The sequence below is a fragment of the Granulicella pectinivorans genome (assembly GCF_900114625.1).
GTDB lineage: Bacteria > Acidobacteriota > Terriglobia > Terriglobales > Acidobacteriaceae > Edaphobacter > Edaphobacter pectinivorans.
Genome location: NZ_FOZL01000001.1, coordinates 2,877,293 through 2,934,963, shown reverse-complemented (window position 1 = coordinate 2,934,963; position 57,671 = coordinate 2,877,293). Strand labels below are relative to the sequence as shown.

Genomic DNA, 57,671 nt, shown 5'->3' with positions numbered 1-57,671 from the left:
CCCTGCTTGAAGATGGGCAGATAGACACCCCGCTGGCCGTTCACACGGACGACGTTGTATTGCAGACCGAACGAGTCCTGCGCGGTGGCAACATCGCCGACACGCACCGGCGACTGTCCTACGGTCTTCAGCGGCACGGTTGCGATGTCGTCCGCGCCCTTCAGCATCGAGTTCGTGTAGATGTTGTAGTCGTATCGTCCAATCTGCACATCGCCTGCAGGCAAAATGACATTCGAATCATTCACTGCCCTGACCACATCCATCGGGCTGAGTTGGTTGGCCTCCAGCTTGGTGGGATCGGCATACAGCATGATCTGCCGCCAGCGTCCACCGAAGGGCTGCGTGACGCTGGCACCTGGAACACTCGCAAGCTGATTGCGCACAAAGTTCTGCGCAAGGTCTTTCAGTTTGCTCTCATTCAGGCCTGAGCCGCTGAGCGGCACCAGCGCCACCGGCATGCTCGAAGCATCCTGCTTCAACACGATCGGCGGATACGTCCCCGGTGGCATGTCGCGCAGATCGCTCATGGCGAGTGAGGAGATGGTTGCGGCATCGGAATCCGGATCGGTTCCGGCGCGAAAATAAACCTTGATGAGCGAGACACCAGGCAACGAGCGCGACTCCATGTGGTCGATGCCGCCTGCCAGCGTGAACTGCCGCTCGAGGTGATACGTGATGTTCGCTTCAATCTGCTGCGGCGGCATGCCCGAGTAGAACGTCGCGACAGCCACCACGGGCAGATTGATGGGTGGGAACATATCCACCGGCATATCCGACACGCTGACGGTCCCAAGGATCATGACCACAAGGCACAGCACAACGATCAGATATGGGTTACGAATGGAAAATCCGGACATGGTGCCTCTTTCGCTCGATCTGCGCTAGTGCGCGTTGCCTTCGTAGCCTGCGGCTTGCGCGTCGACCCGCTCGCCATCAGCCAGCCCGGTGTGACGGCCGACGATGACCCTGTCGCCTTCCGCAAGTCCAGAGAGGATCTCCAAACGATTGGGCGTTTGCAGCCCGGTCTTCACGGTTACGAGATGAACGATTCCATCGCGTACGACATACGCCTGCTGCACGCTGGTTCCGAGACCATCGACAGCATCGATCGGGACACTCAACACGTTTGGACGAGCGGCAAGATGGAGATGAACCTCCGCATACATGCCAGGTACCAGCGAACCGTCACGATTCGGCACATCCACTTCGGTGTCCATCGTCCGTGTTGCCGTCTGCACCGAATCTGTCGAGCGCGTCACCGTGCCCTGCAATCTTCGACCGAGACTGGATACATTCACATCGACGGTCTGCCCGTTCTTGACATCCGCTACATCGTTCACGGGGACGGGCAGGATAAGCCGCAGAAGGCTGTTTTGCGCAAGCTTCACGACAGGCATCGCCTGCGTCTGTGAAGCAATGCCCGCCTGAATCATCGAGCCCGTGCCGGCATAGCGTTTCGTGATGACTCCCGCGAAGGGAGCGCGAATCGTCGCATATCCCATCATGGTCTGGGCCCGCACATACTCCTGGTCTGCGGCGGCTTTGGCCTCCCTCGCCGCCTGCACAGAGGATTCGGCACTTGCCAACTGTGCGGCGGCTTCCATCTGACGCGACTGCGCGACATCGATCTCCTGACGCGGCACGAGTCCTTTGTCCTTACTCGCTACATCCTGGATGCGCTGGTAGGATAGCTTGGCCATGCCTGCTGCTGCCTGGGCCCGCTGAACGGCAGCCTGCGCGGTCACGATGTTCGCCGCCGCTGCAGCGACGCCGGCCTTGGCGTGTGCCACGTCGCTCTGAATTTCGGGGGCCTCAAGAACCGCAAGGACCTGGCCCTGCTGCACACGGTCGCCGATATCCACTGAGATGGTTTTTACGTAGCCCGCCACTTTTGCCATGACATCGACATCCTGATAAGGCAGGAACTCCGCCGTAAGCGTCAGATCGTTTGCCAGGGTTGCGGTGCCGACCGTAGCGACCGGAACGGTCGGAACCGTTGCCGGGGGCGGTGGGCTCGATTTGCAGGCTGTGAGCAAAGCTGCTCCCCCAAGGCTCAACAAACTCAAGGACATCGTTCGCTTCAAAAGCATTTCAAGCCTCTCAGTTCAAAAGTCCGGCAGCATAGTCGAGTTCGGCACGGCGGATCAGGTAGCTATACGTTGCATCCGCAGCCGTAATCTCGGCGGAGGTCTCATTGAGTTGTGCCTCGTTCAACTCAACAATGCTTCCAAGACCTGCGTCATAGCGATCCTGTGCCAACCGAAGCGCCTCTTTGCTCTGGCCCACAAGCCTCGTGGTCACGTCCAGGCTGCGATAGGCTTCATTCGCGCGATACCAGCTATCGCGCACCTGCTCGCCAACCTCTAGACGAAGCTCCTCGGTATCGCGAGTCCGTGCGCTCGCCTCAAGTTCCGCCTCTGCCTGACGAGCCCGATAGGCGCCACCGTTGAAGACGGGGATATTGAGGTTGAACCCCACTGCAGCGTAGCTATCGTGCAGTGTGTGGTCACGAAAGGGAATCTGCCCGGCTGTCCCCAGAACATTCAGTGTTGGATAGTTCAATCGCTTTTCGGAGAGCGCAAACTGGGCGGCCGCCTTCTGCGTGGATTGTGACGCGTTCAGATCGGCGCGTTGAACGATGCTTTGCGCGAGCAAGCTGTCCGGTGCAAGCGGTAACGCATCCTGCGTGGCGGGCACGTCGGCCAGCGGCGAAACCACAGGCGCTCGTTGCCCCATTGCCGTCGCGAGATGGGAGCGCTGCTGTGCGACGGTGCTCTCAGCACGAACAACCGCCAACTCCGCTTCGCTCTGCAAGACCTTGGCGAAGTTAACGTCGAGCGTGGATTTGAGTTCACTCGCCGCCAGGGCTGCAAGTTGCCGGGCTACGAGAGCCCGATTGTCTAGCGCCGCTCGCGCCGCTCGCAGGACTGCCTCCGCCCCAAGCACCTGGTAATAGGCTTCCCGCACGTTGAGCCGGACCTGTGCGCGCGTGAGTGTCGCCGCGTCAGCCTGTGCCTCGGCCGTGGCGCGAGCGCTCCCAACGAGGGCGCTTGTCCGACCGAAGTCCGTGACCATCTGCGACAGGTTGGCACCATAGGCGAACCGATCTGAGACCGCGGAGGTCGTGATGTTTCCCGCGGCGATCGAAGCCCCTGTATCCGCCACGCGAACTCCCGTGGCGTTGAAGGCAACCATCGGCTGATAGCCCCCGCGCGCTTCGCGGATTCTTTCGATGGAGGATCGTGCCCGAAGCTGGGCAGCAAGCATCCTGGGCTGATTGCTCAGAGCCGTCGCCTCCGCTTGCTCCAATGTGAGCGAAGCGGAGGCATCTATACTGCTCTGCGCGACGAGCCTGGCAGGGCTCAATGACGTCACGCTAAGCGTCATGACGGCCAGGACCGAACTGCTGCGTATGATGTGCCGAATGAGTTTCAGCGTGCCGCTCCCGTGCTCGGCAACACCTCAAGCAGCGCCGTGCTGTACCGCCAGATTTTCGGAGATGTATGCGTGGAGATAAGCGACAGCCGTGAAGGAGAGGAGGCAGAGCCTGTCTCTCGAGCTGTCACCTCGGTGAAGCCATAGAGCCCGCACGCGGAGGCCGAGTATATATCCACCGAAACCTCGTTGCTGCTGGCATCGCAGCTACCGTTGGCGATCAAGTGGGCATACACTCCACTGCGGCGGTTGTAGGCCACAACATCGCCGTTCCGATCGACCACTTCCGACTGCGAGGGGACGAGCTCGTCACCACCGATCTGGCTGACCGCGGAGTAGGAATCGAGATCCGATGGCTTTGGCATACGCGCTCCACGACTCGTGAGCGGATCGGCCATGGCACGCACCGTGACGCTGAGGGGCATATCGTGACCGGCAAGATGAAGCGCATCGAACTGAATGTCCAGAACCGCTTCCCTCTGCTTTGCGTAGGGTGTGTTGTCATAGAGGAAAGCATTGGCTGCCGCGACGTGGCCAACAACCTCGGTCCCCGCAGGAACCACTTCTCCAGTCGCCAGTCTGACGACCTGGGTTGTCTTGGCGAGAACCGTATCACCCGCGTGTGAGTGGTCGGCACTGACGGTCTTCGTAAAGGTGATGGGGAGAACAGTACGCGAGGAGGGCGGAGCGACGGGAACCCCGGTCGCCGGCTGAGAAAGAGCGAAGGCGGAAGATAAAAGAGAAACCAACACGACATACGACTTTGGCATGATTCACCTCGAGAACTGACTCCCAAAGTGAACCACTGCTTGTCCTTACAAAATCCTGACTAGTTTCTGACATTTCCGCAATGCCCCTTGCGGGAGATGTCGGGCTTTGGAATCATCAGGAAGAGGCGATTGCGAGTATGCCGTCCCATTCATCGAAGGTTCTGATCATCGAGGACGATCGCAAGATGTCCGATGCCCTGGAGTCCGGCATCCGGTCGGCTGGCTATGAGGTCCTCGCCGCCAGCACCGCGGAGGAGGGATTTTTCCTGATCCACAGCGGACAGCCTGATCTCCTGCTCCTCGATCTCACGCTTCCACACCGCAACGGGCTCGATATCCTTCGGCAGGTGCGTAAGGAAGGAATCGACCTGCGCGTGTTGATTTTGACGTCCCACAACACCGTGGACGATCGCGTGGAAGGCCTGCGTTCCGGCGCGGACGACTACCTCGGCAAGCCCTTTTCCTTTCCCGAACTGCTTGCCCGGATGGATGCCCTGCTTCGCCGCTTTCTGCCCCCGACCGCTCCATCCTCGCTCAAGGTCGGGGATCTGTCGCTCGATCCGAAGAAGCGCATGGCCTACCGTGCTGGCGACCCGTTGGACCTCACCCCGCGCGAGTTCGATCTGCTGCTGTACCTTGCCGAAAACGGCGGACGCACCGTATCCCGCGAGATGCTGGCCAGGGATGTGTGGCGGGAGACATCGCGCTTTACTCCGATCGACAATGTCATCGACGTCCAGGTCGCACGGCTCCGGCGCAAGATTGACGATCCCTTTGCGGTCAAGCTCCTGCAAACAGTGCGCGGTCTTGGCTTCAGTCTGCGGGAGCCGTAGCCCGGTGACCTTTCGGCCAACCAACCTCCGCACTCGCCTCACGCTCTGGTATGTGGGCGTGCTCGCGCTGCTCCTGGTCGTGTACGCGACCGTGGTGCTTGCCTTTCAGTATGGCGTACTCACCCGACAGATCTATCACGATGAGGTGCAGGATGTCGTAACTGTCGAGGGCCTACTCTTCTTCGACCAGGCCGGGGATCTCCAGTTGACGCAAAACTACTACTCGCGTCCTCAATCCCATCTGTTGGTAGACCGTCTTATGGAAATCCGTGACCTCTCCGGAAAGGTGCTTTACCGCACGTCTACCCTTCGCGGGATGGCACTCGGGGGACCACTGCGGAAAGGCGAAGGAGATACAGGGTTCGATCAGAGGCTGGTCAGGCTCGAGGATGGATCACACGCGTTTATCGTCAGCCATATCCATACGATGCAGGGTCGCACAGTCGTCATTCGCCTCGGCTATGATCTCGGACCGCTACGCGCCCGCATGTACCAGTTCTTCCTCTTGTTGTTTATCTCCATCCCCCTCGCGCTCGTGCTTGCGGCCCTTGCCGGTCAAACAATCGCCAGACGTGCCCTTCAACCGCTGGAGCAGATGACATCGCGAGCCCAGCGCATCACCGCGAGCAATCTTGGGGAGCGTCTCGACATTGCGAACGAGCGCGACGAGCTCGGCAATATGGCGCGCGTCTTCAACCATCTGCTGGAACGGCTAGAGCAGGCGTTCCGGCAGCTTCAGAGCTTCACTGCGGACGCCTCCCATGAACTGCGCACACCGCTGGCCGCGATTCGCACCATCAGCGAGGTGGCGCTTGAGAAGCCAACCGATGCCGAAGCCTATCGCGAGGCTTTGGGAAGCGTGCTGGAAGAATCGGCTCGGCTCAATCAGACGGTGGATTCCCTGTTGTTATTGGCGAGGGCGGAGAGCACGCCACCGGGCCAATCCCAACCCGTCTTCTTCGTCGGCGATTTAGTGCGTGAGGTCATTGCTCTTCTCGAAGTTCTTGGCGAGGAACGCGGCGTCCGCATCATCCAGAAGCAGGTTGAGTTGGCAAACGTCGAGGTCCACGCCGATCGTGGTCTGATGCGGATTGCGTTGATGAATATCGTGCACAACGCGTTGAAGTTCTCCCCTAAGGATTCCGCGATCATCGTCGATTTCGCGCAACCGTCGGCATCTTGGCTGCAGATCGGCATTCAGGATGAGGGACCGGGAATACCACCTGGGGAATATGCCAAGGTCTTTGAACGCTTCTTCACCAGCAGCGATCACGCTACGGCCGACATCAGCGGTGTGGGACTAGGGTTGGCGATCTCCAAGCTGGTCGTCGAGCGCGCTGGCGGGAGAATCGGATTTGATGAAGACTTTCAGCAGGGCGCACGCTGCCTGATCGACCTCCCCTGTACCTCGGCTGACCAGGGCTAATGCCGGAAACTTTCCGCAGAAGCCATCATGGAAACACGGAGGTATGAGAGACGGGATGTTTTTTGGGAGAACCCGACCTCTGCTTGTCCGACACAGGGTAGGGTTTTGACCTGGACTCACAGGCTCGGGGTCTGACTAGGCAACTTCTGGAGCGGGAGACGGGGATCGAACCCGCAACCAACGGCTTGGGAAGCCGCTACTCTACCATTGAGCTACTCCCGCTTCGTCGCTAATTATACCTCGCTGGGCCAAGACGAATCGACCCATGCTTTCGCAAAAAACTCGACGAAGGCAGGAAATCTTGTTTCGACCTCCGTGCGCATTCGTAGTCTATGGCCATTGGGCGAAGGCGTGTGGCAGCCGCGAAACGACGCTCGCCATCCAATCGGTAGGGCAGGGACAGAGAGATCCCTGCCCTACCGAGAGTCGCTCTCAATGCGTCGCGAGAGAGTGCGCGCGAAGGTAAGTGGCCAGCTCCGCTGGAAGATTCGTCTGGATGCCATTGGCACCCTGCTCGATAGCCTTCTGCCAGCTCTCCGGTTTATCGGCTTCGCCGAGGCGATCAACGAAGATCTGCGCGTGGGCCTGTTTTGCGACATCGATCACCGCATCCTTGAAGTCGTTGGCGTCGAAGGCGATCACCTGAAGGTGCAGGCCACGGTCGAGGAACTTGCAGATATCGGGGCTGTAGGCCTCGGGCATCACACGCAGGCTGGGACGGATCTTGAGCACCTCGTAGAGAAAGAACGGGTTGCCATAGATGACGACGTGATCCTGCATATCGTGGCGAACGATGGTGTCCACCAACTGCTGGGGCTCGGCCTCCTTGGTGTCGACATAGACGTTGATCTTGCCGTGGGCGAGATCGAGCGCTTCATCGAGTGTCGGTACCCTGATCCCCTGAAAGGCGGGTGCGAACTTCGCGCCTGCATCGAGCGCGCGGATCTCGTCGAAGGTATGCTTCGAGACTTCGCCAGTGCCGTTGGTGGTGCGATCAAGCTTGCTATCGTGCATGATGACAAACTTGCCGTCGGACGTCGTACGGACATCGAGTTCGAAGTAGTCAGCACCGGCATCGATGGCTCCCTGGAAGGCGGGTAGCGTGTTTTCAGGGTGATGGAGGTGCTCGCCACGATGCGCGATGACTACGATCTTACCCGGCGCTGCGGCGAGCGCAGGCGCGGGAACATAGGAGTTTGCAGTTGTCTGAGCCAACAGGGTTCCGCCGATAACGGCGGAACCCATGAGAAGGAGTGCAGTGGTTTTGAACAAGAGATTCTTCCTTTGTGTGGTTTGTGTGTGTTTGTGGGTTAGAAGCTAAAGCGGCCAATGAGCAGCACCTGCCGTGGGTCCTGCGCTCCGTTCACCGTGCCGAACGCTGCGTTGGTGATGCTGGTGTTGAGCCCGGAGAATTGCGGATGGTTGAAGGCGTTGTGCGCATCGACACGGAGGGTGAACTTCATGCGCTCGTGGATGGGAACATCGCGCATCAGGCTCAGATCCCAAACGTTCTGCCCAGGACCATAGAGGGCCGCGCGTGGAGCATTGCCAAGCGTATTCACTGGAGTGATGGCGAAGGCCGATGTGTTGAACCACTTCTGCACGGTGCGCGAACCACGCGGCAGATTCGGGTCGCCCACCTTCGTCACATACTGGCCGCCGGAGAAGATGCCGAGCTGGTCGTTCTGCGAGACGAAGTAAGGATAGCCCTGCTGGAACTGCGCCACGGTGCTGACCTTCCAGTGCCCGATCGCCTGCGAGAGAACCGGCGTGTGGTTGAGCACACGGCCCCCCGAGCCTACCGGCAACGCATAGACCGCCGAGAGCGAGAAGCGCTGCGGAACGTTGATCATCGCGATTCCCCACTGCGCATGCAGGTTGTATACGTTCTGGATGGCGGCGGCATCGGCGCGCGAGGGACCATCGACATCGTCGAGGTTGCGAGCCCAGGTATAGGCCGCGCGTACGGAGATACCGTTGCTCCACCGATGGCTCAGCGTTGCATAGAGAGCTGCGTAAGACGAGGCCGCCGCGTTGCTCAGATAGTTGATCGAGAGATACTGCGGATAGGGGCGGAGGCTCTGGCTGTTCGCGAGAGCGTTGCAGCAACCAGCCTTGGGAGCGATCTGGTTGATAGGCAGGTTCGCCGGCATATGCACCCCGTGATTGCCGGCATAGTCGATATCGAGGATCCAGTTGTGGCCGAGATCCTGCTGTACACCAAGCTGCCACTCCTGCAGATAGGGAAGCACTGAGGTGAGTTGCTGCTGCACTAGATTCGCGGTTGGCTTGGTGAGGCTGGAGGGGATGAGCGGGTTGCCGTTCGCATCCACGTTGGGGCTATATGCGGGAACTCCCTGAGACAGGAGAAAGGCCGGTGTCACCGACGGATTGGAGCTCTGGAAGCTAACGTTGACCGTGGAGGTCGAGGTAAGCCCGTTGCCACCGTAGCCGATGCTGGGCAGCTCGTAGATTCCGTAACCACCACGCACGGTTGTGTTGCGCAGCGCATGATAATTGAACCCGACGCGCGGCAGAATGCCCGTATACACATTCGCGATCAAGCTGTGTGGAGCGCCATTGCGGCCTGCGAACTGAACGCCGCCCATCTTCTGCGTGGTTGGATCGATGATGTTCGGGTTGAAGCTGTACATGTTGTTGTGAACTTCGGAGTAAGGTCCGTCGAACTCGTACCGCAGGCCGAGGTTGATGGTGAGGTTGGAGAAGAGCCTGTAATCGTCCTGCACATAACCGGCGAAGTAGTTCAGATTCTGGTGGAAGATCGTATTGGTCGTGCTGATCCCGGAGCTTCCGGGATAACCGAGCATAAGGTCGGGCAGACCCAGGCCGGATTGACCGCTGGCCGTCGTAAAGGTTCCGGTGAAGCTATAGCTTCCAGCCAGCACGCCGGGGGTGTAGTTGCTGTAGGCATAGCGCATGAACTCGCCACCGAGCGAGAGGCTATGCCTGCCCATCTGCATCACCATGGCATCGTTGAGGATGTAGTGTCCATCGCGCGTCAACGAATAGGAACCGGCTCCGAAGCTGGTGTACTGCGAGGTCGAGATGCTGGGGAACTGCGTCAGCGGCACGCCCTTGAGACCGATGGAGTCCGCATCCGCAGCGGCGGGATAGCTGAAGTTCACCTCAGACACATACCCGACGCGAGCCTCGTTAGAGATGCGTGGCGAAAAGACGTGGCTCCAGGAGATGGCGTAGTGATCGTCCGTCCAACCGCCATACGCGGAGGTGTTGGCTGCGTTCGGAATCACGATCGTAGGCTGATTGCGTGGACCGTCGCGGGAGAACTTCGCCCACAGATGATCGTAGTCCGAGGGGTTGTAGTCGATGCGATCGGCGTTGTACAGATAGGTGGTGTGCGCGGTCGGGGTCAGGCAGTAGTTGTAGGTCTGGTAGGAGCAGTTCGGCTGCGGAAAGAACGCGACGATGTTCAACCCGACGGCGTCGAGCCGCGACTTGGGAATGATGTTACCGGAGAAGGGTGTGCGGCTGATCTTCCCGTTGGTAACGACCGTGGTCGTGGGATCGTAGATCGTCGCGGTCGGCGTTCCCTGCGGGGAGATGCCGGAGAAGTCGCCGCTGCGCTCAGCCAGCGTCGGCACATTCGTATTGACCGTCTTCACGGCATTGTTGATCGTGTCTTCCCAGTCGGTGAAGAAATAAAGATGATGCCTGCGTCCGTCGAAGAGCCTCGGGATGCGGACCGGGCCACCCACGGAGCCGCCGAAGTAGTTGAAGGACTGTGTTGGCTTGATCGTGCCGGGCGCGGTGAAGTAACCGAGAGCCACGAGATCCTGTGAGTTGTAGGTCTCGAAGGCGCTGCCGTGGAAGTGGTCCGTACCCGACTTCGTGGTGGTCAGGATGGCACCGCCGCCACTCTGTCCGTACTGTGCGGAGAAGGGCGCGGTCAGCACCTGAAGTTCTTCAGTCGAGTCCGGCGTGGGGATCAGGCCGTAGGTTCCGTCGGTGCCCATGTTGCTGGGCAGGCCGTCGATGATAATCGGATTCGAGACCGGCCTGCCTCCACCCAGCGAGAGGTTGTTGACGTTGGAGTAGTTCTGGCTCGTGCTTGACGCCCCGGCGAAGGTCTTGGTGATCAAAAACTCATTCGCCCCCTTGCTGCTTGTGTTCTCGGGCAGATCGATCAGTTCGCTTGTGCTCAGCTCGCCGCCGATCTGTGAGTTGGTGTAGTTCAGCGAGCTTCCGGCATTGCTGACCGTAACGACCTCCGAGGCCTCGCCCAACCGCAAGGTACCGTCGACGACGAGCTCCTGATTGAGGACAAGGTGGAGTTCGCTGGTCGCAAATTGGGCAAACCCAGCCTTCTCAAAGCGAACGATGTACCCACCCGGCTTGAGAAACGAGACGCGGTAGCTCCCACTCTTGTTGGTGACCGTCTTGTACTCGGTGGTCGATGCGGTCTCGCGGACGGCGATCGCGGCCCCCTGAACCACGGCTCCACTGGGGTCTTTGACGACGCCGCTGATCGCCCCATAGACGGATTGGGCAGGCAGCAAGGGCGCAGACGCGAGCACGATCAGGAGCAGCGACAGACTGAGAACCGGATGGAGCGCTCGACCGCCGCCGCAGCGGGATCGAAGATGGCCAACGGCAAGAGAGGCAAAGGAGAGCAGATTCATAGAGACCTCGACAGGAAAAGATCGTTCATTCGTTGTGGCGCGTGAGGATCACTTCAAAGCTGGAAGCGATCCGTGCCTTTAGATCAGGGAGGCATGGAAGCCCGGTTAGAAGCAGCGGTGATGGAACGAACATAGCAAAGCAAGTGTTAATAAAAGACAAATTGGAGCGGCCAAGATGAGAAATTTTCACATTATGACCCATTCGTCCCGTAGAGACTTTTCGGACTTCCGACCCCGTCATGGGTTACGATATCGGTATTATCAATCCAGTCTGTTCTTGGAAGTGGTTTAGGAATGAGTGAGATTACCGAACTTTCGCGCCTTGACCTGATCGTCGGAATGTTAAAAACAAACACGTCCGCGTCCATCGCTGAGATCGCACAGGCGTGTCGTGTTTCGCAGATGACGATCCGCCGCGATCTGCAGAAGCTCGTCGAATCCGGGCAGGTGATCCGCATCCCTGGAGGTGCGAGGATCGAGTACTGGCGCGGCGCAGAGCGCAGCTTCCAGGAGCGGCTCGAGAAGATGTCAAATGCCAAGCGACAGATCGGCGCGGCGGCGGCAGCGCTGGTGGCCGACGGTGAGTCGGTTGTGCTCGACTCTGGCACGACGACGCTATATATCGCTAGAGAGCTGCGTGCGCGGCGCGATGTCGTAGTCTTCACCTTCTCGCTTGCGGTGCTTGAGGAGCTGGCGTCCGCAGAGGGGATCCGCGTCGAGCTGACCGGCGGAGTCTACCGGCCCAGCAGCCATGACCTGATCGGCCATGCGGTGGCGAAGAGTCTGGCTTCCGTCTACGCCAGCACCGTGATCTTCGGAGCCGCATCCATCTCCTTCACGCACGGCGTCATGGTGCATGACCCCGACACCCAGCACGAGCTGCTGCGGGCAGGAAAGCGCAAGGTGCTCGTCGTCGACAGCAGCAAAATCGGGGTCGAAGCGACCTATCGCCTCTGCGGCATCGAAAACTGCGACCTGATCGTGACGGATCGGGGCATCTCACCCGAGCATCTCGTCCGTCTGCGCCAGATCACCGCAGTCCAGGTTGCGGAATGAGCCCCGTGTTAATGTTCCTTGAATAACCCTTCGATATGCTAACGGCACTATGCAAGCTATCGCCCCCAACCCGCCGGAGACCGGATGCTTTGAGGAGGCAGTGGCCGCTACGATCGAGGCACACGACTTCTTCACCTCCGAAAAGCCTCTCTGGGTAGCCAGGGCGCCCGGACGACTGGATGTCATGGGCGGAAATGTCGATTACACCGGAGGCATGGTGTTGCAAAGCCTGCTGCGGGAAGCGGTATGGGTCGCGACACAGCGGAGAAACGACGACATCCTCCGCGTCTTGAACCCAGGGGCGGCACAGTTCGGCTGGGAACCGTGCCTCCATGTCACGATGGCAGACCTCCATGATCTCGATTGCCTGAAGATGCTGTGCGAACTCCAGGCAGGCTGGCGTTGGGGATGCTACGTTCTCGGCGCGGTCTACTACCTGGCGAACTTCCACGGATGTCAGACGAAGGGTGGACTGGATCTCTTCGTCCATTCGGATCTCCCTCCGAACAAAGGAGTCAGTTCCTCAGCCGCGCTGGAGGTGGCAACCCTCAAGTCCGTAGCGGGCGCATGGGGCGTCGTTCTCCAGGGCGTCGCGCTGGCTACCGCCGCGCAATGGGTCGAGAACGTTGTGGCCGGTGCCGCATGCGGCATTATGGACCAGGCCGCGATCGTCTGCGGCGAAGAGAATCGCCTTCTCCCGATTGTTTGCCAGCCCTGTGAGATTCAACGCTCCATCGCTTTGCCACCCGGCGTGTGCATCTGGGGCATCGACTCCATGGAATCCCGTTCGACTACAAGCGTGGCGTACGAGCGTGCGCGAGCTGCGGCGTTCATGGGCTACAAGCTGATCTGTCGTCGCATCGGCGTTGAAGTCCTTCCGGAGACAGAATCGAAGATCCCCCGATGGACCGATTCGCGCTGGCACGGGTATCTGTCGAACCTCACCCCTTCGGAGTTCCGCGACCGGTTCGAGCATTGGCTTCCCGAGTCCCTCAGCGGACAGGACTTCCTCGACTCCGCCGGACAACATGTCGATCCGTTTACAAGGATCGCTCCACATTGCGAATACCCCGTTCGCGCCGCGGTCCGGTACGCGACCGAAGAGAATCTCCGCGTGCGGACCATGTTCTCCCTGCTGGAAACAGTCTGGACCGACCCGGCCAGTTCCCTGCGTGTCGCCGGCGGACTCCTCCTCCAGTCGCACGTCGCCTATTCAGAGTGCGGCCTAGGCTCCGCGTCATGCGATGAGTTGGTCGCCAGGGCGCTCGATGCTGGCTTCCCCGGCGCGAAGATGACGGGCGGAGGAGCGGGCGGAGTCGTTGCCATTCTGGGCACGGCGAACGACCAGAGAGCGATTGAGATCATGGTGGGGGAGTTCGCCTCCCAACATGCCAAAGCGCCCCATCTCTTCGAAGGAAGTTCTGCAGGAGCAGACGCCTTTGGCGTTCATCTCATGCAGCTTGATCCTGCCAGGAAAACTGGCCCCCGCGAACAAACCAAACTACAGAGGTGTCCCCGCTAGCTTAAGTCGCTCATGATGGCGGGGTGATGAACAGCCGCAGGATCCCACGGGGCAGCCCGGAAGGCCACCCCGTGAGCGCACTCTCTGAACGCTAGCCCTTGTAGCCCATACCGGCAAGCACGCCGCGCATGTAGGCAAAGCTTTCCACCACACCTGGCATCGGATCGTCAGCCTTGATCTCATACTCCAGATCCACCGTTCCCGGGTACTTGATCGCGATCAGCGACTTGAAGATCCCGGGGAAGTTCAGGATACCCTCGCCCACGGCTACCTGACTGTCGCGGCTCGATGCATCTGCCAGATCCTTGACATGCATGTCGAAAAGACGCGGCCCCACCTTCAGAATTGCCTCTTCCGGCAGGACACCCGCACGCAAACAGTGCCCCGCATCGATACAGCACCCGATGCGCGGATCCAGCTTGTCGACCGCCTTCAACACATCGAGCGGCGAGGGGAAGTTCTTATCCTCTGTACCATGGTTATGGATCGCAAGCTTGATGTCGTACTCCTTCACAAACTTGTTCAGCCGCGGCAATACCTCGTGCGTGGGAGCCGACACAATCACCGGAATACCGGCCGCCTTCGCGTACTCAAACTTCGAACGAATATCATCGTCCTCGTCCTTATTGAACGTGACGGTGCCCATCGCAACCAGCGTGAAACCAGCGGCACGGTAAGCATCCGCCTCTGCCTTAACCTTGTCCGCAGGAACCATCGGCAGGTGCATATCCTTGAGGTTCAAATACGGAGTCTTCAACTGCTTCGCAAACTCCATCAGCTTGGCCGAGTCGAACTTGCGGAAGGTATAACTTGCGATCCCAAGGCGGATCGGCGAAGGCTTCAGACCCGACACTGGCGGTTCGGCCACCGCAGACAGCGGGCTCAGCATAGCGGAGGCGGACAAGGCGGCGCTGGTGCGCAGGAGACTACGGCGGCTCAGTGTATTTTTCATCGAGCCGAATGATACCGGAGAAACACCACCGCGCGACAGAGGCGAACGGTCTGAACAACAGAAAAATCCGGCGCAGCTAACCCTGGATCTCCTTGATCAGGTAGGCGTCTCAACGTCATTTCAGACGACGAAGACGCCTACCCGCTGAATTTCAACGACTTGCCCCATTCAGATCGTATCGCCGCTTCAATCTCAACGAACGGCCCGAACGGTGTACGCCTCGCCCGGGATGGGAACAAAACTGAATCCGAACCCTTGGGGAATGGCAGAGACCGTTGTTCCATGGCTATCGGTCACGATGACACCCTTCCACCTCGTGCCAAACGGAAGACCGGTGATTTTCACCCCAATCGCCTTCTCGGACTCGGGCAAAGTCAGGGTCGCCATGGCTTCGGCAGCCACCGGATAGACCACTACGCGGACGGCCTTATCCATCTCTTCGAGTGTGACCCCGGAGCCTCCGATGAACAGCGGCGTCTTCCCTGCGGGAAGCCCAAACTGCTTCAGCGTCTGACCTCCCTCGTACATCGTGCCATTGTCGAAGTCCATCCAACGCCCCTTCGGGAGATAGATGTCTCGCGTCTGTGCCGTGGCATAGTCGCTGCCATAGAGAGGCGTCGCGAGCATCGCATCGCCAATCATCCACTCGTAACCGTGCTCCGTCGCGTTCTCGTGGCCATAGGCGTGATCATCCTGCGGGAAGGCGATGGGAAGCGGCGTCATCGTCCAGGGATAGCCATCCTGAGCAAACTTCCTCGCATTGCTGAAAAGGTAGGGCGCGAAACGAGCATGCAGTTTAGCGGAATCCAGCATCACCTTCGAAACCTTCGCCGAAAAGGTCCACGGTGGCTCTCCCATTCCCATGGAACTATGCAGAGCAGCCCATTGCGCGTTGCGCATCATATAGGCCTCCATCGCGGGTGTTCGCGTGGTGGAGAAGCGATCTTCGCCAAAGGTTCCACCCACAATATCGGGATACACCAGCGGAAATCCCGCATACGCGAGAGCAAGCGAGTTCACCGGGCCACGATCCTGATCCTGGTTATAGTTGAAGTCGTTGATACGATGCAGATCCCCGTTCGAAGACAGATAGCCGTTGCGCTCAATGATGATCTTCTTGTCTGCCATCAGGCGATCGTTCGTCGGGTCGACTTTATCGTCACGCAGTCCATACGCGCCGTAGCCGTAGAAGTCTTCTTTATAGCCATCGACGCCGTAATCGTTCCATTTCTTGACCAGCGCCATGTACCAGTTGAGAGCCTCGGGGTTATGCGCCTCCAGCAGATAATAAGGCATCTTCGGCCATCCCCCCGTAAAGACCTGCGCCTTGCCATCCTTCATCATGAAGTAGCCTTTACGGACACCCTCCGCAGAATACGGTCCAGTCGTAATGAAGGTAATGCGCAGACCAAGCATCGTCTTCAGCCCTTCACGATGGAAGTGAGCCATCAAGCCAGCGGGATCGGGATACTTCTCTTTGTCCCACAGGCCGAAGCTCGTGGTCTCATGCATCTCAGGCCGAGTAGGCCAGAATCCCGAGCCGATCACGATCCACTTGAGCGGATAGCCCTCCCCAAGATAGCGATCGATGCTGTCGCGAACTGTCTTGGTGTTGGTATCCCACCCAAGCGCTCCGAACGCCTCCCAGCCCACACCGAAGGCCTCATACTTCGGCATCATTACCCTGAAGCCAGCGGTGTTGCGAGTCGCGAGATACTCGCGGTAAATCTCATGCGGCGTACCGAAGAAATAGTGCATCGGCACCCTTGCCTGCGCGTGCTGCACCCCCTGCACAATCTGCGTGCAGCTCGTATGGACGATCTTTGTAAAGGGATCGACGAGTAGTTCCGCAAAGCCCTGCTTAGGATAGATGACGAAGTTGCTGACAAGACGCGTCAAGCCCTGGCCCGAGAGAAAGGTGTCGTCCGCAAAACCGGTGACATCCGTGTTGAACTGCTTGTTCGAGAGCGTCGAAAATTCCTTCTGCTCGACCGCATGATCGGCGAGCCCGAACGCCGGCTCCGCGCCGCCAGAGACAAACCTCACCTCGTCGCCAATTCGCGCGGGCTCCGCCAGCAACTCCGCATGGTGCGGCTGCAGGTTGACGGTGATACGAACCTTGCCTCCGGCTTCGCTTGTGCCTGCGAGAACACATGAAGAGACACTGCAACTCCCCTCTGTCTTGACGCTCACCGGACTTCCGGCAAGCAGGAGTCCGGCCTTCGCATCCGCCGAAACAATGCTCTTGCCAGCCTTCACGAAGGCGTAGCGAAAACCGTGCGCATCGGCTATGAAGGTGACTTCGCCGCTCTTGAGCACGATGGCGTCCTGCGCGACGGAGGCAGCGCCTGGTATGAAGACTGCCAGAAGGAGTAGCTTTCCAAGTGTCATACAATCTCCTGAGATCGAGGTGGGTGCCCGCACTGTGACAGCGATGATAACCTAGACAGGTTTAGCGGTTAACATTTACTATTTTTCGATAATCGTTGGCAATACGAAAAGTCCAAACCACGACATGCGCGCGTTGCGCACCACCCGCGTCCCAGGAAAATCTCCATGGCTTTGCACGCATCTCCTCCACCGATCATGACGCGCTCTCTGCCCATCACAGATATCACCTGCGATCTCCTCGTTGTTGGCGGAGGTCTTTCGGGTGTCTGCTGCGCCATCACAGCAGCACGACAAGGCGTGCGTGTGCTGCTCGTGCAGGATCGTCCCGTGCTCGGAGGCAACGCCTCCAGCGAAATACGTCTCTGGGTCCTGGGCGCTACATCTCACATGGGAAACAACAACCGCTGGGCACGCGAGGGTGGCGTCATCGATGAGCTCCTGGTCGAGAACATGTATCGCAACCCAGAGGGCAATGCCATCATCTTCGACTCGCTTCTCCTGGAGTGGGTAACCCGCGAATCCAACCTGCGTCTGCTGCTCAACACAGCCGTTGACGGAATAGAGCACGATGAGACGGGAGCGATCACCGCAGCCGGTGCCTATTGCAGCCAAAACCAGACGCGTTATCGTCTTCAGGCCAAGCTTTTCTGCGATGCATCGGGTGACGGCATCCTCGGTTTTCTCTCGGGTGCCGCCTTCCGCATTGGAGCCGAAGCTCGCTCAGAATTCAACGAGGCGCTTGCACCGGAACGCGCCGCACACGATCTGCTTGGCCACTCACTCTACTTCTACTCTCGCGACACGGGACGTCCGGTGACGTATACGCCACCGGCCTTTGCACTCGATGACATCACGAAGATCCCTCGGTTCCGTGAACTGCGCGTAACAGACTCAGGCTGCCGTCTCTGGTGGCTCGAATATGGTGGAGCACTCGACACGATTTACCAGACCGAAGAGATCAAGTGGGAGCTCTGGCGAGTCGCCTATGGCGTGTGGAACTACATCAAGAACTCCGGTGAATTTCCCGGCTCCGAGAACCTGACGCTCGAGTGGATGGGTATGATCCCCGGCAAGCGCGAGAGTCGGCGTTTTGAGGGCGACCTCATGCTGACCCAGCAAGACCTTGTGGAACAGCGAACGTTTGCCGATGCCGTCGGCTTTGGAGGTTGGGCCATCGACCTGCATCCCTCCGACGGTGTCTACTCCGAGAAGCCCGGTTGCACACAGTGGCACAGCAAGGGAGTCTTCCAGATTCCCTATCGCACTATGTACTCGCGCAACGTACCGAATCTTTTCCTCACAGGACGTATTATCTCGGCCTCTCACATCGCCTTCGGATCCACGCGTGTGATGGCGACATGCGCCCACAACGGCCAGGCAGTCGGTATGGCCGCGAAGCTCTGCCTTGAGAAGAATGCGAACCCAAGAGATCTCGTTGAGCCGTCCTGCATGCTTGATTTGCAACAGCGTCTGTTACGAATCGGACAGCACATTCCCGGCGTACCCTTTGCCGACCCGGCAAACAAGGCTCTATCCGCATCCGTAACCGCCTCCAGTAGCCTGATGCTCCATGCGCTTTCTCCCAACGGCGAAACCACGCGGCTCAATCAAGGCATAGCGCTCTTCGTGCCCCTCCTAGAAGGTCAAACGCCAGCGTTCACGCTAGATGTCGCAGCAACGGAGGCAACCACCGTGTGCGCTGAGCTTTGGATCGCCAGCCGTGAAGGGAATGCAACGCCGGACATGTTCCTCGACGGCATCGATCTCGCTCTTCCAGAGGGCAAGTCGTCGGCCATGCTCGTCTTCCCGGCCTTACTCCCTCGCGCCACCTACGCCTTCGTCACCCTGCAGCCTAACCCGCTTGTGTCGGTCTCGCTGTCCGAAGAATATCTGCCGGGCATCCTCACGCTCTCGCAAAAAATGAACAAGGCAGTTGCGAAGAGCCTTATCCAGACACCGCCCGACAACTCCGGCATCGATACCTTTGCATTCTGGCTGCCGGATCGCCGACCCGTCGCGAGGAACCTCGCCATGACGATCACGCCCCCGCTGCGTCCGTATGAACCGCATAACATCATCAACGGATGCAGCCGTCCATGGGAGGGCACGAACGCATGGGTGCCGGCGCGCGAAGACAAAGAGCCCGTACTCACCCTGCAGTGGCCCAATCCGCAGAAGATTCACACGATCGAGATCACCTTCGACACAGACTACGATCACCCCATGGAGTCGGTATTGATGGGACATCCCGAGCATGTGATGCCCGGCTGCGTAAGGGCCTTCGAAGTCCGTGATGCTAACGGCAATGTTCTCGCGCATGTGAACGAGAACCATCAGACAAGGTACACGCTCAATCTGCCATCCCCGATACAAACGCAGGCAATCTCGGTGGTTATCCTTTCCCATGGTCCTGCCCTTCCAGCAATCTTTCAGATCAATTGCTACTGAGACAAGGCGCAACGATGCCAAAAGAAGTGGAACCCGTCCCTGCATCGCGCGGCCGTCAGGCGCAGCTTGTTGCTCTTCTCTTTGTCGTCGCGCTCATCAACTACTTCGACCGCCAGAGCCTCTCCGTTGTGGCACCACGCTTTCAGGCGGAGCTGCATCTCAGCGATCGCGGCTACGGTCATATCGTCTCGCTGTTCCTCTTTGCGTCCGCCATCGCCTATGCAATCGCGGGTTTCGTGTCCGATGCGCTTGGCACGCGAAAGTCCATGGCCCTGTTCGTTGGCTGGTGGTCGGTTGCCGAGGCCGCGACTGCCTTTGCAAGATCTGCCCTGCACCTCGGCATCGGACGCTTCTGCCTCGGCCTGGGTGAACCGGGACTTTGGGTTGCCGCGCCCAAGGCGGTGGGAGAGTACTTCGAGAAGTCACGACGTGGCCTCGCCATCGGGATCTACACGATGGGCGCAACCGTGGGAGCGGTTATCGCTATACCAACAATTGCAGCGGTGACCACTCATCTCCCATGGCGATCCATCTTCCTGATCGACGGCACGGCCGGCCTTCTTTGGCTTCCGTTTTGGTTTGCTTGTTACCGGAAAGATGCGACGCGTTCTGTGGAGCGTCCACCGAAGTCCAATACCGGATCGGGGCTCCGCACGGTCTTCGCTCGTTCGTCAACCTGGAAGCTGATGGTCGCACGCGGGCTTACCGATCCAGTCTGGTACTTCTACCTCTTCTGGTTTCCGAAATATCTGCTCAGCGCACGCGGACTCACGCTGACGCAAATCGCTCATCTGGGATGGGGTGTTTACTTTGCCGCAGGAATCGGCACACTCGCCGGAGGACTCTTTTCCGGCACCTTGATTCGACGCGGCATGGGAGTTGGTCGCGCGTATCGCTACACCATGCTTGTGGCAGCATGCCTCATGCCGCTGAGCCCGCTGTGCGCTTTGGTCTCGTCGAGCGCACTCGCCATTGGCATCGCATCGATCATAGCGTTCGCTCATATGAGCTGGCTGGTTACTCTGACCGCCACGGTCGTTGAGCTCTACCCGCCATCACTCGTAGGCAAGGCTGCCGGACTCATCGCGGCCGGCAGCGGATTCGGCGGCATGCTCTCCAGTGAGATCATTGCATGGTTTGTAACGCACGGGGGATATGCCCCCGTCTTCTTCCTGATGGCCGTCCTTCATCCCATTGCGATCGTGCTGCTGTGGAGGAGCTTTACCCGCAAACACGATGAGCCAGCACTCGCTGCCGTATAGCTTCTATGGCAGCTCCGTTGAGAAGAGCTTCTGCACGGCATCCCAGCTATCGCGGTGCTCTCGATTGATGTTCACAACACCCCAATACCGAATGCCGCTGGCTGGTGTACCGCGATGGAGGGAACGGTAGTCGTTCCATGTCCAGAGCGAACCACCGATCATCCAAGGTCTTGCCTTCATCGCCGTGACCGCTTCGGTGATGTCCTTGATCCGCTCTGGATCGTGCGTACCGGGTTCGCCCATCTTGCCAAATTCTGTTACAAATACAGGCTTATCCGGATACAGCTCATGCACACGGTCGAAGCGCTTTGCGTAGCCTCCATAGATGTTGACGGATACAAAGTCCGAGTACTGGCTCGCCTCATCCTTGCCGGTCTTCACAACGGGTTCTTGCGTGAACCGCGAGGCGAAGGTAATGAGGCGAGTCGGATCGAGTCCCAGGGTGTAGGCGCGCATATCGCGCGTCCAGTCGATGCCGTCTTTTGTATATGACTCGTACTCGTTGCCAACGCTCCAGGCAATGACGGAAGGATGGTTCCAGTCTTGCTCCATCATCTCTTTCATCTGCTTCTTCCAGGTGGCACGAATGCCGGGATCCGCCATCTGCCATGCACTCATATTCCAATTGCCTGCTTCGGGAATGAGGAGCATGCCGTGAGCGTCGGCGAAATCGAGCAATGCAGGCGTCTGCGGATAGTGTGCAATGCGCATCATGCGCATGTTGTCCGCGAGCATGTCGGACATATCGCGCTGCACGATCTCTTCAGATTCACGGAGACCTTCCTTGGGATCTTCACTGACACGGTTAGCGCCGAAGAGATGCACAGGTCGTCCGTTCAGTAGGAGTTCTGTTCCCTGCACGCGAATCTCACGCACACCAATCCTGGCAGTCTGTTCATCACCATCAATCGCTACCTGTGCGTCATACAGGAACGGGTCTCGAACGCTCCAAAGATGTGCATCCTGCAACGTGCCGCGCCACACAACGTCGGCATCGGCATGCGCTGCAATACGCGTCGGCTTGAACTGCGTGGCGAGGCCTGCAACCGTGCCTTTGGGCAATACGGTCTTCCCGTTAGCGCCCCCGTTGTGCATCCAGACATGCACCTCGATCGCAGCGGTATGGTGCACAAGGTCCGGTTTCGCATTCACCTTCATCTTTTCGAAATACACTGCGTCCGTGATCAGCAGGCTGACGGGCCTTACGATTCCCCCGTATGGCATCCACCCCACGATACCCTCACCCGTTGCCGCTCCGTAGAGCGGATAGTCCTTCGACCCGTGAGAGCTAGCGATAGCCGGAATCGTGGAAAGAGTCGGCGTATTACTCACCTCCAGCAGAAGATGATTTGCCCCGGGCTTCAACAGTGTAGTGACGTCGAATTCAAACGGGGTGTAGCCGCCCTCATGCACTCCCAGCATCCGCCCGTTCAGCCACACATGAGCTTCGTCATACACTGCGTCGAAGTGCAGACGTACGACCTGCCCAGGCCTCACGGTGGGTCCAGTGAAATCGCGCTGATAGGTAGCGTTTCCGATGAACCGCTCATAGCCCTTCATGGTCATCCATGTGTGCGGCACACTAACCGGAAGTGCTTTTTCATCGAGAGTCGTCTGAAAGCTCCACCCGCTCCCTCCAAGGTCGATCTTCTGCGCCACCGATGACGTAGCCATGGAAGCAATGCACGCCGTCAAAACTCCAAACCATCGCATCTTCATCTCAGTTCTCCAAAGAAATCGAACCCCATGAAAAGAAGGCAGTGAGGGGTTGTGGCCCTCACTGCCCCAGGAGACAACGGGCCGCGCGTTAGAAGATCAGCTTCGCGGCAAGTTGTAGCGAGCGTCCGTCGGCTGCACTGGTAATCGTGCCGAAGCTGCTGCTGGTGTTGCAGTTGCCTGTCCCGGCGTTCGGCGTGCCACTCGCGTCGGCACCGGTTACAGTGCAGCCTGCGGAGACACCATTCCCATTGACCAGGGTATTGGTGTTCGCCGCGAACGTCGTATTTGGAAGCCCGAAGTTCGCATGGTTCAGGACATTGAATGCCTCCGCCCTAAGCTGCAGCTTGAAGCGCTCCGTGATCTCCGTCGTCTTGAAGATCGAGAGATCGAAGTTCTCCGTTCCTGGACCTCGCACATGGGGCAGCGTACGCGGCACATTGCCGAAGGTATAATCCGTCGGGTTCTGGAACGCGTAGGTATTGAACCACTTGGTCGGCGATTGGTTCGCGATAGCGACCTTCTGCCCCGGCGTGTAGTTGGGCCGCGTAGCGGTGTAAGCATTGGCACCGGTAATGGTCAGCGGCGTTCCCGTCTGGAAGACCCCGATCACATTGAACTGGAAGCCGCCGATCACGCGATCCGTGAACCCATTGTGCGTGGAGAACTTCTGCCCGCGGCCGAAAGGCAGGTCGTAGAGAGCACTGACGGTCGCGCGCTGCGAAACATCCGAGGGATCGAGCGAGTACTCCGCACGGCGGTTGTAAACGTTCTGATAACCATTGTTCGCAGCGAGACCGTTGAGATAAGCCAGCGGAGAATTGGCACTGTCGTCGAGCAGCTTGCCCATCGTATAACCGAAGAGGACGGTGAGGCCGCTGCGCGCCTGGCGCTGGGCTGAAAGTTCAAGGTAGTCCGCGTGCAGGTTGCCGTTGTGTGGGTTGTAGGTGGTCACCGCTCCGTAATAGGGAAATGGAAGCAGCGACTGGGCCCGCGTAATGGTAGGAGCGCCGAACGAACCGCTGATCTGGCCTGCGTAAGGGTTTGTGACCTGCGATTGGAGTGCGGTCCTGCCGAGGCCAAAGTTGGTGGGATTCAGAGAATTCAGGTTATAGCCGCCTGCAGGCAAATGCACACCGTGGTTGCCAACATAGGTTGCCTGCAGCACGACATCGTAGGGAATCTGGCGCTCCGCGCTAAGTGTGAACTGTTGCGACATAGGAGACTTCCACTGAGTCGGATCCTGATAACCTACGCCCTGTCCGAGGAAACCGAGAGGTCCGAACGCAGCTCCAATGGGCTGCAACGGATTGGTGGGGAAACCATTCTTGAACTGAAAGGCCGGGTTGTTCGTGACATTCGGATTATAGGTGGTGGTCGTAGCAGAGAATCCGTTCACCTGACCGGTATAGATGGAGTTGAAGAAGAGTGGGTAGTAGATGCCGATACCGCCGCGCACTACAGTCTTCCCATCGGCGGTTGCTTTGTAAGCAAATCCGACGCGCGGACCAAAATCTTTATAGCTCTCAGGGACGAAGTTACGACCGACTCCACCGGTATTCGCGTACTGCATGATCCCAGTGAAGCCACCGGAGGTAAGCGTGGGATTGAAGTTGCTATAGCCGTTGTTCTGCTCGAAAGGCTGTTGCTGATAGTCCCAGCGCAGTCCGAGGTTCATAGTGAGACGATCGGTCGCCTGCCAGTCATCCTGGACAAAGGCAGAAAAGCTGAACGCACGGTCAAGCTCGCCCGTGTTGGTCGTGATGCTGGCGGCGCTGACTGCACCCGCAAGAAACGTCGCATACGTGTTGCCACTGTTCACGGTTCCTGCTGCCGGTGCCGCGCCCGAGGGGTCGTTCGTCAAGCCAGCCGCAAAGCTGAACGTTCCCGAAGGAGCGTTGCGCTGAAGGTTTGCACCTGCGTTGTAACGCCAGTCGAATCCAAACGCGAGGGAATGACGGCGGATGATCTTCGTGACCGTATCCGTGACTTCTGGCAACGTATAGGCGCGATAGCCGATGGTCTGATTCGATGCGGGCAGCCCATTCCCCACAGTGGGAATCGCAAAGTTGGGCACGTTGGACGGCAGGCCGAGTTTCTGCGGATAATTCTGACCGGCGCTCGCAGCCTGGAAGGGGAACTCCTGTCGTTCGATCGATAGACGCAGATCGTTGATCAGCGAAGAAGAGAAGACATGTGTGTCCCCGACCAGCAACTCCTTCGCCGTGTAGGTATCGTAGCGATTGGCAATGACCGGATTCGGATAGTAGGTGCCTCCGCCCGTACCTCCGTTCGTATAGTTGCTGTAGTAAGCGAACCGCGCAAAGACCGTATCGTTCGAACCAAGATGATAGTCGACACGACCTAGGGCGTTATACATGTTGCTGATGCCCCGGTTGTTGAACTGGTAGTTATTCGTATTTGTGCGCTGCTGGCCGATGGTCGCCGGGGTGATGTTGGGCAAGGGATAGAAGGCATTCTGATAGGCGACTGAAACCGGGTCGAGATTGGTAACTTGGTTGTTGTTGTACCGTTGACGCGTGTAGACCGTCGAGCCTCCAACCGTCGTCGCCACCGTGGTGTAGGGGTTATAAAGTGGAATGAAGTTTCCGTTCGAATCCTGCAGTTGCGAGAAATCGCCGGCACGGAAGGCTGCGGTCGGAACGCTCAGAAACTGCGGAAATGCCTGGATAAAACGGTAGGTCTCAAAGTTGCCGAAGAAGAATGCCTTGTCGTGAAGGATGGGCCCGCCGATGGCCCCACCGAACTGGTTATAGCGAAGCACCGGCTTCGAGACGCTCCCGACCGTCGCAAAATAGTTGCGCGCATTGAAGATGTCGTTGCGAAGAAACTCATACAGCGAGCCGTGAAACTGGTTAGTGCCCGTGCGCGATGCAAGGTTCACAACACCGCCAAGAGTAAAGCCATACTGAGCCGAGAAGACACCGCTCTGTACTTTGAACTCCTGGATCGAATCGACGTTCGGGTTCACCGCGATCTCACCGGTAGTCGTCGAGAGATTGCTTTGACCATCGAGGATGTAAGAGTTCGAGCCCGTCGGAGAACCATTGATAGAGATGGCCGAAAGGTTCGTGCCACGGTTCGCAAAGCCGGACTGGGCGACCGTCGTGTTCACGCGGACACCAGGCGTCAGCGTCGTCAATGCAATCGCATTGCGGCCGTTGAGGGGAAGCTCCTGGATCGACTTCTCACCAATCACTGCACCGAGTGTCGCGCTCGTCGTATCGAGTGTAGACGCCTGTGCCGCTTCAACCGTGACCGCCGAGTCCACGCCGCCAACCTTCAGGTCGGCATCTGCCTCCACGCGCGCTCCAACCGTCACCGCAACGCCCGTCAAAACGGACGTCTGAAATCCCGCGTGCTTCACGGTCACCTTGTAGTTGCTGCCCAGCACCAGGGGTGGAGAATTATAGAAACCCGAATCGTTCGTCGTCAGGTGAATAATGTCCTGGCGATCTACATTCTCGATATCGACGGTTGCCCCGACCACGGCCGCCCCCGTAGAGTCCTTAACCACGCCAATGATGTTGCCCGTTCCCTGTTGTGCATTGGCTGATCGAACGCCAAAGCCGAGAAGAGCGATGAGAGCGAACATCACAAGCGCTCTCAAACGAAGTGTAGTCACGCTGGGATGCCTCATAAAGTTGAACATGGTTGCTGCTCCTGAACTTCTATTTGAAATATCTGAATCAAAAAACCTAACGTGCCGTCCAGAATTCGAAAGACTCTGGCGGAACGGTGATATCGATCGCGTGGCCGGATTTATTCCCTAACCCAACATCAAGTGCCGCGATGGTGTATCTGTGCCCAATGAGCGCCTTCTCCTTGATGCCCGTGAGATGAAACGTGAAAGGCTCCGTACCGCGGTTCGAAAGTGCAATGCCGAGCTTGCCTTCCTTGCTTCGCCAGACAAGGATGCGCTGGTCGTATTCGACCTTGCTCTCCTCAACAGCAAGCCGCGTCGAATCCCAGGGCAGGTAACGCAGGAAGCCTGCCAGGGCGTTCCAGTTCTGCGGATTGAACTCCCAGTGCCCAGCCGCCAGACCAGGTCTGAGATTGGCCTTGAGGTCTCCTGCAGGCCGCCAGTAACCGAGAGCGTATCCGGCTGCTTCGAGATTGGTAACTGGTTTAAGAGCATGAAGCCAGAACCACGTCGGAGAGTTCTCGAAGACCATCCAGTTCATCAAGGCCTGCCCTGTATTCATGAAGGGAGAGGCAATTTTCTTCGCGTCCCATGGCTGGTATTCGAACTCATTCTGATAGACGGGCTTTCCATCCGCCCCCTGCATATATTTCGACCGCAGATCGATTTGATCGTTGGCGTTATGGCCAATCTGGTGCCATGTCCAACCATCGATGTTCTTCAATAGCTGCGGATCCTTGCGAATCTCCGCGGCAAACTGCCCCGCCGGGCCATCCCAGCTCGGGGCGTGAATATGAACATCGGGCAGGACTGCCCGAACTTTCGGAACCGCGACCTTGAGGACCGCCGCATAGGCTTCCGGTGTGTAAAAGCAAGTCGCATACGACTGGTTCGCGTCGAGGCTATTGCGAGTGTCCTCTTGGCGCTTCGGGTGGCCGACAACAGGCTCGTTCTGCAGACCCCACTGTGCGATATGCAGGCCATGCTGCTGCAGATAGCGCAGATCATCCACCATCGCATCGCTGAATGAATTCAGAAAGGCGGGGTCCGTCGCGCGGATCGTTCCGCCATAGTAGGTCATGTCTTGTTTCCAGTAAGGAGCAGGCGACCAGTACTCGACATCGAAGCCCTCCATGCCGGAGATATTCTGCATGGCGCGAAGATCATCCATCTGTCCCGCATAGCGCTCGACGATATGTTTCTGCTCCGCGTCGTTGCCGCGCAGGTAAAGCCCCATCGCAAGGCGAGCGTAGCGAAAGCCATGCAGCATCTCCTTGTAAAACCGATCCTTCTCCGCAGGTGTCAGGTCATGCGGCACCGCGACCACTTCCTCCGGCATCCCGGCGTTGCCGGAACCGATGCTGTCGCTCTGAATCTCGAAGCCCAGTCCTTTGATCACCTGCTGCGGCTGGTCGTTGTGAATGCGATACGTTCCGCTCTTCTCCGCCGCATATCCCGGAGAGCTCACAAGAGCGACCAGAGCGAGCGTCATCACGCTGCATGCGCTGCATAAGGAGTATCGCTTTGCGTCTGCCATCAGTTCGCACTCCAAGAGTTAATCGCTTAACGTGTGCGGCGAGATTAGTGATCGCCGTGAAGAATTGTCAAGAGTTTTTTAGTAAACCCGAATCTCGTAAATAGCAGCCGAGGGGTCGCCGTTCGTAGCCGTCACAACAACGCGCAACTTGCTCGTCACCACAGGCGCGAAGAGGGAGTGCCGGCGCAGCCGCTGATAGTTATCGCGAACAGAAAGAACGGTTTGCCATGTACCTCGGACGTCAACCTGTACGTCATAGTCTTTGACACACTGCGGATCGCGATAGAACGGCGCGTAAGCGTGGTACTCCCGAAGCAGGTGCCCGGCGAAGGTCAGATCGATGACGGAGACAGCGTGCTCCTCGTCCCACGTCAACGTCAACGTCTGCGGCAGAGACAAATCTGGGTCCGAGCGCCAGAGATTTGTCCAGGCATGTGGGCGTGTCTGGCCGCTCGTTACATTGGAAGCGGCAAAGCAGCGCTGCGGGGGGTCAACGCGAAGAGCCAGGGTCACGCCGCTGGAGTAGCGACGCATCTTACCCGGCGCCATCTCGAAGGCGGATACATGTCCAGGCTCAATCGCTCCCGCAACATGCCAGGAGACATCCGCATTCTCCAGCAGGTCGAAGCGCACATACCCTTGCTGCGGAAGCTCAATCCCTTCAGGAAGCGTCCAATTGATCCATTGCTGGTCACCCGGGTCCACGGTCAACGTAGCCCCTGCGAGCACCATCGAGTCGTCCACCACGTAGTCCCAGATATGCTTCACTCGCATCGCCCGTACTTCGACGTGCTGTACGTGGGTCGTACGGTTCGAAAGGCAGAAGCGGACCGACCGCAGCGTATCTCCGCCAACCGCGACCCACTGTCCACGTCTCTGAAGAAGCTCCTCGCGCAACGGCACAGCCTGGTCACGCCAAAAGCTCAAACCTTCGTGCGCCCCGACACTCTCCGGCCCCACACCGCGAAAGAGAGATTCACTGGTCGCCGAGACCTTGGCAGCACGAGCCAGATCAAGAGGATCTTCATTGCGAACATTGGGAAGGAAGCAGCCCTCGCGCAGCAGTCTTTGCTGCACGGTGTTGAAGTGACTCGTGCACACCTCATCGAGCCGAATGTGGCTCTCCACCGCAAGCGCTGCTGCCACCCCCGCCGCCTGTCCCATCAGAGCAGTCGTTGCCATCACCCGCACGGTCGCCAGTGCACAGTGAGTCGCGCTCACATTGCGGCCAGCCATCATCAGGTTGTCGATGTCCTTCGCCACTAGCATGCGCAGAGGCACCCCGTATGGTCCTGCATAAGACCTGCTCGCATACTCACTCGTCTCCGAATAGCCCTCCGCGCTGGCAGGCTCACTGGTTGCGGCCAGCAGTCCACCCGGAGTATGGATATCGATGAACCATCCGCCAAACGCAATTTCATCGGGATGCTCCGTGCAGTGAATCGCATCCCACTCATTCATCAGGTAGCGGCCCATCACGCGCCTGCTCTCGCGTTTTCCTGGCACCTGTCCGATCCAGTCGAGTGCATAGTTCTCCGCAAGCTTCATCGTCTTCGGATCCTTGTTCTTGATCCAGTCCCACACGCCGAGCGTGTGTCGCGTCAACTCATGGCGAATCGTCTCCGCCTCGTGAATCGTGTCATAGGGCACGCCAATCTCGATCCACCAATACCCGCCACGCACCTCTTTCGGGAGACGCCCCTGATCGTAGAAGTAGCGGCCATCGGTGTGCTCGATCGCCCAGCTCGGAAGCTTGAAGGGCACAGGCCTCCCCATGTCCTTCGTCTTGAAGTGAATGGAGTTCCCCATGATGTCGCCGTTCGCCTCAGCGGGTGCATGCGGCTCATTGAACTCAGCCTTCCCCTCGCTGCCCATGCGCCATTCGCATCCTGCTTCCGCGGCGACGATACTGTCGCCCGTGCAGTCGATGAAGATCGAAGCCTTGAGTGAGAGGTCGACCTCGGCATTGCCCACTCTGCACTCCACGGACCGCAGCGTGCTTCCCTCCACCACGACCCCAAGCACAGCGGTGTTGAGATGCAGCGTCAGGTTCTCCGTATTCTGCACAAGGTCATAGATCACCATGTCCCATACCGAGTTCGTCCATCCGTTCTCGAAGATCGCCTCATGATTCACGGCACGCTCCTCAATCAACAACTCCGAGAGGATACCCGTCTCCCGCGCATAGGCATGGAAGGCCGCCGCACCATGCGGCGTCACGCGCACCTCCGACGAGCTGTTCCCTCCAAGCACTGGGCGATCCTGCACCAGCGCGGTCTTTGCGCCGCCGCGCGCCGCTGCAATCGCAGCACACACCCCGGCGAGACCGCCGCCACACACCACAACATCGTACTGTTCTGAAACCTTCTTCATAGCCCTTGACTCTCTCCTAAAACCAGGCCTGCGCGCCCTACCGCCGGACGCAGGCGAATGTACAGAATGATGGCGGCAATAGGATGCATCAACGCCATCACAAGAAATGCAGGGCGATAGCCATATGCGTGAATCGTCCGCGCAATCAGCCCTGCTGAGATCAATCCACCCGCAGCGCTGGCAGCGCCAATCATCCCCTGCACGGTAGTTGCCATCGCCTTCGGAAACAGGTCGAGGGCCAAAGTAGTCACGTTGGTCATCCATGCCATATGGCAGAGAGCAAGCAGCGTCAGCAGAGCAATCGCCATCCCCGCGCCGCTCAGCGAAGGCACCACCGAGAGGCTCAACATGCATGCAGCCGCGGGCATCATCACAGCGAAACGTGCACCCACGGTTCCCCTCTGAGGCACCATAAAGCTCGAAAGCCACCCACCGGCAAACGATCCGATATCGGCACCAACATACAGAACCCAAAGCGTGGTGCCGATCTCTTTCAAGCTCAGCCCATGGCTCTCCTGCATGTACTTCGAGGCCCAGAAGAGGAAGAAAAACCACACCGAATCCGTCATCATGCGCGTGCCCAGCATCTCGAAGATGTAAGGTTGCCGCAACACAACGCTCCATGGTGCTGCAGGAACTCTCTCCGCAGGGACGGCATCCTTCGGATCGCGATAGACCACCAACCAGATAAGAGCGATCACCGCGCCCATGGCGCCCGTAACGACAAAAGCGCTCCGCCAGCCATAGCGCATCGTCAGCGTAGCCGTCACAGGAACCGCTATGGCCGCGCCCAGCGTCCCCCCCATGCTGTAGAGTCCCACCGCCACAGCACGCTGCTTGGCAGAAAACCAATCGCCGACCGCTCGCAGCGATGCCGTATAGTTTCCTGGCTCTGCCGCACCAAGCGCCGCACGGCACGCGGCCAGCGAGGCGAAGCCCGTTGCCATCCCAGTCAACGCATTCGCAATCGACCAGCAAAACAGGAAGATCCCTTGGGGCCACTTCGCACCGAATCGGTCGACCAGTCGCCCTGATACGACGTACATCACCATATACGTCAACAGAAAGCACTGCACCACAGTCCCGTACCGGACATCGCTCAGCCCCATATCCTTCTGGATGGTTACAGCGAGGACGGAAAGCGTCTGCCGGTCGACGTAATTAATGACTGAAGCCAGCAGCAGAAGCGACGCATACACCCACCGGATAGGCCGCCGTGTATGCTCGCTCTCCACCGCGACAACTGCAGGCAGAGGCGTGGCTGGGAGCACCGGGATCGGACGTGGCACAGAGATGAGCATTGAGTTAAGCGTTTAACAAGGCGAACATTACCAGCCTGCCGCTTCAATTGTCAATGAAGATTTCTGCGAAAGAATTACGCCGTCTGTCCCGGCTCGAACTTGAACGGCAGCAAGATTCGCTGTCTTGTCTCGGTCGGCTTTTCAATGGAATCGATCAGCATCTCCGCCGCCAGTGCCCCCATCTCGAAGGTCGGAATATAGAACGCCGTCGGTCGCGGGCGCAAAAGTGACATCAGGCCGGCATTCCCTCGCCCAAGCACCGCAACATCGTCGGGAATCCGCATGCCGCGAGCCTCGATGTAATCATAGAAAAACATCAGCAACTGGTCGTCAGCGCAGAAGATCGCCGTCGGACGCTGCCTCTTATTCTCAAACCAGCGGTCCAGGATCGCGAACGCCTGCGACTCCACATAGTCCGTGCAGCCGATGCGATCGGCAGGCAGTTCCAACCCGTGGGCTGCCATGCCATGCCGCAAGCCTTGCAGAAGATGGACATGGGTTGGCAGCTTCTCGGAACTGCTCAGAAACGCGATCCGGCGGTGCTTCTGTTCAGCCAGATAACGCACCGCGGCTTCCCCAATGGCCGCATCGTCCACACCGACATAGTTCGCCGGAGTGCGCCCATAGTAGGAATTGATCATGCTGAACTTGATCTGCGCGGCATCCAGTTCCTGGATGGTCTGCGCGATATCGCGCGGAAGGCACGAGCGCGTATTGATAAAAATAAGTCCGTCTGTAAACTTGCTCTCGAGAATCTGATCGCGCGTCGTCCGCCCGGGCCTTCCGGAAGGAGAGTAGACAAGCAGGTTGTACCCCCGGCGCATCAAGGTGGACTGAATGCCGCTCAGCGCCTGCGCCACGAAGTGATTGAAGAAGATGGGGTCGCGCAAAGGCACCATCAGCCCCAGAAGACGGGTCCGCCTCTCCGCGAGCGCCTTCGCTAGCTCGTTGGGGGCGTAACTCATCTCCGCCGCGATCCTCTGGATCTCTTCTCGCTTCGCCGCGCTCACACGTTTCGTGTCCCGATTGTTCAACGCAATCGAAACGGCTGCAATCGAAACCCCGGCGCGCTTGGCAATGTCCGCCAGCTTCGGTGCCGACATATGCTTTCATCTACCTCTTGCAATATCTTCTCACTAAGACACCCCGGCTTGTCGACACCCACCCCTCGAACCACCCCCTGCGGGTCCTGAAACCCTGAAAACCACATGATGAATCGCTTTACATACCCTTAGCGCGCCACCCAGAACTCATACGACTGCGGCTCGACCGTGATCGACAGCGCATCGCCCGTCTTCTTTCCCAAGGCAGCATCCAGCGTGGTCACGGTATAGCGATGCCCCACAACGGCCACCCGTCCATCCGTCCTCAGATGAAACGTATAGGGCTTTGTGCCGCGGTTCGAAAGGGCGATGCCCAGTTTGCCCTTCTTGCTCTTCCACACCAACACCCGCTGGTCATGCTGCACAGTACTTTCGTCGACCGTAAGCCGCGTGGAGTCCCAGGGCAGGTACTTCAGAAATCCTGCCAACGCATTCCAGTTCTGCGGGTTGAACTCCCAATGCCCCGCCTGGAGGTTAGGCCGCAGATTCGACGTCAACACACCCGCAGGACGCCAGAAGCCGAGTGCATACCCCGAAGCCTCCATGTTTGTCACCGGCTTCAAAGCATGCAGCCAAAACCACGTCGGCGAGTTTTCAAAGACCATCCAGTTCATCAGCGACTGCCCTGTATTCATAAAAGGCGAATCGATCTTCTTGAGATCGGCGGGCTGGTACTCAAACTCATTCGAGTACACCGGCTTCCCTCCGGCGCCCTTCAGATACTTTTCGCGATCGTCGATCTGCGCATTGGAGTTCGACCCAACCTGGTGCCACGACCATGCATCGATATTCTTCAACAGCTCCGGATCCTTGCGAATCTCCTCCGCATACTTCCCAGCCGGACCATCCCAGCTATTCGCATGAATGTGCAACATGGGCTTGAACGCACGCAGCTTCGGCACGGTGTACTTCAGCGTCGTGGCGTAGTCCTCAGGGCTATAGAACATGATGCCGTACGGCATCTTCGGTCTCTCCCCGTTCTTCACCTTCTCGCCGTTCAAGGGCGTCACGCCAAACACCGGTTCGTTCTGCAACCCCCACTGCACGACGTGCAGACCATTCGCCTCGAGATACCGGACATCCTGGACCAGTGCATCCGAGAATGCGTCGAAGAAAGCGGCGTCGTGCCCTGCCACCGTGCCGCCATAATAACTTTTGCTGTCCTTCCAGAAAGGCGGCGGAGACCAGTACTCTGCATCGAAACCCTCGATCCCCGCGACCTTCTGCATCGTCCGCAGATCCCTCAATTGTCCCGGATACCGCTCGACGATATGCTTCTGATCCGCATCCAGACCACGCAGATACAGTCCCAGCGCCAACCGCGTGTAGCGGAACCCATGCAACATCTGTTTATAGAGCCGCGTCTTCTCCGAAGGTGTCAGATCGTGGGGAACGGCGATCACATCCTCCGGCATCCCTAGGTTCAGCGATCCGATACTGTCGCTCTGAATCTCAAAACCAAGCCCCTTGATTACCTGCTGCGGCTGATCCGTGTGGATCCTGTAGTCGCCGCCATCTTGCGCATACCCATGCGATAAACCAGCACAAACGGCAAAGCCGCAAAAAAACAAGCGAACACTCTTCGCGCACATCGGCGTCATTCGGTCACTCCAATCGGTTCAGACACGGTCGGCTCCGCAAGCGACCGCATCAACAGCAAGTAGAGCGCGGCGGAGACAAAACATCCCACAAACCACGCATAGTCATAGAGCGGTCGCAACTCCGGAACCACAAGACCGATGAAAACCGCGAAGACTCCAGCAAGCAACGCTGCAATCGCCCTCATATTGAATCCCGAGCTGTAGCGGTAGATTCCATCGGTCTGGTATAAGCCCTCAAGATTGAGCTTCGTCTTGCGCAGGAAAAAGTAGTCCGTCACCATAATGCCGGCGACAGGACCAAGCAATCCGGAATAGCTCACCAACCAGCCAATATAGTTGGTGTGACTTGCCATCAGCTTCCAAGGCTGCACCAGAAGACCCAACACTCCCGTGATGAGCCCCCCCGTGCGAAAGCTGATGAAGCGCGGAGACAAATTTGAGAAGTCATTCGATGGCCCAACGACATTCGCTCCAATGTTCACATTCAACGTCGCAATCAGGATGCTGATCAAAGCGAGAAACGCAAACAACGGCTGATGGAACCGTCCAAGCAGCGTCACCGGATTCCAGATAGCCTCGCCAAACACCACGACCGAAGCAGACGTACACGCGATCCCGATAAAGCTATAAAGCGTCATCGCAACCGGAAGTCCAAAACCCTGCCCGACAATCTGGGACTCCTGCGACTTCGCAAACCGCGTAAAGTCTGGAATGTTCAGCGAAAGCGTAGCCCAGTTCCCCACCATCCCCGTCAGCGCCAGGAAGAAGAAGTGAATGCCCGCACCTTTCGATGTGAAGTGACTCGGCATATCCAGCAGGGGCCCAAGTCCACCTGCCTTATGCGTCATAAAGCCAAGCAGTAAAAGCGACATCACCAGCAGGAAGGGGGCGGAGATGCTTTGCAGAAACCGGATCGACTGCAACCCGCACCAGATCACCACCATGTTCAACGCCCAGAATCCAAGAAACGAGATCCAAACCACGGCAGGGTTATCCATGGTGGATGGCCATATCACCCGTATGATCGCAGCGATTGATTCGCCCCCGATCCAGGACTGAATCCCGAACCAGCCACACGCCACAATCGCTCGCAGAATCGCCGGAATATTCGCGCCGCGCGTCCCGAAGCTGGCGCGCACAAACACCGGAAACGGAATCCCATACTTCGCACCCGCGTGCGCGTTCAGCACCATCGGGATCAGCACGATGAGGTTGCCAAGTAGGATCGTGCCCACCGCCTGCTTCCAGTTCATCCCGCCCGCGATCAGCGACGAAGCCAGCATGAAGGTCGTCACCTCCATTGACATCGAAAACCACAACGCAATGTAGTTGTAGGTGCTCCAGGTGCGCGCCGCGGGCGTGGTAGGCGCCAGGTCCTCGTTGTAGAGGCTGGTATCGGGCTGGCCGTCAATCAGCAAACGCAAAACCTCTTCAGGCGCTCCGTCAATCGCCACACCACACGGAACAAACGATTTTCATGCACGCGAGAAGATAGATATAGCACATTGTTAAGCGTTTAATCTATGATGACTCGCAAATTGGTTTCTCCAGATACGATACCCGGAGATGCCGTCGCAAGCACGACGCGGCACAACACAACGTAGCTCTCGGAGGCAGTGTGCAAGCTCGCAGGACTTGGGTCTCTCTCGCAGCTCTTTGGTGCGTCATCCTCTCGCAGCAAGCATGGGCGCAGGTCGCAGCTCAACCGTCTCTCGCCATCATGCCGCTGCCCGCCCATGCCACGTCGAGTACCGGAGAATTCATCCTCGACGGCGGCTTCGAGATGGTCTTCACCGGATACACCGAACCGCGCCTCGAACGAGCCAGACTGCGTTTCTTCGATACCCTGAAGAGCTCCACTGGACTTCGCCGCTGGCCCGATGCAACTACCCCACGCCCCCAGTTCGTCATCGACACCAGGGCCGCAAGCGCACCGGTGCAGCAACTCGGCGAAGACGAGTCCTACCGCCTCGAAGTCGCCCCCACCGGGGTCAAGCTCACCGCGCCCAATCCGCTCGGCGTCCTCCGTGGCCTGCAGACCTTCCTGCAACTCGTTCACCCCACGCCCGGTGGCTTCGCTGTCTCGTCCGTCGTCATAGAAGACAAGCCGCGTTTCCCCTGGCGCGGTCTCATGATCGACACCGGCCGCCACTTCATGCCGCTCGAGATCATCCGCCAGAACCTCGACGCCATGGAGGCCGTCAAGCTCAACATCCTTCACTGGCACGTCTCCGAAGATCAGGGCACACGCATCGAAAGCAAGCTTTACCCAAGGCTCACCGGCATGGGGTCCGACGGACAGTTTTACACCCAGGACGAAGTCCGCGGCGTCATCGCCTACGCCCGCGATCGCGGCATCCGCGTCATGCCTGAGTTCGAGATGCCCAGCCACGCAAATGCCCTCTACGTCGGCTATCCCGAGCTCGCAGACGGCCCGGGCCCGTATCACCTCAAGCGCAAGTTTGGAGAGAAGTGGGGACGCGAGCGCAAGCCGTCCGAAGACTCCTCCATGGACCCGACCCGAGAGAGCACCTACATCTTCCTCGATCGCTTCCTCGGCGAGATGGCCGCACTCTTTCCTGACCAATACCTTCACGTCGGCGGCGACGCCGAAGATGCCGTCACCGAGTGGGCGACCAACGCAAAGATCCAGCAGTACATGAAGGACCATGGTTACAAGGACGCCACTGCGCTCCAGCTCTACTTCACCGCGCGCCTCCAGAAGATCGTGGCCAGTCATCACAAGACGATGGTCGGCTGGGACGAAGTCCTCCAGCCTGAAACCCCGAAGGACGTAGTCATCCAATCCTGGCGCGGAACCGATTCCCTCGCCGTCGCTGTAGGCCGCGGCAACCGCGGCATCCTCTCCTGGGGTTACTACCTCGACCTCAACGAACCCGCCTCGCGCCACTTCTCCGTCGATCCCCTCCAGGGAGCCATCGGCAAGCTCCCCCCCGAGCAGCAGAAGGCCGTCCTAGGCGGCGAAACCGCAATGTGGACCGAGTACGTCACTCCTGAAACGATCGACGGACGCATCTGGCCTCGCGCCGCCGCCGTCGCCGAACGCCTCTGGTCGCCCCAGGAAGACACCAACCTTGACTCTATGTACGCCCGCCTCGACATCCTCTCGCAATACCTCACCTATCGCGGCATCCCCTACAAGGCCACACGCGAGTTGATGTTCCAACGCATGGTCGGCACCGCCGATCCCGCATCCCTCAAGGTCCTCGCCGGCGTCGTGGAACCGCCCACCGGCTTCCCCCGTGAAGGTGAGCGCGCTTACACCGTGTACACGCCGCTCAATCACCTCTCCGACATCATCCCCGCCGAGGCCGATCGCGCCCGGCAGTTTCGCGACATCGCCACACGCATAGCCGCCGGCACAGCCACGCCCTCCGATCACCAACTCGCTCGCCAATGGCTCACGCTATGGCGCGACAACGACAACACCCTCCAGCCTCTCCTTCCACAGTCCCCACTCACCGCGGAACTCACTCCCATCTCCCACAACCTGAGTGAAACCGCAAAGATTGGCCTGAAGGCATTGGATGCCCTCGAGCAGCATCACTCGATGAAGGCAACCGACCAGACCGACGACCTCGCATCGCTCAAGTCCATGGGAGAGCCCATTGCGGAACTTCGCGTCAGGATCATCCCCGGCGTCGAGTCACTCGTCCAGGCCGCGCACCGCTAACCCACCATCGAGACAACGCATGCATATCTCCCGCCGCTCCGCCATCGCCGCTCTCGGCGCCTCCGCCGGCTACGCCGCCGCACAACGTCTCACACCCGGCATCCCCAACATCGGCCTCAAGGCCGACAACAATGCCCAGCGCACCGAGTGCGGCGTCGGCGCTCTCATGCCCTGGGCCGACGGCCTCTACGCCAGCACCTACAACTCCTCCGGCAAACGTACCGGCACAGGCCTTGGCCTCTATCGCATCGACGACTCCCTCCAGTCCGAACTCGTCGACACCCACAACGGCGTCTTCGCCAATCGCTTCATCCACCACGCCTCCAACCAGTGCATCATCGGGCCCTATGTCATCGACTCCAATGGCAAGTGGCGTCGCGTCGAAGGCCTGTTGGAGCATCGCCTCACCGCCACCATGCCGCACCTCACCGATCCCGCCAATCGCGTTTACTTCCAGACCATGGAAGGCCTCTTCTTCGAGATGGACATCGCGGACCTCAAGCCACGTCTCCTCGCCAACCTCACCCAAGAGATGAAGATCAGCAAGCAGCCTCACTTCAAGGGCGGCTACACCGCGCAGGGCCGGGTCGTCGTCACCAACAATGGCTTCTTCCAATACGGCGAAACACAAGCAGGCCTCTTCGAGTGGGACGGCACAGGCCCTTGGCGTCGCATCTCCGACAAACCCCACATGGACGTCGCCGCCCGCCAGGATATGGGCAACGTCCTCTTCACCACTGGCTGGGACGAGCGCTCCGTCCTCCTCTCAGCGCTCGTCAAAGGCAAGTGGCAGCGCTATCGCCTGCCCAAGGCATCCCACGCCTTCGAGCAGAGTTGGCAGACTGAATGGATGCGCATCCGCGAGGTCGAAACCGAGCACTTCCTGTTCGACATCCAAGGCATGTTCTACGAGCTCCAGCCCGTCGCCTTCGAAGACCACATCTGGGGCGTCAAACCCATCTGCCAGCACCTCCGCACCATCCCCGACTACTGCAGCTTCCGCGGTCTCCTAGCCGTCGGCGGCAACGAAACATCGCCCAACGGCGACAACAACGCCGTCTCTGGTCAACCCCAAAGCAGCATCTGGTTCGGCAAGACCGACGACCTCTGGAACTGGGGCCAGCCGCAAGGCTGGGGAGGCCCGTGGCGCAACGACGACGTCAAAGCCGGCGAGCCATCCGACCCATTCCTCTTCACCGACTTCCGCCGCAAAATGCTCCATCTCGTCTCCGAGAAAGCCGCCTCCGTTGAAATCCAGATCGACTTCCTCGGCAACGGCACATGGGTCAAGTACGAGACCGTCAAACTCCTCGGCGCCAGCTATCATCCCATCATCTTCCCCGACGCCTTCAGCGCGCAGTGGGTCCGTCTCGTCCCCAACACCTCATGCAGGATGACCGCGGAATTCATGTTCACCTGAGCCGCACCGGAGGGGCGTATTCTGTCGTGGAGGCAACCATGACGACAGAATCTCGCCCTCCCCTTCCGCCCTTCAACCGCGAGACAGCCATCCAGAAGGTCCGCCTTGCCGAAGATGGTTGGAACACCCGCGATCCCCACCGCGTGTCTTTCGCCTACACCGTCGACTCCCGATGGAGAAACCGTGCCGAGTTCGCCACCGGCCGCGCTGAGATCGTAGCCTTCCTCACCCGGAAGTGGACCCGCGAACTCGACTACCGCCTCATTAAGGAGCTTTGGGCCTTTACCGGAAACCGCATCGCCGTGCGCTTCGCCTATGAGTACCGCGACGACTCCAACAACTGGTATCGAGCCTACGGCAACGAAAACTGGGAGTTCGACGCCGCGGGCCTCATGTCCGCACGCCACGCCAGCATCAACGAACTCCCGATCACAGAAAAAGGAAGAATGTTCCACTGGCCCTCCGGCCGCCGTCCCGATGATCATCCAGGCCTCAGCGATCTCGGCCTTTAGTGTGACTACGTTGTCGTATCCTCGGCAGCAAGCAGCGCACCGCGGGCAAGCTCCCGGAAGGTCTCCCGCATCGCCTCAGGCTTGTGAATCACAATGCGCCGCCCGATAGTCAGCAGCATCGCGGCAAAGTGCTCTAGGCGATCACGTCCGCAACGCAACCGTGAGCCACCACCATCCTCCTCCACCGCAACCCTCCACGGAGCAAACGTGCGCTCCGCCTCGGCCACCGGCATCTCGATCCACACATCGATCTCGAACTCCGACTGCACAAACGGCATACGCTCCTTCAGGTAGCTCTTCGCATCGAACTTCGCCGGTCGCCGAAAGGTCTTCGCCCTGACCTCAAGGTCCGTCACCCGATCCAGCCGAAACGTCCGCATCGCCTTGCGTGCCACGCAGTATCCAATCAAGTACCAGCGCCCGTCCGTATGCATCACCGCATACGGTTTGATCTCACGCCGCGATCCCACGTCCGCATGCGTCCGGTACACAAACCGCACGCGCCGGCACGTTCGTATCGCCGAGGCCACACGGATCACCGAGTCTGCGGGCGTCGAGACCACCCACGGCCCCGGCTCGACCGCTACCACATCCTCCACCGTCTGGATACTCTCACGCAGCACCTCCGGCAGCACGCGCCCCAGCTTCGCCATCGCTCCCTCCGTAGCCGGAGCGAACGCCGAAAGCCCAATCTGACGCAGCGCGCGCAGCCCCAGCGAGACCGCAAACGCCTCTTCATCCGTAAACATGAGCGGAGGCAACCGAAACCCAGGCCGCAGCCGGTACGACCCGCCCACTCCACGCGTCGATTCGATCGGAATACTCAGATCCTTCAGCCGCACGATGTACCGCTGCACCGTGCGCAGATCCACCTCCAGACGCTCCGCCAGCTCCCCACCGGACACATGGTCGCGAGCCTGCAGAATCTCCAGCACCGTCAGCACGCGCATGATGGGGTCATACATGAAATTCAATTATTCAACACATTGACGACAGAATCTGTCGGGAATTCACCGTAGTGTTGGATACAGCCCAAACGGGCCACAGGAGAACCAACATGGCGACAACACCAGCCAACGTGATGACCGCAGAAGATGTGCTGAAGAACTGGCAGGGACACAGAAGGCTTACCCGCAAGACCATCGATGCCTTCCCCGAAGACAAGCTCTTTCACTTCTCCGTAGGCGGCATGCGCCCCTTCGCCGACCTCGCCATCGAGTTCATTCGCATGGCCGTCCCAACGGTAGAAGGCGTAGCCACCGGCAAATGGGAGGAGTTCCAGTACGACAGCCCCAAGCCCACGACCAAAACCGAGCTCCTCGCCCTCTGGGACGCCCAAACGACAGCATTGAACGAGAAATTCCCGACCATCCCTCCACTCCGCTTCAGCGAAGTCGACAAAGCCTTCGGCCAGTGGGAGATGTCGGGCATGGGGATCATCCAGTACTGCATCGACAACGAAATCCATCATCGCGGCCAGGGATACGTCTACCTCCGCGCACTCGAGATCGAGCCCCCACCCTTCTGGGAACGCTGAAAAACCGCCACTAAAAATCCAGGGCGCAGGACAGATCCCTGCGCCCCTCGCTTATGCCTTCAGCTCCGCCTCAATCTCCGCCGCAGTAGCCCGCGCCAGATCTTCCCGGTCCGCCGGATAGCTGATCGCTCCGACACGCGCGTGACCGCCGCCGCCATACCGCTCACAGATCTCCGCCAGATTGATCAACTCACTCACCGGCTTCGTCGTCCAAGGATTCGTCCCCACCGAGATCTTCGTCCGGAAGCTCGACTTGCTCAGCCCCACCACATACGTTCCCTCCGGATGCAGATAGTAAGGAATGAACTTGCTATATCCCTCCATCTTCTGGTCCATCAGGTCGAACGTAATCACACCGCGGTCCACCACCGCCCGCTCCCGAATCAACTCAATGCCCGCCTGATGCTTCGACATCAACGGCCCCACCAGCTCCTGCACAAACGGCTGGTCCAGAACCTCCTGCAAGCTCATCGACGTCAGCAGAGGAATCATCCGGGGAATCAAAGCCGGATCCAAAGCGCTCTCGATCACCATCGTCAGCTTCATCGCCGGAGCTTCCATCTCCACCGCCGCCTTCGCACTCTCATACTTCGCGCCGTCGACAATATCCGCCCAGTAAATCAGCTCCTTCAGTCCCGAAGTATCGAACCCGAACTTCGTCTCCGCGATATGCGCGATAAAGCTCGTGCACGACGTATAGTTCGCGTCGAAGAACTTCCGCATCGTTTGCGAGCCGTCCGCCTGCCCTGCCTCAAACTGTGCCAGATCCTCCGGCGTCAGAAACGCACTCTGATGATGATCGAACCACCACGTCACCCGCGGGTCGTTCGAATACTTGAAGTCGACGATCGCGTTCTCGTCACCCGTAAAGTCGTCAAACTGAAACAGCCCACCCGGCTTATGCGCCAGACCCGCATACGCGTAGCTCGCCGCCGTCCCAACGCACTCCCGGTGGAACCGCGTAAACATCGAGGCCGAGCAAGCCCCATCGAAACATTGATTGTGATAAAGAACTTTCATTTCCATAAGCCTTTAAGCATCCGCACCCCCGCTCCGCATGTCAAGCGAAGGCGTTCCATATAGACTCAGGAGCGATCCATAAAAACCCCATGACCGACTTCGATCCCGCGCCCCCCGCCCCTGCGCAAAGCAAACTCTCCGATCCCGCCTACCTCTTCGTCGGAGACGAAGGCATCCGCGCAGGATGGGGAATCCTCATCTTCATCGCCCTCTGGTTTCTCTTCGCCGCGGGCCTCATGTTTGTCGTCGCAAAGGCCCGCCACCTCCCGCCCGCTCCACAGGCCGCCACAGCCCACCTCATGGCTGTCTCCGGCACACTCTTCAGCGAGGGAGCTCTCTGCCTCGCCGCCCTGCTCGCGACCTTTGTCATGTCCAAAATCGAGCGCCGTCCCATGGCCCGCTTCGGTTTTGGCGGCGTCAAACGCCTCTCGCAGTTCCTGCAGGGAATCTTCTGGGGCGTCGCCTGCCTCTCCCTTCTCGTCGCGATCCTCCACCTCACCGGCCACCTCCAGTTCGACGGACGCCTCCTCACCAACGCCGCCGCCCTCCGCTACGGACTCCTCTGGCTCCTCGGTTTCCTCTTCGTCGCCGGCTTTGAAGAATCCCTCATGCGCGGCTACCTCCAGTCCACGATCGGTCGCGGCCTGGCAGGCCTCTTCCCCGCCCGTTACCGCCACGCCGCCTCCTTCTGGAGCGCCGCCATCATCCTCTCGGCCCTCTTTGGAGCCAGCCACGGCAGCAATCCCGGCGAATCACCCTTCGGCCTTGTCGCGGCCGGCCTGGCGGGCCTGGTCTTCTGCCTCGCCCTCTACCGCACCGGCTCCCTCTGGTGGGCCATCGGATTCCACGTCTCCTGGGATTGGGCTCAGTCCTTTCTCTACGGTGTAGCCGACTCCGGCACCATGGTCCAGGGCCACCTCTACGCCACCCATCCCATCGGCTCTGCCCTCCTCTCCGGAGGCACAACCGGCCCAGAGGGATCCATCTACCTCATTCCAGCCTTGGCCGTAGCCGTTGCTGCGATCCTCTTCACCCTACCCAAAACAGCCCCCCAATAAACGTAGTTGCTGTCGCCTTTTTTTTCCCGCCTCTTCCCCACAGTCTTTGTCTTTACTCTCCCGCACCCAGATACCGAATCTCCTGCAAATCCATCTCTCTTTCCAGCTTCCGCAGCGTGTCATCGCTGATCCGGCCTTCATCCCTCATCCGGATCGCCTCCCGCCTCTCCGCCCTCACCGCCCCGGCCGCAATCTCTCTCAGCCGCTTGTAGGTCGCTGCGTCCATCTGCTCCGAGCCTTCCACGCCGCCCACTGCGGCCAGCCTGTGTTGATACCGGTGCAGCAAATCCTCATACACATGTTCGAACCGGTCCCCATCCGCATCCTTCCCCTTCTTCAGCGTCTCGATCGCCGCGCCCAGCCCCATCCGCCGCGCCTCCCTCTCCTCTTCCTCCATCCCCTCCGGCTTGGCCAGCCCCAACCATCGGATTAGCGGAGGGAGTGTCAGCCCCTGCACCACCAGCGTCACCAGAATCACCGAGAACGCCAGAAACTCGATCAGGTCCCTGTTCTCCAGGGAGCGTCCATCCTTCATCGTCTCCGGGAGTGAGATCGCCGCGGCCAGAGCCAGCACCCCGCGCATCCCCGTCCAACCGACGACGAAGATGTTCTTCGCCCCACCCCAAGACTCTTTATGTCCAAGCAGCTTCCGGTTCACCACATTGGCCACCCACGAAGCCGGAAAGATCCAGACCAGCCGCAGCACGATCAGCACACCGCTGAACGCCGACCCATACAAAACCAGCGTCCCCCAACTGTATTGCCCGCGAATTGCCGCAAGCACAAATGGCATCTGCAATCCGATCAGCACAAACACAATCCCGTTCAGGATGAAGGTAAGCGCCTCCCACACCGCCAGGATCTGCAGTCTGGCCCCCGGGGAAAACAGCGTCGAACTCTTCCTGCTCACATACAGCCCGCACACCACCACCGAGAACACCCCGGAAGCATGCAGCGCATCCCCCGCCAGGTAGGCCGTATACGGAGCCAGCAGCGAAAGCACAATCTCCAGCGGCCCATCGTCATCGATCAGCCCGCTGATCTTCGAGACGATAAACCCAATCAACAGCCCAACCACCGTTCCCACAATCGTCAGGTACAGCAGCCGCAGCACAGCCGCCCCCAACGTCGGCGTCTCCCCACCCGTCAGAATCCTGATCCCGAACTCAAGCGCCAGCAGGCCCGTGGCATCGTTCAGCAGGCTCTCACCCTCCAGAATGTCCACAATCCGCCGCGGCAGCCCCAGCGACTTCGCAATCGACGTCGCTGCAATCGCATCGGTCGCCGCTACCACCGCCCCCAACACAAAGCCCGACTTCCAATCCATCGCCGTAATGAAGCGGTCGGCAAACTCGGACACGCCCCACACCGTAAACGCAACCAGCCCCACCGCCAGAAACCCGATGGTCACTGCGTTATAGCGAAACTCCCGCCACGACGTCCCCCACGCCGACGAATAGAGCAAGGGAGGCAGAAAGATCAGGAAAACCATGTTCGGATTCAACGGGATCCGCGGCACATGCGGCACAAAGCTCACCAGCAGCCCAGCCACCACCAGCACGATCGGATACGAAATCTGCAGCCAACGCGCCACCAGTGCAAATCCTGCTACGAACAGCAGCAGAACCAGAAACACCATTTGCGAAGCATGAACCCCATCCATCATCTCCGCAGAATACCAGCCACGATCCTTCCTCCTCCAAACCGTCCGGTGGGGTGCCCCATCCTTTTCGCAGTCTGATCGCGAATACCGTGGGGTCCCGCAGCACATTCCAGGAATGCCCCGATCCCCCTACAATGATCCGCATGAAGAAGCGGACGATCCTGGCCACCCTCCTCCTCACCGCAACCACTGCCCTCACCCAAAGCCACTGGATCATCCCGCCCAACACCACATCCACCTCCGTCGGCATCTACGAATTCCGCAAAGAGATCACCCTCCCCGACGCACCCCGAACCCTCCCCATCCACGTCACCGCCGACAACCGCTTCATCCTATATATCAACGGAACCCGCATGGGAGACGGCCCCGCCCTCGCCGACCCCCAACACTGGCGCTATGCGACCTACGACATCGCCTCCCACCTGCACAAAGGCAAAAACATCCTCGCGGCCACCGTCTGGAGCTTCGGCGAAGCCAGCGGGTGGTTCCAGTTCTCTCTCCGCCCCGCCTTCGCCCTCTGGACCGACACCCCGTCCCCCCTCACCACCGACAACACCTGGCAAGTCCGCACCGAGTCCGCCTGGACCATCGACCCCAAAGCCGCCAAGGTAGGCCCCGGCTTCATCCTCAACGCCGCAGCCAACGACTGGGCATGGAACCAGCCCAAAGATCGCGCAACATGGTCCCCAGCCGAGCCCCTGCCGAACCCCGGCTGGACCCTCCAGCCCGACACCCTTCCCGCCATGGAGTCCACCCCAACCCAACCCGGCAAAATCGTCCGCACCACCACCTCAACGCATTTCCCCGAGCAATCCCTCACCATCCCCGCCCACACGAAAACCACCCTCCTCCTCGACCGCGCCACGCTCACCACCGCCTTCCCATCCCTCACAGTCTCCAAAGGCCGCGCCTCTCGCATCACCCTCACCTACGCCGAGGCCCTCTACGATGCCAAACACGAGAAGGGCAACCGCAGCGACATCACGAACAAGACGATGGACCTCACCCTCACCCACGACGTCTTCCTCCCCGACGGCTCCCCCAACCGCACCTTCACCCCGCTCTGGTGGCGCACCTGGCGCTACCTCCAGCTCGACATCGAAACCGGAGACCAGCCCCTACGCCTCGACAGCCTCACCGCCGCCTTCACCGCCTATCCCTTCACCGAGAAAGCCACCTTCCAATCCAGCGACCCCGAACTCGCCAAAATCTGGGACGTCGGCTACCGCACCCTTCGCCTCGACGCCCACGAAACCTACATGGACTGCCCCTACTGGGAAGAACTCCAGTACATCGGCGACACCCGCATCGAATCCCTCATCTCCTACGTCGTCACCGGCGACGACCGCCTCGCCCAGCAGGCCCTCCGCGCCTTTGCCGCGACCTCGCTCCCCAGCGGCCTTACCCAAAGCCGAGGCCCTGCCCGTCAGTACCAGCTCATCCCGCCCTTTTCCCTCCTCTGGATCGGCATGATCCACGACTTCTGGCAGTACCGCCCCGACAACGGCCTCGTCGCCGAGCTCCTCCCCAAGACACGCGCCGTCCTCGACTTCTTCTCCAGCCAGCAGCGACCCGACGGCCTATTCGTCTACAACGACAAGCCCGGCTACTTCGACCACTGGAACTTCGTCGATTGGGCTCCCGCCTACAAAAAAGGCGTCCCGCCACAAGACCCCGACGGAGGCTCCACCGTCCTCTCGCTCCAGTTCATAGCCGCCCTGCGCGACGCCGCCGACCTCGAACAGAACTTCGGCGACCCCGCACGCGCTACCGCCTACCGCGCTCAGGCCAACACCATCGCCGCAACCGTCTACCGGAAGACCTGGGACGCCACCGCCGGCATGCTCGCCGAAACCCCAGCCCATCAGGTCTACTCGCAACAAGCCAACATCATGGGTGTCCTCCTCGACGTCATCCCGCCCGCCGGCCAGCAGAAAGTCATGAAGACCATCCTCGCCGACGAGCTCTCCGGCAAACCCCTCTACCCACCCGACTCCTACCCCATTCGCGCCAGCTACTACTTCCGCTTTTACCTCGCACGCGCCCTCGACCACGCCCACATGGACGACCTCTACCTCAATCTCCTCGGCCCCTGGCACGAGATGCTCGACATGGGACTCAGCACCTGGGCCGAAAACCCCGAGCCCGCACGCTCCGACGCCCACGCATGGTCCTCCCACCCCAACTACGACCTCATCACCCTCGTCGCCGGCATCCGTCCCGCAAGTCCGGGTTTCCACACGGTCGACATCGCCCCCCACCTCGGCAACCTCAAAGATCTCACCGTCTCCATCCCCATCCCCACCGGCACCATCAAGGTCTCCTACAAAAAACACACCAACGGCATGGACACCACCATCGAACTCCCCGAAGGCACAACAGGCACTTTCCATTACGAAGGCATGGACACGCCCCTTCACGCCGGCGCCCAGCATATGGACACCTTCATCAATCCGTTCTAATCCCACGTCTCTCACCTAAAGTAAACTCAAACCCAGGCATGCACCCACTCGATCCCACTCTTCCCGAGCCGGAACTCATCACCCGCCAAAGCCCCCCCGAACCCGGGTCGGAGTTCACCCCCGGCAAGCGCAGGTACGGTCTCTTCGACCTTGATCGTCCCCGTCCCGGCCGCCTCGTCCGTATCCTCGGCCTCATCCTCCCCATCCTTCTCGCCGTCGGCCTAGTCGCCTACGCCACCGCGATGTATTACTCTCGCAAAGCCCTCATCGCCTCGCTCCCCCAGCTCGATGGAACCCTCTCCGTCCCCGGTCTCTCCGCCCCCGTCACCGTCCTCCGCGACGCGCAAGGCGTCCCGCACATCCGTGCCGCCAACCTCGACGATCTTCTCCTCGCCCAGGGTTACGTCACCGCGCAGGATCGCCTCTGGCAGATGGATGGTCTCCGCCGCAACGCCGCCGGCGACCTCGCCGAAGTCCTCGGCTCAGCCCTCATTGACCACGATCGTATCCAGCGCATCCTCCAGATCCGCGCCAGCGCCGAACGGACCCTCGCCACCCTCCCTCCCAACCAGTTCCACGAACTCGAGCAATACGCCAAAGGCGTCAACGCCTCCATCGCCGCCCAGCGCACCCACCTCCCTTTCGAGTTCATCGCCCTCCGCTACGAACCAGCCCCCTGGACCCCCACCGACACCCTCCTCATCGGCCTGTCCATGTTCCAGCAGCTCTCCAACGGCTACACCCAGAAGCTAGCCCGCGAGGCCATCTCCGCAAAACTTCCCCCCGAGCTCCTCGCCGATCTATACCCGGTAGGCTCCTGGCGTGACCATCCTCCCGGCCATACCATCGACCTCTCCATCCCCGTCGAAGAGATCGAGCAGATTCCCCTCGACGAGTCCCAAAGCAAGCTCAATCTCACCCCGGACCACGTCAACGCCCTGCTCCAGTCCCTCAGCCCCTGCGGCGACTGCATCCCCGGCTCCAACAACTGGGTCGTCTCCGGGGCTCACTCCACCACCGGCAAGCCCATCCTCGCCAACGACACCCATCTTGCCCATACCGTGCCCGGCATCTGGTACGAAACCGATCTCGAAGCGCCTTTACCGAATGGAGGCTCCTTCCACGCCGCCGGCGTCGCCATCCCCGGCACCCCCTTCATTGAGATCGGCCACAACGCCCACCTCGCCTGGGGCATGACCGTCCTGCCCGCCGATACCCAGGACGTCTACATCGAGCGCATCCAGAACAACCAGTACCAATCCCCCGACGGCGCCTTTCACCCCATCGAGCACCGCACCGAGCTCATCAAGGTGCGCAACGGCACCGACGTCTCCCTCGACGTCAAACTCACCCGCCACGGCAACGTCCTCACCCCCATCATCTCGTCCCTCTTCCACGACGAAAAGCGGCCCCTCTCCCTGCGCTGGACCATCTACGACCCCACCACCCTCACCGCCGCCTTCGGCAACATCAACGCCGCCTCCGACTGGCCCTCCTTCAACGCCGCCCTCTCCCAATACGGCGGCCCGCCCATGAACCTCGTCTACGCTGACGACCAGGGCCACATCGCCTTCCACGCCATCGGCCGAATCCCCACCCGGGGCATCGACCCAGCGCACCCCGAAGCCATCCCCCCCGTCCCCACCGACGCCACCGCCCCCGACGCCCTCACCCACGAGTGGAGCGGTTTCATCCCCTACGAACAACTCCCCTCCGCCATCGACCCCCCCGGTGGCATCCTCGCCACCGCCAACGCCCGCACCGCCCCCGATGGCTACCCCTACCCCATTGCCCTCAACTGGGCCTCGCCCTACCGCAACGAGCGCATCTGGAAGCAGCTCGCATCGAAACCCAGATTCTCCCCCGCCGACATGATCGACCTCCAGACCGACGTCTACTCCGACCTCGATCATGTCATCGCGCAGCGCCTCGCCTACGCCATCGACCACGCCATCGATCATCCCGCCATCGACGGCAAGCCCCGCCCCCACATCGACCAGAAGCAGCTCCACGACGCCGCCGACCTCCTCCGATCCTGGAACGGTAAGGTCGACGCCAACTCCTCCGCCGCTGCCATCGTCGACGCCACCCGCGCCGCGCTCTGGGCCATGCTCCTCAACCCGCGTCTCGGCCAACTCGCCTCCCTCTACACCTGGGGCTCGCGCGACTACGCCGAAGAGCAGCTCATCATGCACACCCCCGACCGCTGGCTCCCCAAAAGCTTCGCCACCTGGGACGACCTCCTCACCGAAGCCGTCCTCAAGGGAATCTCCGCGTCCCACGCACCCTTCGACATCACCAAATGGCGCAGCGGCTCCCTCCACCCCGTAGACATCGAGCACCCCATCTACAGCCAGTCCGAAATCCTGAAAGCCCTCATCGGACGCCCCATCGGAACCGGCACCCACCCCCAGTCCGGCGATCTCACCACCGTCAAGCAGGTAGACCGCACCTTCGGCCCCTCCCAGCGCCTCACCGTGGACCTCTCAAACCCCGACAACACCACCCTCAACGTGGTGCTCGGCCAGTCCGGCAATCCGGCCAGCCCAAACTTCCTCGACCAGTTCCCTTTTTGGCTCGCAGGAAAGACATTTCCGTTCCCCTTCAGCCACGAAACCATCAGGGCCACGCACACGTTGATCCTCAAGTAATGATGGGCAGACGACAAAACCTGCGAAATGGACATCGAAACTGATATGACAGACGTTTCATCGTCGGCCCGCCCACCAGCCCAGCTCGGCCGCATCGGAATCATCCTGGAAGATCCCATCGGCCGACGCCTCATTGACGGCATCTCCGCCCAACTCGAGCTCACGCCCACCATCCTGCAGCCGGAGCCCCTCTCCCGCTCAGCCCTCGAGGACTTCGAGCTCATCATCGCCGACGAACCCACCGCGCGCAGCCTCCGCACTCTCTTCGCCGAATCCACCGACCAGGTCAGCCCCGCGCTCGTCGCAGTCCAGCCACGAACCTCCCTCCCCGACGATGAGCGTCCCCTCAAACAGAGCCTCTTCGACGGTCTTCTCCTCCTCCCGGAACAGCCCTCCGTCGTCGTCGCGCAGCTCTCGGTCATCCTTTACGCCCACCGCGCCTATGCCAGTCGCTTCCAGTCCGCGCTCGAAGAACTCCAGCTCAACCGGCGCATCTTCCGCTCCGTCACCAGCGGCATCACCATCGCGCGCGTCTCCGACGCCGATCTGCCACTCGTCTACGTCAATCCAGCGTTCGAGGTTATCACCGGCTACTCCGCCGAAGAGGTCGAGGGCCTGAACTGCCGATTCCTCCAGGGCAGCGACACCGACCAGCACGGCATCACCCTTCTCCGCGAGGCCATCCGCGAGCAGCGTGAGATCACTACCGTTATCCGCAACTACCGCAAGGACGGCACCCTCTTCTGGAACGAGCTCTCCCTCTCCCCCATCCGCAACCGCCAGGGCGTCGTCACCCACTTTGTCGGCATTCAGAACGACGTCACCGCCCGCATTGAATACGAAAACACCCTCCGCGAAAGCGAAAAGCTCGCCACCGCCGGGCGTCTCGCAGCCTCCATCGCTCATGAGATCAACAACCCCCTCGAGGCCGTCACCAATCTCCTCTACCTCGCGCGCACCACCGACGACTGCGGCGACACCATCCGTTACGTCAAGCAGGCTGAACTCGAACTCCAGCGCGTCGCCCTCCTCACCTCGCAATCCCTCAAGTTTTACCGTCAATCCACCGCCCCGTCCCGCGTTCGCGCCTCCGAACTCCTACGCTCCATCCTCGACCTCTACGCCGGTCGCATCGATGCCACTCACATCCGTCTCGAAACGCGAGAATCCGATGACGAGCCCATCACCTGCCTCGAAAGCGAGGTCCGCCAGGTCCTCTCCAACCTCATCCGCAACGCCATCGACGCCATGCGTCAATCCGGCGGACGTCTCATCGTCCGAACCCGTCCCGCCACCGACTGGCCCAGCGGCCTCCGTGGAATACTCTTCACCATCGCCGACACCGGAACCGGCATGAGCCCCATCACCCTCAAGCGCATGTACGACGCCTTCTACACCACCAAGGGCATTCACGGCACCGGCCTCGGCCTCTGGGTCTCGCAGGAGATCATCGTCCGCCATCACGGCCGCCTCTCCGTCCGTAGCCGCAGCGAAGGCCCATCCACCGGAACTGTCTTTCAACTCTTCCTCCCCAGCAGCGGCCTGCCGGGATAATCTTGGTACAGCATGGCAGCCCCAATCCTCATCGCCACAAGCCTGTCCCCCACGCACTCCTTCTCGAAGACTCCGCAGCCCTCCATCCACCTCGAGGCGAACTACGGAGTCCGTGGCGACGCCCACGCGGGTCGCACCACCCAGCACATCTATATCAAGCGCAAAGACCCCAAACGCGCGAATCTCACACAAGTCCATCTCCTGCACGCAGAACTCCTTAACGAGCTCTCCCTGCAGCCCGGCCACATGGGCGAAAACCTCACCACCCGCGGTATCGACCTCCACGCCCTCCCCACCGGAGCCATCCTTACAATCGGCGAAGCCACCATCGAGATCACCGGCTACCGCACCCCCTGCAGCCAGATAAACGGTCTCCGCCCCAAGCTGATGAACGCCGTCTTCACCGAGGACAAAAAGCCCAACGCCGGCATCATGGGCATCATTCTCACCTCCGGCGAAGTCCATCCCGGCGACACGATCGAAGTCACCCTCCCACCCGAACCCCACGTCGCCTTAGGCCCCGTATAGCGCCGAAACTCACAACTTAGAGCGACAACTTACAACCTATACTCATCCCATGCGCCGCGACCGCCTCGCCCACATCCTCATCCCCCTCGCGGCCCTCATCGCGGTTCTCCCCCTCTTGCTGCAAGGCCCTTCCTGCGGCCACGACTTCGTCTTCCACACCCTCAACTGGATCGAAGCCGCTACCCAGTTTGCCCACGGAAACCTCCATCCCCGCTGGGCCGTCTCCCCCGCATACAACGCCGGCGAACCCCGCTTCCTCTTCTACCCACCCCTCTCCTGGACCCTCGGCGCCATCCTGGGACTCATCCTGCCGTGGACATGGACCCACATCGCCTACACCTGGGTCGCCCTCACCGCCAGCGGACTTGCGATGCACCGTCTCACCCGCGCCCACACCAGCCCCACCACAGCGATCCTCGCCTCGACCCTCTACCTCGCCAACCCCTACATGCTCTTCACGGCCTACGAGCGGACCGCATACGCCGAACTCCTCGCCGCCGCCTTCCTTCCCCTGCTCCTCCACGCCATCCTCAAGTACCGCCCCACCATACCCGGCATCGCCGTCCCACTCGCCCTCCTCTGGCTCACCAACGCGCCCGCCGCCGTCATGGCCACCTACACCCTGGCCCTGTTAGCTGTCCTGCGGTTGGCCAAAAACCCGGGTGATCCACATCCCGCTTCTGGGATGTGGCTTCCTCCGCAGGGCAAGAAGCCATTGGCCATCACCATCGCCCTCGGCACCCTCCTTGGCTTCGCGTTAGCCACCTTCTACATCCTCCCCGCCGCCTATGAGCGCCGCTACGTCCAGATCGCCATGGCCATCATCCCCGGCATGCGCATCGAGGACAACACCCTCTTCCACCACACCGGCATTACCGAAGATGCCATCGCCCACGACGCCGTCCTCCACACAGCCTCCCTCCTCGCCGTCCTCCTCCTCATCGTCACCACCATAGCCCTCCTCACATCCCGCAAAAACCCGACGCGCACCCCCATCACCGTCCTCACCGCGACGATAGCCCTCCTCCTCACCCCCATCGCGACTCCCATCTGGCATCACCTCCCCGAACTGGCCTTCCTCCAGTTCCCCTGGCGTCTCCTCGCGATCCTTGGGGGAGCCATGGCTCTGGCCATCGCCAAAGCCCTATCGTCCATCACCCTCAAACCAAAGTTCCTCATCCCCGCGACCCTGGCCCTCGCCGCCGCCCTCAGTCTGCCGGCCGCGCACCTCTTCCGCCAGCCCTGCGACGACGCTGACACCATCCCCACCCGGCTCGCTCTCTTCCACGCCCACACCGGCACCGAGCCCACCGACGAGTACACCCCCACCACCGCCGACAACGACTCCCTGAAGCACAACAACCCACCCTACTTCCTCGCAGCCACCCCTGACGCGCCGGTCCCCAACAACTCCCAGGCAGGCCCGTCCCCCCGTGACCTCACCCTCACTCCCTCCACCCCCACCAACCTCATCCTCAACCTTCGCCAATACCCCGACTGGCAGATCACCATCAACAACCGTCCCACCGCCCTCGGACCCAGCCGTGAAGACGGCCTGACTACCATCCCCCTCCCCGCAGGGCAAGATCACATCCACATCGCCTTCCGCACCACTCCCCTGGAGCGCACCGCCGAAGCGATCTCCCTCATGGCCCTCCTAACCCTGGGCTTTACCCTGAAACGAAAGCCTTTGCCGTAAGATCCTTTTCCCGCCTTTCCTGCCTTTTCCCCACAATCCTTTGCCTGCTCTGAAACAAACCGCCCCCTCATTTATCATCAAGTTCTCATGACCGACACGCAGGCCGTAGTAAAGAACATCCTCACCACCGGAGCCATCCTCACCGACGAGGCTCTCGAACGCCTCCTCCCCGGCACCGAAACCCAGCCCCACTCCATCCATCGCGCCATGCGCCACAGCACCTTCGCCGGCGGCAAACGCCTCCGGCCCATCCTGTGCATGGAAGCCGCCCGCATGGTCGCCGGACCGCACTCCCTTGGAAATGACATCCCCGACGGAGCCGCCGCCCTCGGCGCAGCCCTCGAGATGCTCCATACCTACTCCCTCATCCACGACGACCTCCCCGCCCTCGACAACGACGATCTCCGCCGCGGCCAGCCCACCTGCCACGTCGCCTTCGGCGAAGCCACCGCCATCCTCGCCGGCGACGCCCTCCAGACCCTTGCCTTCCAGACCATCGCCGAGCTCCCCGCCCCTCCCGCCGCAGTCGTCTCCATCCTCAAAGCCGTGGCCATCGCCGTAGGAACCGGCGTCGGAGCCGACCTCCCCGGAGCCCTCGCACCCGGCATGATCGGCGGTCAGGTCATGGACATCGAATCCGGCGGCAAGCCCCCCACCGCAGACCTCGTCGAGCGCATCCACCGCGCCAAAACCGGAGCCCTCATCACCGTCTCCATCGTCGCCGGCGGCCTTTTAGGCAGCGCGCACGCTCACCACGACGCCGGGGCCTCCGCCGACACCATCGCCCGCCTCCGCACCTTCGGAGAAAAGGCTGGCCTCGCCTTCCAGATCGTCGATGACGTCCTCGACATGACCCAGTCCTCCGAAGAGCTCGGCAAGACCGCCGGCAAGGACACCGCCACCGACAAGGCCACATGGCCCGCCGTCTACGGCATCGAGCAATCCAAAACAGACGCCGCCCAGCTCATCGCCGACGCCTTCGACGCCCTCGCCCCCTTCGGCGAAGCCGCCACTCCTCTCAAATCCCTGGCCCAATACCTCGTCGACCGCACCCACTAACCCGTGAATCCCATCCACGCCATCACCGACCGCCTCGGCAACAAGGGAACCCTGGCCCTTCTCGCCCTCCTCGCCATCGGCACCTTCGCTCTTCTCGACCATCTGCACCTCACGGCAGCCTCACCCCGCGTCACCATGCTCGAAGACGCCTGGCAGGCCTATGATCGCGCCGCTCTCAGCCGCGACGCCCCCCAGCGCGCCTTCGACCACGCCATCGAGCCCCTCAACAAGCAGATGCCGGGCGTCGAAGCCCTCACCAACCACCTCCCCGAGCTCGACGAAACCGCCCAGAAGACCTTCCACAACTCACTCGCAAACCTCCGCGAGTGCCAGGCCTGGCTCCAGACCTACCGCCAGTTCGTCCCCGTCACCGACGCCGACCCCAACCCCGTCCGCGACAACGCCCGCGACCACATCGACGCCTGTACCGACGCCCATCCCATCAAGCCCTACCCACCCGGTATGCTCCCAAACGACGACGCCGGCCTCCCCAACCCCCACCTCTAAGGCCTTTCCCAGCCACAGATCCGGGTGCCCCACATCTCGCCTTTGAGATGTGGGCAGGCTGCCGCAGCGTCACGCCGCCAACCCGTTCACCATCTCGCCAATCTTCCTCAGCGCCCCTGGCTTCGCCAACCCACGAGCCTTCTCCCCCATCGCTCGCATCCGCGCCGGATCCCCCAAAAGCCTGACAAGCTCTTCCAGCAACGCAGAATCCGTCAATCCACCCTGCGCCAGCATCACCGCCGCCCCGGCCTCCGCCAGCACCAAAGCATTCTTCGCCTGGTGATCATCCGCCGCCTGCGGAAACGGTACCAGCAGCGACGGCCGTCCCGCCGCCGCCAGCTCCGCCACCGTACTCCCCGCCCGCGCCAACACCAGATCCGCCGCCTGATACTCCCCCGGCATATCCTCCAGAAACGACGCCACCCTCCAGCGCGAAGCATCCGCGCCACTCGCCTCATACAAGGCCAGCGTCTTCTCGAAAGAAGACTTTCCCGACTGGTGCACCACCGTCAAACCCGGAATGCGCTCCAGCAGTGCCGGGACAATCTCAGGCATAAACTCGTTGAAAACCCTGGCCCCATTGCTCCCCGCTGTCACCAGCAACCGTGGCGCCGCCCCAACCGGCCGCGGAGTCACCGCAAAGATCGCCTCTCGCACCGGCACGCCCGTCACCACAGCCTTCCGAAAATAAGCCGCCGTCGACTCATACGCCACAGCCGCTCCGCTCACATACTTCCCCAGCACCCGGTTCACCATCCCCGGAACCGCGTTCGCCTCATAAGCCAGCGTAGGCACCCGCAGCAACACTGCCGCCATCATCGCCGGCCCGCTCGCATACCCACCTACCCCGACGACAACATCCGGCTTAAAGCTCCGCAGCAACCCCACACACCGCATCAACCCCAGCGGCAGGTCCGCATACGTCCTCAGCCGAGTCCCCAGACTCACATTCGCAAGCTGTCCAACGTGAATCAGCTCCAGCGGAAACCCGGCCTCCGGAACCAGCCGCGTCTCGATCCCCCGCGCCGTCCCCACAAACCGGACCTCGGCCCCGTAGACATCCCGCATCTCCCGCGCAATCGCTACCGCCGGAATCACATGCCCACCCGTCCCGCCACCGGCCATCAAAACACGCATCGCCACTAATCGATCTCACGCGTAATATTCAGCAGAACACCCAACCCTGCCAGCGTAATAAACAACGATGTCCCACCCGAAGAGATCAGCGGCAGCGTAATCCCCTTCGTAGGCACCAGAGCCAGCACCACGCTGATATTGAAGAACGCCTGAATCAGAATCGCCGACGTAATCCCGAACGCCAGGAACCTCGCAAACGGATCGGTCGAAAGAATCGCCGCCCTGAGCCCCCGATATCCCAGCACGCAGAACAGCCCAATCACCGCCAGCGCCCCAATCCACCCCAACTCCTCGCAGATCGTCGCAAAGATAAAGTCGGTATGCGGCTCCGGCAGATAGAACAGCTTCTGCACGCCCTCCATCAGGCCCTTGCCATGAAATCCACCCGTCCCCACCGCAATCAGCGACTGCAGGATATGGAACCCCGACCCACGCGGATCGTTCTCCGGATTCACAAACGCCAGCATGCGAGCCCGCCGCCACGGCACACGGAACAGCATGTAATACAGCAACGGAGAGGCAGCCAGCGCAGCCATCACAAGCCACTTGATCTGCATCCCCGCCAGATAAAGAATCAACATCGTCACGCCGATACAAACCAGCGCCGTTCCCAGATCCGGCTCCGCCAGGATCAACCCAATGAACATCACCGGTGGCGTCGCAGCCCGCAAAATCGTGCCCTTCCAGTCGTCCATCTGGTGAATCCGCGTCTGCAGAAAATAGGCAAGAAACAGAATCAGCACAGGCTTCGCAAACTCCGAAGGCTGCAGCGTGAAGAAACCCCCAAACCGAAACCATCGATGCGTATGGTGCGAGTCCCGTACCGCGAAGACCCCCAGCAGCAACAGCATCGTAATCGCCACCGACGGAAACACGACCTTCGGATTATTGAACCGCCGGTAGTCCACCTTCATCAGCGCAAACAGCGCGATCAAACCGGCCAGCGCATACCCCGCCTGCTTCGACACATACGCATACGGAGACCCGACCGTCGCCTTCGCCATCACCGCCGACGTCGAAAACACCATCACCAGACCAAACAACACCAGCAGCAGGATCACCCCGAAGAGCCACTTATCAACTCCAACCCTCTTCGCCATCCCGCCCCGCTCCCATGCC

Annotated in this window: 39 protein-coding genes and 1 tRNA gene (1 of these 40 cut by a window edge); 18 read left to right on the top strand and 22 right to left on the bottom strand. The window is 60.3% G+C overall.

All coding sequences use genetic code 11. From position 1 onward, the window contains the following. From BM400_RS11595 to BM400_RS11580, 4 genes are all read right to left on the bottom strand, one after another. Positions 1-857, bottom strand: the 5' portion of a protein-coding gene (locus BM400_RS11595; RefSeq protein ID WP_089839311.1) for an efflux RND transporter permease subunit. The gene continues 2,302 nt to the left of window position 1, outside the view; 857 of the gene's 3,159 nt are visible here — the first part of the coding sequence; it begins with the start codon at positions 855-857; its stop codon lies beyond the left edge, outside the window. A gap of 24 nt (positions 858-881) precedes the next feature. Continuing rightward, positions 882-2,072: an efflux RND transporter periplasmic adaptor subunit gene (locus tag BM400_RS11590; protein ID WP_245781826.1), complete on the bottom strand. Its 1,191-nt coding sequence runs from the start codon at positions 2,070-2,072 to the stop codon at positions 882-884. Positions 2,073-2,100: 28 nt separating this feature from the next. Then, positions 2,101-3,366 carry a TolC family protein gene (locus tag BM400_RS11585; RefSeq protein ID WP_245781825.1) on the bottom strand — a complete coding sequence of 422 codons (1,266 nt, stop codon included), beginning with the start codon at positions 3,364-3,366 and terminating at the stop codon, positions 2,101-2,103. Positions 3,367-3,431: 65 nt separating this feature from the next. Then, positions 3,432-4,205, bottom strand: a complete 774-nt coding sequence (locus BM400_RS11580; RefSeq protein ID WP_089839308.1) for a hypothetical protein — start codon at positions 4,203-4,205, stop codon at positions 3,432-3,434. 137 nt (positions 4,206-4,342) lie between these two features. Between BM400_RS11580 and BM400_RS11575 the strand changes: the two genes are divergently transcribed. Both BM400_RS11575 and BM400_RS11570 read left to right on the top strand, forming a co-directional pair. Then, positions 4,343-5,038, top strand: coding sequence for a response regulator transcription factor (locus tag BM400_RS11575; RefSeq protein ID WP_089841800.1), 696 nt, complete (start codon positions 4,343-4,345; stop codon positions 5,036-5,038). Between the two features lie 52 nt (positions 5,039-5,090). Further along, on the top strand, positions 5,091-6,464 hold the full coding sequence (locus BM400_RS11570) for an ATP-binding protein (RefSeq protein WP_245781824.1): 1,374 nt from the start codon (positions 5,091-5,093) through the stop codon (positions 6,462-6,464). A gap of 147 nt (positions 6,465-6,611) precedes the next feature. Here the strand turns inward: BM400_RS11570 and BM400_RS11565 are convergent. From BM400_RS11565 to BM400_RS11555, 3 genes are all read right to left on the bottom strand, one after another. Further along, a tRNA-Gly gene (locus BM400_RS11565) sits at positions 6,612-6,686 on the bottom strand. A 210-nt stretch (positions 6,687-6,896) separates the two neighbouring features. After that, positions 6,897-7,709, bottom strand: a complete 813-nt coding sequence (locus BM400_RS11560) for a glycerophosphodiester phosphodiesterase (protein ID WP_245781823.1) — start codon at positions 7,707-7,709, stop codon at positions 6,897-6,899. Positions 7,710-7,774: 65 nt separating this feature from the next. Beyond that, entirely contained in the window at positions 7,775-11,125 is a 3,351-nt protein-coding gene (locus BM400_RS11555) for a TonB-dependent receptor (RefSeq protein WP_089839305.1), read from the bottom strand. Between the two features lie 294 nt (positions 11,126-11,419). Between BM400_RS11555 and BM400_RS11550 the strand changes: the two genes are divergently transcribed. Together BM400_RS11550 and BM400_RS11545 are read left to right on the top strand one after the other, a co-directional pair. Beyond that, positions 11,420-12,181 (top strand): DeoR/GlpR family DNA-binding transcription regulator, encoded by a 762-nt coding sequence (locus BM400_RS11550; protein ID WP_089839304.1) that lies wholly within the window; start codon positions 11,420-11,422, stop codon positions 12,179-12,181. A 49-nt stretch (positions 12,182-12,230) separates the two neighbouring features. Next, positions 12,231-13,703, top strand: coding sequence for a GHMP family kinase ATP-binding protein (locus BM400_RS11545; RefSeq protein WP_089839303.1), 1,473 nt, complete (start codon positions 12,231-12,233; stop codon positions 13,701-13,703). Between the two features lie 91 nt (positions 13,704-13,794). On the opposite strand, the gene BM400_RS11540 is transcribed toward BM400_RS11545, so the two are convergent. Both BM400_RS11540 and BM400_RS11535 read right to left on the bottom strand, forming a co-directional pair. Then, positions 13,795-14,655, bottom strand: a complete 861-nt coding sequence (locus tag BM400_RS11540; protein ID WP_089839302.1) for a sugar phosphate isomerase/epimerase family protein — start codon at positions 14,653-14,655, stop codon at positions 13,795-13,797. Positions 14,656-14,847: 192 nt separating this feature from the next. Further along, positions 14,848-17,046, bottom strand: a complete 2,199-nt coding sequence (locus tag BM400_RS11535) for a TIM-barrel domain-containing protein (RefSeq protein WP_089839301.1) — start codon at positions 17,044-17,046, stop codon at positions 14,848-14,850. 195 nt (positions 17,047-17,241) lie between these two features. Here BM400_RS11535 and BM400_RS11530 point away from each other — a divergent pair, with 195 nt between their 5' ends. Next, positions 17,242-19,494 (top strand): FAD-dependent oxidoreductase, encoded by a 2,253-nt coding sequence (locus BM400_RS11530; protein WP_089841797.1) that lies wholly within the window; start codon positions 17,242-17,244, stop codon positions 19,492-19,494. A gap of 14 nt (positions 19,495-19,508) precedes the next feature. After that, entirely contained in the window at positions 19,509-20,756 is a 1,248-nt protein-coding gene (locus tag BM400_RS11525; RefSeq protein WP_089839300.1) for an MFS transporter, read from the top strand. Positions 20,757-20,759: 3 nt separating this feature from the next. Here BM400_RS11525 and BM400_RS11520 read toward each other — a convergent pair whose 3' ends face one another. From BM400_RS11520 to BM400_RS11485, 8 genes are all read right to left on the bottom strand, one after another. Further along, entirely contained in the window at positions 20,760-22,475 is a 1,716-nt protein-coding gene (locus BM400_RS11520; RefSeq protein WP_089839299.1) for a glycoside hydrolase family 2 protein, read from the bottom strand. A gap of 88 nt (positions 22,476-22,563) precedes the next feature. Further along, the gene (locus BM400_RS11515) at positions 22,564-26,118 is read right to left on the bottom strand and encodes an outer membrane beta-barrel protein (protein WP_175528987.1); all 3,555 of its coding nucleotides are present in this window, start codon (positions 26,116-26,118) and stop codon (positions 22,564-22,566) included. Positions 26,119-26,191: 73 nt separating this feature from the next. Then, positions 26,192-27,673, bottom strand: a complete 1,482-nt coding sequence (locus tag BM400_RS11510) for a glycoside hydrolase (protein WP_141223898.1) — start codon at positions 27,671-27,673, stop codon at positions 26,192-26,194. 78 nt (positions 27,674-27,751) lie between these two features. Next, positions 27,752-30,046: an FAD-dependent oxidoreductase gene (locus BM400_RS11505; RefSeq protein ID WP_089839296.1), complete on the bottom strand. Its 2,295-nt coding sequence runs from the start codon at positions 30,044-30,046 to the stop codon at positions 27,752-27,754. Then, a complete protein-coding gene (locus BM400_RS11500) occupies positions 30,043-31,335 on the bottom strand; it encodes an MFS transporter (protein ID WP_175528986.1) in 1,293 nt (430 codons plus the stop codon). The genes BM400_RS11505 and BM400_RS11500 overlap by 4 nt, the downstream gene beginning before the upstream one ends. Before the next feature lie 86 nt (positions 31,336-31,421). Then, positions 31,422-32,450, bottom strand: coding sequence for a LacI family DNA-binding transcriptional regulator (locus BM400_RS11495; RefSeq protein WP_089839294.1), 1,029 nt, complete (start codon positions 32,448-32,450; stop codon positions 31,422-31,424). A 128-nt stretch (positions 32,451-32,578) separates the two neighbouring features. Further along, the gene (locus tag BM400_RS11490) at positions 32,579-34,051 is read right to left on the bottom strand and encodes a glycoside hydrolase (RefSeq protein ID WP_089839293.1); all 1,473 of its coding nucleotides are present in this window, start codon (positions 34,049-34,051) and stop codon (positions 32,579-32,581) included. Beyond that, the gene (locus BM400_RS11485) at positions 34,048-35,475 is read right to left on the bottom strand and encodes an NCS1 family nucleobase:cation symporter-1 (protein ID WP_245781822.1); all 1,428 of its coding nucleotides are present in this window, start codon (positions 35,473-35,475) and stop codon (positions 34,048-34,050) included. Before BM400_RS11485 ends, BM400_RS11490 begins: the two co-directional genes overlap by 4 nt. 194 nt (positions 35,476-35,669) lie before the next feature. Here BM400_RS11485 and BM400_RS11480 point away from each other — a divergent pair, with 194 nt between their 5' ends. From BM400_RS11480 to BM400_RS11470, 3 genes are read left to right on the top strand one after another with little or no spacing between them, the layout of a single operon-like run. Next, positions 35,670-37,745, top strand: coding sequence for a beta-N-acetylhexosaminidase (locus tag BM400_RS11480; RefSeq protein ID WP_141223897.1), 2,076 nt, complete (start codon positions 35,670-35,672; stop codon positions 37,743-37,745). Positions 37,746-37,764: 19 nt separating this feature from the next. Further along, complete coding sequence (locus BM400_RS11475; protein ID WP_217644107.1) at positions 37,765-39,165, top strand: hypothetical protein; 1,401 nt, start codon at positions 37,765-37,767, stop codon at positions 39,163-39,165. A gap of 38 nt (positions 39,166-39,203) precedes the next feature. Then, complete coding sequence (locus BM400_RS11470) at positions 39,204-39,677, top strand: nuclear transport factor 2 family protein (RefSeq protein WP_089839291.1); 474 nt, start codon at positions 39,204-39,206, stop codon at positions 39,675-39,677. Positions 39,678-39,682: 5 nt separating this feature from the next. On the opposite strand, the gene BM400_RS11465 is transcribed toward BM400_RS11470, so the two are convergent. Then, a complete protein-coding gene (locus BM400_RS11465; protein ID WP_089839290.1) occupies positions 39,683-40,642 on the bottom strand; it encodes a helix-turn-helix transcriptional regulator in 960 nt (319 codons plus the stop codon). Between the two features lie 92 nt (positions 40,643-40,734). Between BM400_RS11465 and BM400_RS11460 the strand changes: the two genes are divergently transcribed. After that, positions 40,735-41,214 (top strand): DinB family protein, encoded by a 480-nt coding sequence (locus BM400_RS11460; RefSeq protein WP_089839289.1) that lies wholly within the window; start codon positions 40,735-40,737, stop codon positions 41,212-41,214. Between the two features lie 51 nt (positions 41,215-41,265). On the opposite strand, the gene BM400_RS11455 is transcribed toward BM400_RS11460, so the two are convergent. After that, positions 41,266-42,240 carry a phosphoesterase gene (locus BM400_RS11455; protein WP_089839288.1) on the bottom strand — a complete coding sequence of 325 codons (975 nt, stop codon included), beginning with the start codon at positions 42,238-42,240 and terminating at the stop codon, positions 41,266-41,268. 83 nt (positions 42,241-42,323) lie between these two features. Here BM400_RS11455 and BM400_RS11450 point away from each other — a divergent pair, with 83 nt between their 5' ends. Continuing rightward, entirely contained in the window at positions 42,324-43,292 is a 969-nt protein-coding gene (locus BM400_RS11450) for a CPBP family intramembrane glutamic endopeptidase (RefSeq protein ID WP_089839287.1), read from the top strand. A gap of 52 nt (positions 43,293-43,344) precedes the next feature. Here BM400_RS11450 and BM400_RS11445 read toward each other — a convergent pair whose 3' ends face one another. After that, complete coding sequence (locus BM400_RS11445; protein WP_089839286.1) at positions 43,345-44,958, bottom strand: Na+/H+ antiporter; 1,614 nt, start codon at positions 44,956-44,958, stop codon at positions 43,345-43,347. 140 nt (positions 44,959-45,098) lie between these two features. On the opposite strand from BM400_RS11445, the gene BM400_RS11440 reads away from it, so the two are divergent. The 7 genes from BM400_RS11440 (at position 45,099) to BM400_RS11410 (ending at position 55,415) form a co-directional block, all read left to right on the top strand. Then, positions 45,099-47,417 carry an alpha-L-rhamnosidase-related protein gene (locus BM400_RS11440; protein ID WP_175528985.1) on the top strand — a complete coding sequence of 773 codons (2,319 nt, stop codon included), beginning with the start codon at positions 45,099-45,101 and terminating at the stop codon, positions 47,415-47,417. A 38-nt stretch (positions 47,418-47,455) separates the two neighbouring features. Next, a complete protein-coding gene (locus BM400_RS11435; protein WP_089839284.1) occupies positions 47,456-50,068 on the top strand; it encodes a penicillin acylase family protein in 2,613 nt (870 codons plus the stop codon). Between the two features lie 45 nt (positions 50,069-50,113). Then, complete coding sequence (locus BM400_RS11430; protein ID WP_089841790.1) at positions 50,114-51,622, top strand: two-component system sensor histidine kinase NtrB; 1,509 nt, start codon at positions 50,114-50,116, stop codon at positions 51,620-51,622. A gap of 12 nt (positions 51,623-51,634) precedes the next feature. Next, positions 51,635-52,150, top strand: coding sequence for an MOSC domain-containing protein (locus BM400_RS11425; RefSeq protein ID WP_089839283.1), 516 nt, complete (start codon positions 51,635-51,637; stop codon positions 52,148-52,150). A gap of 49 nt (positions 52,151-52,199) precedes the next feature. Then, a complete protein-coding gene (locus tag BM400_RS11420) occupies positions 52,200-53,849 on the top strand; it encodes a hypothetical protein (protein WP_089839282.1) in 1,650 nt (549 codons plus the stop codon). An 87-nt stretch (positions 53,850-53,936) separates the two neighbouring features. After that, a complete protein-coding gene (locus BM400_RS11415; RefSeq protein WP_089839281.1) occupies positions 53,937-54,908 on the top strand; it encodes a polyprenyl synthetase family protein in 972 nt (323 codons plus the stop codon). A gap of 3 nt (positions 54,909-54,911) precedes the next feature. Beyond that, positions 54,912-55,415, top strand: a complete 504-nt coding sequence (locus BM400_RS11410) for a hypothetical protein (protein WP_089839280.1) — start codon at positions 54,912-54,914, stop codon at positions 55,413-55,415. A 69-nt stretch (positions 55,416-55,484) separates the two neighbouring features. Here the strand turns inward: BM400_RS11410 and murG are convergent, their stop codons facing one another. Further along, on the bottom strand, positions 55,485-56,552 hold the full coding sequence (gene murG / locus BM400_RS11405; RefSeq protein WP_089841787.1) for an undecaprenyldiphospho-muramoylpentapeptide beta-N-acetylglucosaminyltransferase: 1,068 nt from the start codon (positions 56,550-56,552) through the stop codon (positions 55,485-55,487). 5 nt (positions 56,553-56,557) lie between these two features. Then, positions 56,558-57,652, bottom strand: a complete 1,095-nt coding sequence (gene ftsW, locus BM400_RS11400) for a putative lipid II flippase FtsW (protein WP_089839279.1) — start codon at positions 57,650-57,652, stop codon at positions 56,558-56,560. Between the last annotated feature and the right edge of the window lie 19 nt (positions 57,653-57,671).

Coding starts and splice junctions, on each gene's coding strand:
- BM400_RS11590 (WP_245781826.1), bottom strand. CDS start 2,072: ATGTCCTTGAGTTTGTTGAGCCTTGGGGGAGCAGCTTTGCTCACAGCC.
- BM400_RS11580 (WP_089839308.1), bottom strand. CDS start 4,205: ATGCCAAAGTCGTATGTCGTGTTGGTTTCTCTTTTATCTTCCGCCTTC.
- BM400_RS11575 (WP_089841800.1), top strand. CDS start 4,343: ATGCCGTCCCATTCATCGAAGGTTCTGATCATCGAGGACGATCGCAAG.
- BM400_RS11560 (WP_245781823.1), bottom strand. CDS start 7,709: ATGGGTTCCGCCGTTATCGGCGGAACCCTGTTGGCTCAGACAACTGCA.
- BM400_RS11555 (WP_089839305.1), bottom strand. CDS start 11,125: ATGAATCTGCTCTCCTTTGCCTCTCTTGCCGTTGGCCATCTTCGATCC.
- BM400_RS11550 (WP_089839304.1), top strand. CDS start 11,420: ATGAGTGAGATTACCGAACTTTCGCGCCTTGACCTGATCGTCGGAATG.
- BM400_RS11545 (WP_089839303.1), top strand. CDS start 12,231: ATGCAAGCTATCGCCCCCAACCCGCCGGAGACCGGATGCTTTGAGGAG.
- BM400_RS11540 (WP_089839302.1), bottom strand. CDS start 14,655: ATGAAAAATACACTGAGCCGCCGTAGTCTCCTGCGCACCAGCGCCGCC.
- BM400_RS11535 (WP_089839301.1), bottom strand. CDS start 17,046: ATGACACTTGGAAAGCTACTCCTTCTGGCAGTCTTCATACCAGGCGCT.
- BM400_RS11530 (WP_089841797.1), top strand. CDS start 17,242: ATGACGCGCTCTCTGCCCATCACAGATATCACCTGCGATCTCCTCGTT.
- BM400_RS11525 (WP_089839300.1), top strand. CDS start 19,509: ATGCCAAAAGAAGTGGAACCCGTCCCTGCATCGCGCGGCCGTCAGGCG.
- BM400_RS11520 (WP_089839299.1), bottom strand. CDS start 22,475: ATGAAGATGCGATGGTTTGGAGTTTTGACGGCGTGCATTGCTTCCATG.
- BM400_RS11510 (WP_141223898.1), bottom strand. CDS start 27,673: ATGGCAGACGCAAAGCGATACTCCTTATGCAGCGCATGCAGCGTGATG.
- BM400_RS11505 (WP_089839296.1), bottom strand. CDS start 30,046: ATGAAGAAGGTTTCAGAACAGTACGATGTTGTGGTGTGTGGCGGCGGT.
- BM400_RS11495 (WP_089839294.1), bottom strand. CDS start 32,450: ATGTCGGCACCGAAGCTGGCGGACATTGCCAAGCGCGCCGGGGTTTCG.
- BM400_RS11490 (WP_089839293.1), bottom strand. CDS start 34,051: ATGACGCCGATGTGCGCGAAGAGTGTTCGCTTGTTTTTTTGCGGCTTT.
- BM400_RS11475 (WP_217644107.1), top strand. CDS start 37,765: ATGCATATCTCCCGCCGCTCCGCCATCGCCGCTCTCGGCGCCTCCGCC.
- BM400_RS11470 (WP_089839291.1), top strand. CDS start 39,204: ATGACGACAGAATCTCGCCCTCCCCTTCCGCCCTTCAACCGCGAGACA.
- BM400_RS11465 (WP_089839290.1), bottom strand. CDS start 40,642: ATGTATGACCCCATCATGCGCGTGCTGACGGTGCTGGAGATTCTGCAG.
- BM400_RS11460 (WP_089839289.1), top strand. CDS start 40,735: ATGGCGACAACACCAGCCAACGTGATGACCGCAGAAGATGTGCTGAAG.
- BM400_RS11455 (WP_089839288.1), bottom strand. CDS start 42,240: ATGGAAATGAAAGTTCTTTATCACAATCAATGTTTCGATGGGGCTTGC.
- BM400_RS11450 (WP_089839287.1), top strand. CDS start 42,324: ATGACCGACTTCGATCCCGCGCCCCCCGCCCCTGCGCAAAGCAAACTC.
- BM400_RS11445 (WP_089839286.1), bottom strand. CDS start 44,958: ATGATGGATGGGGTTCATGCTTCGCAAATGGTGTTTCTGGTTCTGCTG.
- BM400_RS11440 (WP_175528985.1), top strand. CDS start 45,099: ATGAAGAAGCGGACGATCCTGGCCACCCTCCTCCTCACCGCAACCACT.
- BM400_RS11435 (WP_089839284.1), top strand. CDS start 47,456: ATGCACCCACTCGATCCCACTCTTCCCGAGCCGGAACTCATCACCCGC.
- BM400_RS11430 (WP_089841790.1), top strand. CDS start 50,114: ATGACAGACGTTTCATCGTCGGCCCGCCCACCAGCCCAGCTCGGCCGC.
- BM400_RS11425 (WP_089839283.1), top strand. CDS start 51,635: ATGGCAGCCCCAATCCTCATCGCCACAAGCCTGTCCCCCACGCACTCC.
- BM400_RS11420 (WP_089839282.1), top strand. CDS start 52,200: ATGCGCCGCGACCGCCTCGCCCACATCCTCATCCCCCTCGCGGCCCTC.
- BM400_RS11415 (WP_089839281.1), top strand. CDS start 53,937: ATGACCGACACGCAGGCCGTAGTAAAGAACATCCTCACCACCGGAGCC.
- murG (WP_089841787.1), bottom strand. CDS start 56,552: ATGCGTGTTTTGATGGCCGGTGGCGGGACGGGTGGGCATGTGATTCCG.
- ftsW (WP_089839279.1), bottom strand. CDS start 57,652: ATGGCGAAGAGGGTTGGAGTTGATAAGTGGCTCTTCGGGGTGATCCTG.